Raw genomic sequence first — 57671 nt, 5'->3', positions numbered from 1 at the left:
AATTATTCTTATCATATGATGCACAAAAGGCGGGAAAGCAGACACCCGTTTCGCCGGATACCGGTCAGCCTTTTATGGGTTTACATTTTCGTTCGAAAATATATATCCCTGGTCTTGCTCTCGCAAACGCCAGATCGGCAGGGTAAACTCAGCGACAGATCTTCTTGCGCCGTCACGAACCACGATTGAAAAAAGGGAGCGTTTCGATTGAAAAGCAAAACTGAACAACTGGCTGATATGCAGTTACGCCGGGAAAAAATTCTTGAGATGATCCGTGAGGATGGCACGGTGACGGTGAAAGCGCTGACGGAAACTTTTGGCCTCACAGAAGCCACCATCCGTACCGACCTGCGTATGCTGCAAAGACAGGGATTTGTCCAGCGTTATCATGGCGGGGCGACACTGATGACCGGGAAACAGAACACCGGGGCGCTGTTGCTGGAGCGCCAGACTCATCTGGATGAAAAGGATGCGATTGGCCGTCTGGCGGCGCAATATATTGAAAATGGCGATACGGTGATTTTCGACTCTGGTTCAACCACCACCGCGATTACTGATTCGCTGGATCATATCCGGCGACTGTCGGTGATCACCACCGCCGTGAATATTGCCCTCAAACTGGGCGGCGAGCCGGGTATTAATATTCTGCTGACCGGCGGCACCTTTAAATTCCCGACCCTCTCGACCTCCGGTGAGAAAGCAGCCAGCTTTTTCGAAAATGTGCTGGCGCAAAAGCTGTTTCTCGCCACCGCCTGTATCTCCCCGCGGCTCGGCCTCAGCTATCCCAGCGAAACCGATATCAAAGTGAAAATGGCGATGATCCGCTCCGCCAGCACGGTGTATGTGGTAGCCGACTCCAGCAAGATCGATAAGGTATCGATGTTTGCCCTGCCCTGCGACTGGAGCCATATCCACTATCTGATCACCGACAGCGGCATTACCCCGGCGCAGATCGCCGCCTTTGAAGCCCTGGGCGTCAAAGTGCTGGTCGCCCCGCCGCTGATGGCGCAGAAAAAAGCGATCTGAAAGTTACCCGGCGAGGGTCAGCGCCAGCGTGCTGAGGCTCTGGCCAGAATAGAGTCGCACCACCTCGCCCACCACCAGCAGCGCGGGGGATTGCGGCTGCTCGCGCGCCACCGTTTGCGCCAGCTCACCCAGCGAGGTGATGAATATTCGCTGCGTGATGCGCGTTCCGTTCTCAATAATCGCTACCGGCGTATCGGCGCTGCGCCCGTGCGCCTGCAGCCGCCCGGCAATGGCGACACAGCCGTTTAAGCCCATATAGAACACCAGCGTCTGCTGTGTGGCACCCAACGAAGGGTCGGTGAGATCCGGCTCGCCGCTTTTACTGTGACCGGTAATCAGGCGTACCGACTGTGCATAGTCGCGATGGGTAAGCGGAATGCCTGCCGCCGCCGCACAGCCCACCGCCGCAGTGATGCCGGGCACCACCTGACAACAAACGCCCGCCTGTTGCAGCCACTGCATCTCTTCGCCGCCCCGGCCAAAAATAAAGGGGTCGCCACCTTTCAGGCGTACCACCTGACGTCCGCCGCGCGCCAGATCTACCAGCAACTGGTTGATCTGCGTCTGTTTCAGACCGTGGCAACCGGGCCGTTTGCCAACGTCAATCCTCAGCGTCGCCGACGGCACCTCCGCCATCACCTCGGCGCTGACCAGCCGGTCATAGACTACCACATCAGCGCTGCGCAGCAGACGCAGCGCTTTCAGCGTTAACAGCCCGACGTCGCCTGGCCCGGCCCCTGTCAGCCAGACGCAGCCTGGCGCCGCATCCTGACGCGGCGGGGGAAGTAATTTATCAAGAGAGGGAATCGCTGTGGTCATGGTTGTCTCCCGCCATCAGGCTTCGGTCTGTTGAGTGAAAATAATCTGTCTGAGTTCGGGCAGACAGGAGCCGCAGTTGGTACCGCATTTCAGCGCCGCGCCCAGCGCCGCGGGGGTGTGGCAACCGTCCGCCACCGCCTGTCGGATCGTCTGCTCGCCAACGCCATAGCAGCTGCACACCATACGTCCCTGGCTGCCGCCCTGCACCGGCATGCCCGCCAGCAGCGCGTGCCGCTCTGCAGCGCTGCGCGGTGGCACGGCAAAAGCCTGCGTCACCCATGCCTTGTCGATCACCGGCAGTGTCGGCGCAGCATAAAACGCCAGCTGCAGTTCGCCGTCGCGCCAGGCGAGCAGACGGTAGCCCTGTGCGCCCGCATCCGCATACTGCAGCTGCATTCCCGTCAGCATCCCCTGCGCCGCCAGCCAGGTCTGCGGCGTGCCTTCCCCTGCCAGTACGTAGCGCTGTACCTCGCCCTGCGGTGCACGCGCCCAGTAGTTCACTTGCTGCGGGGTGCGGCAGGTGCGCTGCCAGAGCCAGCCCTGCCAGGCGGGACGCAGCGCCTGCAGACGCACTGCGGTCTGTTTCAGCGCTGGCTGACCGGAGATCGGGCAACAATGCGCCGCCACCAGCGTATCGACGTTTGCCTGCGCGCTGAACTGGCGGTTCCAGTGCATCGGCACAAACAGCGTGCCAGGATGCAGTCCAGGTTCCAGCGTCACGCGCCCCACCAGCCAGCCATGCGCTGATTGCAGACGCGCCAGATCGCCGGCGCGCAGGCCATAGCGCTGCGCCTCCTGTGGATGCAGCGCGATAAAAGGTTCGTCGCTATGCTGCATCAGGCGCGGCACTGCGCCGGTACGCGTCATGGTATGCCACTGATCGCGGATTCGGCCGGTGTTCATCAGCAGCGGATAGTGACTGCTCAGCGTGACCTGCGGCAGACAGGGTTCGATCGGCAGCAGGCGCGCCTTGCCGTCAGGATGGAAAAAGCGGCGATCGGCGAACAGACGCGCCGTACCCTGCGGCGCCGCGGCGTTGATCGGCCACTGCACCGGTTGCAGGTTATCCCACTGCGCGTCGCTCAGGCTGGCGAGTGCGCTGATGTCGAACGCGCGTTGTCCGTGATTTTCAAAGCCGGAGAGCGCCGCATGTTCGCGGAAAATGGCCGCCGGATGTTGCCAGGCAAAGGCGCTGCCGAATCCCAGCCGACGCGCCACCTGCGCCAGCATCCACCAGTCGGGACGCGCCTCCCCGGCCGGAGGGACAAAGGCGCGCTGGCGCGAGATACGCCGCTCGGAGTTGGTTACGGTGCCATCTTTCTCTCCCCAGCCCTGCGCCGGCAACAGAATATCGGCAAAGGCGGCGGTGTCGCTGTGCGCCGTGACCTCTGAAACAATCACCAGTTCGCACTGCGCCAACGCCCGGTCGATGCGGTTCCCTTCTGGCATCGACACCGCCGGGTTGGTGCCCATAATCCACAGCGCTTTTACCTCGCCGCGCGTCACGGCGTCAAACAGCGCCACGGCGGTGAGGCCGGGCTGCCGTGCCACGCGCTCGCTACCCCAGAAGCGCTGCAGGCGATCGCACTCTGCCGCGCTGAACCCCATATGCGCCGCCAGCTGGTTCGCCAGCCCACCGACCTCGCGCCCACCCATGGCATTGGGCTGACCGGTCAGCGAGAAGGGGCCGCTGCCGGGGCAGCCGATCTTGCCGCTCAGCAGATGGGCATTGAGAATGGCATTGTTGCCGTCGCTGCCGCTGGCGGACTGGTTGACGCCCATGCACCAGAGTGTCAGTACGCGCGGCTGCACCATGAACCATTGCCAGTATGTTGTAACGTCTTTCACCTCCAGCTGACACCAGGCGGCAACTGCAGCGATATCCCATGCACGACTGGCTGCCAGCGTCTCCGTCACACCATCCAGGTGCGGCAGCATGCTGTCGTCAATGCCCTGCTGTTGCGCGAGAAAATTCACCAGTCCGGTAAAGAGCGCGCTGTCGCTGCCGGGTCGCAGCGCCAGATGCAGGTCGGCAATGTCGCAGCTGGCGGTACGGCGCGGATCGATCACCACGATTTTCATTTCCGGACGCCGCTGCTTCGCCTGCTCCAGGCGACGAAAGGCCACCGGATGAGCCCAGGCGGCGTTGGAGCCCACCAGCACCACCAGATCGGCGTGATCGAAATCCTCATAGCAGCACGGCACCGCATCCGCTCCCAGCGCGCGTTTATAACCCGCCACCGCCGAGGCCATGCAGAGGCGTGAGTTGGTATCGATATTGGCCGCACCGATGAAGCCTTTCATCAGTTTGTTGGCGACATAGTAATCTTCGGTGAGCAGCTGTCCGGAGGCGTAGAACGCCACCGACTGCGGGCCGTGCTGTGCGATGATACGTTGCAAGCCATCGGCCGCGGCGTCCAGCGCCTGGTCCCAGCTGACGCGCTCGCCACCGATTTGCGGCCAGCGCAGCCGACCTGTATGTTGTAACGTTTCTCCCAGCGCCGCCCCTTTGACGCACAGCCGCCCGAAATTCGCCGGATGATCGGCATCGCCCGCTACCTGCGCCGCCTGGTCACCCTGCGGCGTGACGCTGACGCCACACCCCACACCGCAATACGGGCAGGTGGTTTTCATGAGGCCACCGCCATTTCGCTGACCGGCTGATTTGCCACCCAGATCGTGCCCTGCTCCAGCTTCACCGGCCAGCAACGCAGCTGCAGCGCCGGATTATCCAGACACTGACCGTCGCGCAGGCGGAAGCGTTGTTTGTAGAGCGGCGAAATCACCACCGGCTCGCCCTGCACGTCGCCCAGCAGACCGCGCGACAGCACGCTGGCGTGGGTGCCCGGCTCGATATCTTCCAGCGCATAGAGATCGTCGCCGAAGCGGAACAGCGCGATACGCTGGTTGCCGAGACGCGCGCCCAGCCCGGCATTAAGCGGCACCTCGTCAAGGGCGCAGATGGCGCTCCACGGCTCAACGGGTAGCGAAATCAGCGGAATACGCGTTGCCGCCGATACGGGTACCCGTTGTCCGCGCACGGCGGCATAGTGCAGCGTTTCGTCGGGCTGGGTACTGTTGATGGTCGGCGTAAACAGCTTCAGGCGCGCCGCGTCCTGCAGCGTGGTTTGCCACTCGCACTGGTAGCTCTCCACCACCTGCTGCATCTCCTGCTCCAGCTGCGCGGCGATACCGAGACTGTCGTCGATCACCACCTCACGCAGATAGTCGAGGCCGCCCTCCATGTTGTCCATCCAGACGCTGGTGCGTTGCAGACGATCCGCGGTGCGTACGTAGAACATCAGAATGCGATCCACATAGCGGATCAGTGTCTGGTCATCCAGATCGCTGGCAAAGAGATCCGCATGACGCGGCTTCATGCCGCCGTTGCCGCAGACATAGAGATTCCAGCCTTTGTCGGTGGCGATCACGCCGATATCCTTGCTCTGCGCTTCGGCGCATTCGCGCGTACAGCCCGATACCGCCATTTTGATTTTGTGCGGCGCGCGCAGGCCCTTGTAGCGGTTTTCCAGATCGATGGCGAAGCGGGTCGAGTCCTGCACCCCATAGCGACACCAGGTCGAACCGACGCAGGATTTCACCGTGCGCAGCGATTTGCCGTAGGCGTGGCCGGTTTCAAACCCGGCCGCCACCAGCGCCCGCCAGATAGCGGGCAGCTGATCAAGACGTGCGCCAAACAGATCAATACGCTGGCCGCCGGTGATTTTGGTGTAAAGATTGAAGCGCGCCGCGACTTCGCCGATGGCGATCAGCCCCTGCGGCGTGATCTCGCCGGCGGCCACACGCGGCACCACCGAATAGGTGCCGTCTTTCTGGATGTTGGCGAAGTAGCGGTCGTTAGTGTCCTGCAGCGGCAGATGCTGCGGCTGCAGCAGGTAGTCGTTCCAGCAAGAAGCGAACAACGATGCCGCCAGCGGTTTACAGATTTCACAGCCGTGGCCGCGCCCGTGCTGCGCCAGCAACGCGTCGAAAGTTTTGATTTCGCCGACACGGATAAGGTGATAAAGCGCCTGGCGCGACCAGGGAAAGTGTTCGCAAACCTCCCGGTTCACTTCCACGCCCTGGCTCTCCAGCTGCTGCTCCATGACCTGCTTTACCAGGGCCGCGCAGCCACCGCAGCCGGTCGCGGCTTTGGTACAGCTTTTTAACGACGCCATATCGCCGCAACCGTTGCTTACCGCGGCGCAGATATCGCCTTTAGAGACGTTGTGGCAGGAGCAGATTTGCGCTCTGTCCGGCAGCGCCGCGACGCCGGACGCACCGGACGGCGCTCCCGCCAGCGACGGCAGGATCAACGTTTCCGGCTCCGCCGGCAGTGGCATGTTGTTCAGCATCATCTGCAACAGCGTGGCGTAGTCGGCGCTGTCGCCCACCAGCACCCCGCCCAGCAGCCGCTTGCCATCGGCAGATACCACCAGCTTTTTGTAGATCTCTTTCGGCCCGTGGGTCCAGTGATAGCTCTGGCTGCCCGCCGTACGGCCATGAGCATCGCCAAAGGAAGCCACTTCTACCCCCAGCAGCTTGAGTTTGGTGCTCATATCGGCACCGCTGAACGCGGAGTCCTCGCCCGCCAGCTGGTCCGCCAGCACGCGCGCCATCTGGTAGCCTGGTGCCACCAGGCCGAAGATCTGGTCATTCCACAGCGCGCATTCGCCGATGGCGTAGATCGCGTCGTCGCTGGTCTGGCAATGATCGTTGATCCTGATGCCGCCGCGTTCGCCCAGCGCGAGGCCCGCCGCGCGCGCCAGCTGGTCGCGCGGGCGGATGCCGGCGGAAAACAGTACCAGATCGCTGGTCAGGGTTTCGCCGTCGGCAAAACTGAGTTGCAGACGACCATCGTCACCGCTGACGATACTCTGCGTCTGCTTACCGGTATGGACCCTGACGCCCAGCGCTTCGATTTTGCGCCGCAGCATCTGCGCGCCGCCCTCGTCCAGCTGCACCGCCATCAGCCGCGGGGCAAACTCCACTACGTGCGTCTCCAGCCCCAGCTGTTTCAGCGCGTTGGCGGCTTCCAGCCCCAGCAGTCCGCCGCCGATCACTACGCCACGCGTCGCCTGAGGCGCGCAGGCGGAGATGGCATTGAGATCCGCCAGCGTACGGTAGACAAAGCAGCGTGACAGCTGATGACCCGGAATGGGCGGCACAAAAGGAAAGGAGCCGGTCGCCAGCACCAGTTTGTCCCAGGCCAGCTCGTTACCGTCGGCGTCACGCAGTGCGCGGCGCTGACGATCGATCGCCACCACCTCGCAGTTGCTGCGCAGCTCAATGCCGTGACGTTCGAAAAAGCCGTCGCTGACCAGCGAGAGATCGGCATGGGTTTTACCGGTGAAATAGTCGGACAGATGCACGCGATCGTAAGCGACCTGCGGCTCTTCGCCATACACCACGATGTGATAGCGCAAATGCAGTTCGCGCGCGACCAGCTGTTCAAGAAAGTGGTGTCCGACCATGCCGTGACCCACAACTGCTATAACAGGTTTATTCATTGCATCGCTTCCTGCAGCCTGTGGCTGCGTCGGGTTTTCATCCAGGCCGAACAGCGCGTTGCTGCTCACTGTTTCGGCGTCCTGAAGTTTGGCCAGCAGCAGCGCGGCCTGGCGGCTGTCGCCCCAGAGCAGCACGCCGCACAAACGGCCCTGATCGAGAAACAGACGGCGATAATGGCCGCTGAGGGGATCAAAGCTGCACAGCGACGGGCGTTCCTGAATATCCCCGGCGCTGAACAGCTCAATACCGGTGACTTTCAGCCGCGTACCCTGCGCCTGGGGATAGAAATCGGCCTGCGGCGCGTCCGCCAGCTGCGCCGCCAGCACCTCAGCCTGCGCCAGACAGGGGGCCAGCAGGCCGAAGGTTTCTCCATCGATTTCACAACATTCGCCCAGCGCATAGACCTGAGGTTGCGGCGTGCGTAACTGACGATCCACCAGGATGCCGCGCCCACAGGGCAGACCCGCCGCCTGCGCCAGTGCCTTCTCCGGCGTCACGCCAATGGCGATGATGACCTGCTGCGCTGCCAGGATTTCGCCGCTGGTTAGCGTGACACTGTCACTGTTAATCTGCGCCAGTGAGACACCGGTCTGGCAGCGAATGCCGCGTTCTGTCAGGCTGCTGGCCAGCAGCGCGCCCGCCGTGGCATCCAGCTGGCGATCCAGCAGCCAGGGGTTGCGATGCAGCAGCGTGACGTCACGTCCGCGCTGGCGCAGCGCCGCCGCCGCTTCTATCCCCAGCAGACCGCCACCAAGCACCACTACCGGCCCGCTCGCCGCCTGCATGCGTTCGACGTCCTGCAGGGTGCGAAAAGCGATCACCTGAGGTCGATCGATGCCGGGGATCGCGGGCATCAGCGGCTGCGAGCCGGTGGCGAACACCAGTCGGTCCCAGGGCAGACGACGCTGTACGGTATCCGCCCGGCGCTGCGACAGATCGACATGCAGCACCGGCTCGCCGCTCAGCAGCCGTACCTGATGATGTGCGTACCAGTCGGGTGAATGGATGATGGTATCGCTGAACCTTTTCTCGCCGCTCAGCACCGGCGACAACATGATGCGGTTGTAGTTAACCTGCGGCTCGCGGCCGATCACCGTGATGTCATAACGCCCGGGCGCGCGCTGCAGCAGACTTTCCACCATGCGCATGCCTGCCATGCCGTTGCCAATCACCAGCAGTTGCTCCGCCATTGCCTGCTCCTTATGCCGCCGAGGTTTGCTTTTCATAGAGGAAATGCAGAATCTGCTGGCGCAACTGGTGATAAGCTTTGTCGTCCGCCAGTGCCACACGTGAACGCGGCCGCGCCAGGTCAATCTCCAGGATCTCGCCCACATGGGCCGCCGGGCCGTTGGTCATCATCAGCACGCGATCGGAGAGCAGCACCGCTTCATCCACGTCATGGGTAATCAGCACGATGGTGGTATTCAGCTCCTGCTGAATACGCATGACGCTGTCCTGCAGATGGGCGCGCGTCAGCGCATCCAGCGCGCCGAACGGCTCATCCAGCAGCAGCACGCGCGGTTTCATGGCCAGCGCGCGGGCGATGCCGACGCGCTGTTTCATGCCGCCGGAGATTTCGCCGGGCCGCTTGTGCATGGCGTGACTCATCTGTACGCGATTGAGATTGTGCTCGATCCAGTCGCGCCGCTCTGCCTGGCTCATGCTGTGTTTAAATACCTGATCAACCGCCAGCGCCACGTTCTGCCAGGCGGTGAGCCAGGGCAACAGCGAGTGGTTCTGAAACACCACCGCACGTTCCGGCCCCGGCCCGGCGATTTCCCGGTTATCACACAGCAGCACGCCGCTGCTCGGAGCGGTGAGACCCGCGATCAGGTTGAGCAAAGTAGATTTGCCGCAGCCGGAGTGGCCGATCAGACTCAGGGTTTCGCCCTCGCGGATGTCGAAGCTGACGTTATCCAGCGCCAGAAACTCGCCGCTGGCGGTGGTGAAACGCTGGCTGACCTGCTGTACACGAATAATGGGGTTCATCGGGCCTCCTTATTTATCCCAGCTGAAACGACGCGCCAGCAGCATAAGCGCCTGCTCCAGCAGCAGTCCGACCACGCCAATCATGACGATGGCAATGAGAATGTTTTCTACGTTGAGGTTGTTCCACTCGTTCCAGATCCAGAAGCCAATGCCAATACCGCCGGTCAGCATCTCTGCGGCGACGATCACCAGCCAGGCGATGCCAATCGAGAGACGCACGCCGGTGAGCACCGACGGCAGCACCGCCGGGAAAAGAATTTTGCGCATCACCGTCCATTCGGAGAGATTCAGCACGCGCGCCACGTTGAGATAATCCTGCGGAATGCGCTGCACCCCTTCGGCGGTATTAATCACCATTGGCCAGATGGAGCAGATAAAGATGGTCCAGCTGGCGGCCGGTTCGGCACGCTGGAACAGCAGCAGGCCGATCGGCAGCCAGGCGAGCGGGCTCACCGGGCGCAGCAGCGCGATCAGCGGATTGAACATGCGCGCCAGGAAGGCGAAGCGGCCAATCAGGAAACCGGCCGGAATGCCCACCAGCGCCGCCAGTCCGAAGCCGACCGCCACGCGTTGCAGCGACGCGAGGACATTCCAGCCAACGCCCAGATCGTTCGGACCGCCGTTGTAAAACGGATCGGCGAACAGCAGCAGGGCTGCCTGCCAGGTGGCCCAGGGCGAGGGAAAACCTTTGCTCCAGACAGCAGCGATTTGCCACACCAGCAGCAGAAGCAACAGGCCACAGCCGCCGGGGATCGCCCGCTGCAGCAGCGGGCGCAGCGCAGGTCGGCGCACCGGGGTCCGGGGGGCGATTGACAACGGAATGACGGTCGCGCCGTGGGTGGGCACGTCGGTTTGTCGCGCGGTGATGCGGGCTTCTTTTTTCATCGTGACCTCACTTAACGTTTAATGGCGAAACGGGCGGCCCAGCCGGCGGGATCGGTGCCATCCCAGACTTTGCCGTCGATCAGGGTGCTGCTGCGCATTTCGCTGCCTGGCAGCGCGACGTTGCCAACGGCGGCGGCCGCCTGTTTGTAGATGTCGATACGGTTCACCTGGCGCGCCACGGCCAGATAGTCTGGCTCTTCGGTAACCATGCCCCAGCGTTTCAGCTGCGTCAGAAACCACATGCCGTCGGAAAGCCAGGGGAAACTGACCGCGCCGTCCTGGAAGAAGCGCATGGGATGTGCATCCTGCCATTGCTGGCCGAGGCCGTTTTCGTACTGGCCGAGCATGCGTCCTTCGAGGGTGTCAACGTGAGTGTTGAGATACGCGCGTCCGGCGAGAGTGCGGACGGTTTCACGCCGGTTCTCTTCTGAGGCGTCGATCCAGCGCGCCGCCTCCAGCACCGCGGCCGTCAGCGCGCGGGCGCTGTTGGGATGGTCCTGCACCCACTGCGCGCGCGTGCCGAGTACTTTTTCCGGGTGATCGGGCCAGATTTGCTGGCTGGTGATGGCGGTAAATCCGATGTTGTCTCTGATGGCGCGCTGGTTCCAGGGTTCGCCGACGCAGAAGCCGCTCATGTTGCCGATTTTCATGTTCATCACCATTTGCGGCGGCGGCACCACTACGGTACGCACATCCTTAAGCGGATTGATGCCGACGCTGGCCAGCCAGTAGTAGAGCCAAAGGGCGTGCGTGCTGGTGGGAAAGGTGTGGGCAAAGGTCCAGGCGCCTGTGGGTTTTGCCGCTATCGCCTGATGCAGGCTGGCCCCATCGGTGACTTTCAGCGCTTTCAGCTGATTAGAGAGGGTGATCGCCTGACCGTTATTGTTCAGGGTCATCAGATTCGCCATCTCATGCTGCGGCCCGGCCACGCCAAGTTGCAGGCCGTACAGCATGCTGTAAAGCACATGGGCGGCATCCAGTTCTCCGGCGGTGAGCTTATCGCGCATTGCGGCCCAGCTCGCCTCTTTGGCGGGCTGAATGCTGATGCCATATTTTTTGTCGAAGCCTTTGACTGCCGCCATCACCACCGGCGCGCAATCAGTGAGCGGTATGAAGCCGACGCGCACGCTGCTTTTTTCCGGCGCATCGGAACCAGCGGCCCAGACTGCATTACGCAGACCTGGTAGCAGCCAGCCCGCGCTCACGGCGGCGCTGGCGACCAGAAACTGACGACGTGATGCTGAAAAACGCGTTTTGCTCATCATGGGCATCCTGAAAAAGGAAATAAAAAAAGGCGTCCACCGCGATGCCGGAGCATGCGGATGGACGCCTTTATCCAGAGCACTCGTCTCACCGCCGTTGGCGAAACAAATGCGCAATGTCAGGTAAGTTTTGCAAGCGGCGTGCCAGGAATGCGGATTTCTTCCGACAAACCGCAGCGGAGTCGTGATAAGGGAAAGGGCGGGCAGAGGAGTAAAGCGTCTCTGTCATGGATGACGGGGCCGAGCCTCCAGGGATAGATTCACGGCGACTTTACGATCTGCCCGCCCTTTCCCGCCACGCGCCGTACTGACGAACATAAGGCGCGCACTCTGCTGACGCAAAGCACGCACAATCATTGTGCATCTGCCGGGTTTGACTTATCCCTTCAGGGTCGCGGCGACGGCCAGGATCGCCTGCGCGATATCGATAATACGCCGGTTCTGATTCATCGCGCTTTTACGCAGCGTCTGCCAGGCCTGCTCCTCGCTGTAGCCATGCTGCTGCATCAGCCAGGCCTTCGCCTGGTCGATAACGCGACGCTCATCCAGGGTGGCGCGCAGTGACGCCAGTTCATCCGCCTGTGCCTGTAAGCGTTGCGCCTGTTCGCGTACCAGCGCCAGCACGGTACGCCCCAGCTGCGGCGCCAGGCCCGCGCTGTCCAGCGCCCCTTTCTCGCCCTCAAGCCACCCCGCTCCCGCCACCCACAGTGTAAGATGCTGTTCCGCCCCCCCCGGCAGCCGCGCAATCTGCTGCTGCGCCGTTCGCTGCGCCCCGGCAATCGCCTGTTCGCAGCGCTGCATTAATGTCGCCGCCAGCGCATCCTCTATCATTTTCATCTGGTCGAGCCGTTCAGTCAGCAGATGGTACCAGCGCAACGCCTCCTCCTTGTCGGCCCGGCCACCGGTGCAGGCGATACGCCGCAGCCGCTCTACCCCGGCGGCAGCCTGAGCAATCTCCTGCCAGCGCTGCAACGCGACGCTGTCCGCAAACTGGCTGAAGGTGGCAAAGCTCTGTTCCTGTGCCTCGATCAGCGCCACCATCCGCGCCCGTTGCTCCGGCGTGAAGGCACCGGCGGCGAAACCGGCTGATCCGGTGGCGCGCTCCTGCCCGGCCAGCTCCTTGCCCTGCATAAAGCTGAACAGCGCGATCAACGCACGGGCAATCTGCGGCTCACAGGCGGTATCTGCCGCTTCGAACACCAGATTCAGCAGGGTATGAATGATCTGGCTGAAGGTAGCCATTGCATCGGCGTGACGCAGCTGCCGCGCGACAACGCGCTGACGCAGCGTCGGCAGATTCTCCAGCGCCTGCAGCGCCGCTGCGATCAGATTGCAAAAACGGCTATAGCCCGGTTGCGCCTCGACCGGCGGCAACGCGTGCAGAAAACGCTGGCGCATTGCGTCCGCCTCCGCCGCTCGCGCCGCCAGCTCGTCAGCAAAAAGCTGGCCTTGCGAGCAGAGCCAGAGATTGGACGCACCGCGTTCGCGCTGTAACTGGTGGATCAACTGGCTGACCGTTGTTATCAGCTTGCCGGTACGCAACAGCCGTTGCAGGCTGGCGATATCGCTTTTATGGGAAGCGTGGAGATAGTCGAGGGCAGCAGGCATGGCATACTCCAGGGCAAATAACTCATCATAAGCAAAAGCCGTGCCGCCTCTGTGCTGGCGCTGCCTATCAGAGGAAAAAAATGGGGTTAGCACCTCATGCAATAAGCAAAATTTATGCCGCCTTTGACCATAAAGCGGGAATTTGCCAGGTAATAATTCTGATTTTTTTCACGCCGCTACTTTTTTTCAGCGCAATAAAGTTTAGAATTGCTAATTAGTTTATTGCGTAAACTGTTCAACTGACGCATCGGCGTCACTCTGCGGGTGCAAAGTCAGCCGCTTACAAATTAATTCGCTTTAACTATCGCGCCGGTAAGCCATTTCGCTCAGGGCAGAGCGCAGCCGCATCTGGGGGCTAGCACGGCTTTTCCCATGGCGCAATAGTTTGAAATCTCAAAAGTCTTATGTAGACTAAATGCAGAACTATCTTTCTGTAATAAGTCCCGTTTTTAAACAGGGTTGTGACCACGGACTTGCGTAAACAGGCTACAGCCTGCTGCGCGAAGATGTCGGTTTTGTCGCTAATAATGCAGTTATGCTGATGAAATCACGAGGAACAAGGTGAAAAAGAGTCTCGCTTTAACGCTGCTTGTTGTGTTGGCCCTGGCAGGATGCAAAGCGCCACCGCCGCCGCTCACTGATGACACGCTGGTCACCAGTGAAGTGAATGGCGTTAAGCTGGTACACCGCTACGCGGTGGTAGCGCCACAAGAATTCACTCCGGTGAATGAAACCTGGCGCGCGCTTTATAATGCCTCGGTGATGACTACGCCCGATTATGGCGGCAAACTGGTGCGCTATCTGGAAAACGGTAAGCCCTTTACGGTATTGGGCAGCGTCGAAAACCACTGGCTGGCGATTGCGGAAGTCGCTGACGGCCCGATGATTGGTTATGTGCCGTTGAAAGCGGGCGTCGAAAGCAGCCGCTATGAAGCGACGGTGCGCAGCGATCGCCCGCGTCCGCGTCGTGCTGCCCGCCAGGTCTGTGTTGATGTCGGCGGCGCCAGCAAAGCCTGCAGAACCAATGATACCGCGACCTGGATCTTAGATTGAAAATGAAATCAGGCGCATATTGCCCGCAGACCAGACAAATGCTGCGGGCAATGACATCCGCCGTTGTCAGGAAGAACGATTTTTAATGACGCGAGAATCTCTTGCATGTGAGGCAACGACAACGGGCATCGATAATCCGCTTCTTAACGCAGCTGCACCCCTGCTGAATGCCGTGGTGCAGATTCGTCAGGCGGCAACGCATGACGATCCGGCCGGGCTGCGCCAGCTGTTGATTGACGAAATCCGTCAGTTTGAAAACCGCTGCAAGCAGGCTGGTTTGCCCTTCGAAATGATCATTGGCGCACGCTACTGTCTGTGTAGCGTGCTGGACGAAGCTGCCGCGCAGACACCCTGGGGCACGCGCGGCGTCTGGTCCGGCAACGGGATGCTGGTTACCTTTCATAATGAGAGCTGGGGAGGCGAGAAGTTTTTCAAGCTGCTGGCGCGCATCTCCCAGACCCCGCAGCAGCATCTCTGGCTGCTGGAAGTGATCCATTACTGTTTGCTGCTGGGCTATGAAGGACGCTATCGCGGCAGTGAAAACGGTCCTCAGCAGTGTGATACCATTCGTAAACGCCTCGCGCATTTAATCAACGAGGTGCACAGTCAGAGCGACAAACCTCAGCCGCCGCTGGTCGAGGTGCATCCCCACGCCAGTTCACTGTCGCGCCCGATGGTGCCGCTTTGGGCCTGCGCCACGGTGGCCACGCTGATCGCTTGCCTGATTTACAGCGGCCTGAACTGGCGTCTGGGCAACGCCGCCGAACCACTGCTGCGCAGCATTTATCAGACGCCGTTGCCGCAGATTACGGTTGCACGGCGCCCCTCTTCCCCGCAGGCGCTGCTGGATCTGCATCAGCGTCTCAACGATGTGATTGCCGCCGGGCAGCTTGAAGTCAGCGATGGCGCCTTTGGCAGCAAAGTGATCATCCCGGCGGACAAACTCTTTGCGCCGAATGGCACGGTGATCAATCCGGTAGGACGCGCTCTGCTGGCCCGGGTGGCCAGCGCCATGAAATCAGTAAAAGGCACCGTGCTGGTCTCGGTGTTCAGCGATAACCATCCGGTAGATGGCAGCCGTTTTGCTTCCAGTTACGAATTCTCCTTCGCCCGCGCCCGCGCCATTACCCAACTGCTGAACGCGCAGCTGGGCGGCACTCATACCATCCGTGGAGAGGGTCGCGGCGACAGCAATCCCCTGCTGCCCAATGACAGCAGTGAAAATCGCGCGCATAACCGCCGCGTCGAAATCACCCTTTTTGCCGCGCCTGAAACGCTCGGCGCTCATCAGGGAGTTCAGTGATGCGCTCTTTGCTCGTCAACTTACTTACTCACCGCGTGCTGTGGAGCTTTATCGGCATCACCGCGCTGAGCTGGGTCGTGTGGCTGCTCGGCCCACTCTGGAGCTGGGGCGACACCCGCCCGCTGGAGCCCAGGTTTCCGCGCCAGCTGGTCATCGGCCTGCTCTATTTTCTCTGGATCCTGTTTCAACTTATTCCGTCGCTCTATCGCGCCTGGTTTAACAGCAAGCTGCTCACCAATCTGCAACAGGGCAGCGCTGAAGATCTCTCTGAACGTCAGGCCACAGAAGAGCTGCTGACCCAGCGCTTTAATGAAGCGGCGCTGCTGCTCAAACGCACCCAATTTGGCCGCCGTCAGGGAGGCTGGCTGTCGCGTTTCAATGCCCACTATCTCTATCAGCTCCCCTGGTACATGGTGATCGGCGCCCCCGGGGCAGGTAAAACCACCGCGCTGCTGAATGCCGGACTCGATTTCCCGTTAACCGACAGTCTGGGTAAAACCGCTGTGCGCGGCGTGGGCGGCACCCGTCACTGCGACTGGTGGTTTACCGACAGCGCAGTGCTGATCGATACCGCGGGCCGCTACGCCCTGCAGGAGAGCCAGCGTCAGCGTGACGCCAGCGAATGGCAGAGCTTTATTAATTTGCTCAAGCGCTACCGCGCCCGTCAGCCGATCAATGGCGTGATTCTCACCATCAGCGTCGCCGACCTGCTGAGCGACTCGGCCGAAGCACGCGTGGCGCAGGCCACAGCGCTGCGTCAGCGCATGATGGAACTGCATCAGCAGACCGGCATTCACTTTCCGGTTTATGTGATGGTAACGAAAACGGACCTGCTGAAGGGCTTTATGAGCTACTTTGGCGCGCTGGACAAACAGCAGCGCGACGCCATCTGGGGCTTTACTTTTCCGCGTGAGCCGGGCAAGCCGCAGAGTGATGGCTGGCAAGTTAGCTTTACGCCGCAGTTCCGCCAGCTGGAACAGCAGTTACAGCAGCAACTGCCCAAACATATGGCGCAGGATCGCGATCTGGCGCGCCGTGCCGACTGCTTCCTGTTTCCGCAGGAGTTTGCCTCGCTGCGTCCGCTGCTGCAGGAGTATCTCGATATCGTCTTTTCCGGCCATCCGGATGAGGTTGCCTGGTCGGCGCGCGGGCTGTTTTTCACCAGCGGCACCCAGGAAGGCTTACCCTTTGACCGCATTATGGGCGAGCTGAACCGCAAGCTGCAGTTGCCGCAGGCGGGCCAGCACACCATCGCCGCCTGGGACAGCGTCAACCGCGCCAGCCCTATTCCCGGCAACCGCGAGCAGAGCTTCTTTATTCGCGATCTGCTGAGCGAGCTGGTCTTCCGCGAGCGCGGCCTGGCCGGCAGTAACCGTCACTGGGAATATCGCAACCAGCTGTTTCACTGGATCGGTTACGGCGTGCTGGCGGGCGCGCTGCTGCTGCTCTCCTGCCTGTGGCTGGTGAGCTACTATCAAAACCAGCGTTATCTTGATCAGGTCGCGGCCCGCATTCCGCCGCTGACTGCACAGAGCCAGCAGGTGATGCAGCAGCCGACAGATAATCTTTTCGATCTGCTACCCTTTTTGAATAATCTGGTGAAGCTACCGCTTTCGGATCGTTTTTCGCTGGATGATCCGCCGTTTACTATGCGTGCTGGCCTCTATCGTGGCACCCAGGTGAGCGATGCCGCCTGGGTGCTGTACCAGAATGCGCTGAAGTCTTTACTGCTGCCGCGAGTGTCGCAACAGATCACCAATCTGTTGCGTAACGATAAGGGCGATGACAACGAATACAGCCGTAATGCGTTGCGTGCTTATCAGATGCTCTATCAACCGCGTAATTACGATGGCGAATTTCTGCGCGGCTGGCTGATGAAAAACCTGCAGCATACGTTGCCGGATAACGTCAGCGCCCGGGATTTGCAGCAGCTCGACTGGCATCTCAGCCAGCTGCTCGACCAGCAGATCCAGTCGTCGCCTTATGCGCGTGATAATGCGTTGATGATGGGCAAACTGGCGGAAAAACTGAATAATGCGGGCCAGATGGAGCATGAACTGGCGGTTACCCCCGGGTTTACCCGTTGAGTGCCCGGCACAGCAAGTAATAATGAGGTGATTATGGCAGACCAGAATACCCCTGGCTGGTATGGGAAGCTGCCGTCAACCGGTGATTTTTTACGCCAGCGCCTGACAGAGAAGAAAGTAGCGCTCTGGAGCCACTGGTTTCAGCAGGGGCTGGTGCACTGGCACCAGCAGGAGTCGGCCTCGACCGCGCTGTTTTTGCGCGCGCCGGTATGGAACTTTGTCCTGCCGGTAACGCCCGGCCTGCAGCAGGTACAGATGGGCTGTTTGCTCCCCTCGTGCGATCGCGTCGGGCGCGCCTGGCCATTGCTGGCAGTCAGGACCTTTTCGCTCAGTCAGTGGCATCCGGCGCAGCTGACCATTTCCGGCGACTGGTATCAGGATCTGGGCAGGGCGCTGTTTCACGCGGTACGCGACGGACAACGCGCCGAACAGCTTGATGAAGCCCTGCGCGCCTTGCCACCGCTGCTGGTGCCGGAAAAGGGCCAGTCGGCGATTATGGATGTAATTGGTTATCAGGATCTGCCCTGCACCCTGAGCTGGCGCGAAGTGGCGGAACGTTTTGATCCGCAGCAGCATATCAGCTACTGGTGGAGTAACCGCAGCGACGGTTTTGCCCATGCCACGCATAAGCATAGCGGCAACCTGACGGCGCAACTTTTTTCACTGTTATTCAACCCGGCAGCAGGCGCGCAGCCGGGACGCAATGGACTTTATCCGCCCATGTTCGAATAACGTCCTTTGCATTAGCCCTTTTAACCCGGGATGACTCATGCAATTTACCCTTGTGCAGTGCGATACGGATGTGCCGGTCAATACCTTTGTGTTTCAGCCACCGGGCGGCACTATTGGCCGGAGCCAGAACAATGATCTGGTGCTGCCGGATGAAACCCGTGCCATTTCTCGTCTGCAGGCGCTGGTTCATCTGTCGGCCCAGGGTGAGTGCCGTCTGACCAACCAGGGCAGCGTCACGCCAGTGATTGTCAACGGCGAGCCGCTGGCGCGTGGCAGCCAGGTGGTGTTACAGCACGGCGACCGGCTGCAGATTGGCGATTATCAGCTGGCGGTGAGCGATCCCCACTATCAGCCGCAGGAGCAGGATGACCCTCTGGCGTTGTTCAGCGCGGACGATGAGCAGATTGACGATCCGCTGGGTATCCTGGAAGAGGAAACGCCGCTGATTATACAGCCGGAGAGTGGCAACCAGGCGGCGCGCCATGAGCGGCAAACCAGCGCGCGGCTCGGCATCGATCCGCTGCCTGCGGACCTGCCGCGTCCGGCAGAGAAAGCGCACTGTGCCGAGGAAAAATTAATTGCGGCGCTGCTGGAGGGCATGGGCCTGAATAACGGCCACGCGACGCCGCTGGATGAAGAGCAGATGCGCATCACTGGCCGCATGCTCAGTCTGTTTTCGCAGGGCACGGTCGCGCTGCTGTCATCACGTTCGATTCTCAAACGGGGCGTCAAGGCGGAGATGACCATGATCCTGAACGAAGCCAACAACCCGTTCAAGATTCTGCCCTCCGGCAAAACGGTGCTGATGCAGATCTATCAAAGCCAGATGCCCGGCTTTATGCCGGCCGAACAGGCAGTACGCGATGCCCTGGTGGATCTGCAGGCGCACCAGCTGGGGATGATCGCCGGGATCCGTGCGATTATCGCCGCCATGCTGCAATCTTTTAACCCCCAGCAGCTGGAGGAGCAGGCAAAAGCGGATGGCGTTATCCCGAAACTGCCTTTTTCCAGTGCGCGTAAAGCCGCGCTCTGGGACTATTTTGTCCGTAACTACCAGCGTACCGCCGGTGAGATTGAGGATGACTTTCATACGCTGTTTGGCGAAGCCTTTCTCCACGCCTATGACATGGAAGTTAATCAGTACAAAGATTCGCAAACCCAGGCAGAAGAAACATGAAGATTGTCTTTTCCGGTTATTGCCAGCAGGGCTTGCGTGCTGAGAACCAGGATCGTACCGGTGTGGAAGTGGACGATAATCGCGCCTGTTTTCTGGTCTGCGATGGCGTGGCGGGCCTGCCCGGGGGTGACCAGGCAGCGCAGCTGGTGCGTGACACCCTGCTGAATGAAGTGCGCAACAGCCGTCACTTTTCTCCCCATTCCACCTGGCAGGCGATTGAACAGTGCCAGCAGGCGTTGCGTAAAGCGCAGGGAAGAAATCCGAATTTTTCCCGCATGAGCACCACTCTGGCGGCCCTGTTTATCGACCGCGAACGTCAGCTTTCATGGTGGGCGCACGCCGGTGACAGCAGGGTTTACCACTTCCGTCACGGGGCGCTGCTGCAGGTCACTCAGGACCACAGTCTCGCACAACAGCTCAAGGCGGCAGGTTATGAAAATACCGGCATTAACAGTAATTTACTTTATAATGCGCTGGGTGCAGAACCGCAACGGCCGGTCAGTTTCAGCGAGATCGCACCGCTGGAGGATGGCGATGCGTTTCTGGTGTGCACTGACGGTTTCTGGCTCAACCTGACAACGGATGAAATGGAGCAAGCGTTGCGCATGGTCAACGCCTGCGAAGAGTGGCTGGCTCTGATGCAGGCAGCGATTAACCGTAGCGAAAAAAGCGATAACCTCAGCGCGCTGGCCATCTGGGTCGGCGAGCCGCAGGATGCCACCCTGCTGTACACCCAGGCGGATACGGCACGCTTTTTGCCGCCCCATGTTTAATTCCAGGGAAATAATATGAAATTGTGGTTGCCCGGTATTGCGGCTCTGATGACAGCGTTCAGCGCACAGGCAGAAGATTATCGCGTGGTCTACTCCCCCAGTCTGGCGCTGGAGGTCTATATCGATAATGTCGAAAGCCACGCGCCTGAAGACTGGTGTAAAGTTTCACTGCCCTTGCGCATCGTTTCCGGTAAGAACAAGGATTCTGCGGTGCTGAACAGCTTCCTGCCGCGCGTGGGTACGCTGCTGGCGAATCAGTGCGGCAAACTGGATGAGTTACCCTGGCAGATGATGGACAGCGCCGGGAAGGTGCTGGCCAGCGGCAACGCCAGCAAGTTGCAGAACTGGCGTCCCATCGTGTTGGCAGACGCCACCGACAGCGCCAGCGTCAGTAATGCGGCGCCGCTGGACCTCTCGCGTCCGGCGAACAGCGAACCGTTACAGCAGTTTGAGCTGCCTGATGGCTGCCATTTTCGCACCTGGTGGAATGAGCAGAGTCAGTCACTGTTTATTCCGGCAGCAGGCAAAACCCGCTGTTCCGCCACTGGCTGGCTGGAAGGCAGCAGCGAGCTGACGCTAAGCAGCGGCGGGAAAACCACGCAGCTGCCGGTCACTTTTTATCAGGGCTATCCGATCGCTAATCTGACCATCAGCGACAACGCGCTGGAAGTGGTGGCGGTCAATAATCAGCGCATGATTGTCACGCGTCAGGATGCCGCAGAGAGCTGGCTGATCCTGCCTTTTGACAAAACGCAGCATCTCTGGCGTTTTGATGGTCAGATGCTGATCAAAATGGATAAAAAATCCGCGCAAGAGGCTGATGCAGTGAAAACGCGGGTGGAAACGTTGCGCGGCGTATGGTCGGCGCATGTCTTGCCACAGCAAAAAGTGAATGTGTTACTGACAGACACCCTGCACGCGGATCTTGCCGATCCCGCTATCAGTGCCTGGCGTAACATCAATTAATCAGCGATCGCTGCCTGGCATTTCAGGTCGTGTACAGAGAGTTCACTATGTCGGCAAATGAGAATCAGAAACCGGTGCCCAACGCTCTCCCGGCGGGATACCGTTTTAACGAGTTTGAGATAAAAGATGTCATTGGCGGCGGCGGTTTTGGTATTGTTTATCGTGCCTGGGATCACCTGCTGGAACGCACCATCGCCATCAAAGAGTATATGCCGGTTTCGCTGGCCAGCCGCGGACAGGACCTCTCGCTGGAGTTGCGCAGTGAACGCTTCCAGAAGCTGTTCAATGCCGGTCTGAACAGCTTTATTCAGGAGGCGCGCCTGCTGGCGCGTTTTAATCATCCCGGACTGCTGCACGTGCTGCGTTTCTGGGAAGAAAATGGCACTGCCTATATGGGCACGCTCTACTACAGCGGCATGACGTTAAAAGCCTGGCAGCAGACCAGCCCGGAACCGCTCGCCGAAGAGTGGATTCGTCGCCTGCTGCCACCGCTGTTTGGCGCGATTAATACCATTCATCAGGCGGGCTACCTGCATCGCGATATCTCGCTGGATAACATCCAGATTCAGGAAAATCAGCTGCCGGTACTGCTCGATTTCGGCTCTGCCCGTAAAGAGATCGGCAACCTCTCGGATGAGACCGAGATTATGCTGAAGCCTGGTTTTGCGCCGATTGAGCAATACAGCGAAGAGGTGGATGGCGAACAGGGCCCCTGGACCAACATCTACGCGCTGGGTGCCGTCCTGCATACCCTGATTACCGGCAATCCGCCCCCGGTCAGCGTGGTGCGCTGCATCGAAGATAACTATCAACCGCTGGTCAACCTCCAGCCTGCAGGCTATTCGCTGCCGCTGCTGCACGCTATCGATCGTGCGCTGGCGATGAAGCCCACCGATCGGCCGCAGAGCATTGATGAATTTGCTGCCCTGATCGAGCTGCCGGTGAGTGATGTCCAGGCGCTGGTACAGAGTATCCCGTCGGTGACGGAGCCGCTGCCTGTGGAAGAGGAGCCGCCCGCCGCGCCGGAGCCGGTGATGATGGCGGTGAATCATGCCGCGCCTCAGGCGGAGCCGCTCGCTGCCCCTGCCAGACGCCCGCTTTCGCATGGCGTGCTGGCGGCGGCGGGTGCTGCGCTGCTGGCGGTGATCGCCATTGTGGTGCTGGTGAATCGGGATGTGTCATCGCCGCTGCCGGATGAGGGAGCAGACAGCGCTTCCGTGCCGGTCAGCAGTAACACCAGGGTAACGCCGGCCACGCTGGCCACCGTCTATCTGCGCCTGAAAAGTGGCGACAACCTGGTGCTGAATGGCGAAAAGCTGGATGTCAAAACGGGCAGCAACGGCTACGCCTCGCTGAATCTGGCGGCAGGCAGCTACCAGATTGAGGTGCACGCGGGCGGTAACGTCTATGCACAGACGCTGAAGATTGATAAACCGGGTACCTGGCTTATCAATCCGGGGAAATAAAGGGGCGACGCGGGTCGCCCTGTTCTACCCCATCAGGGTATTGTGGCAGGACTGCAGCTGCCGCACCTGATGCGCCAGCGCCGTCAGGCTTTCATCGACCATCCCCCGCTTCTCCAGCTCCTGCTCCAGAGAAAACAGATATTGCGCATTGGTGCCGAGCGGGCCGCTGGCCGCCGCGATCAGGGGAGCAATAGTGCCGTGGCCGGAGTCTGACTCATACAGCGGATGGCGCGGATCCATAATAAACACCAGCGCCGTGACGCGGCGGCCATCATCCAGCGTCAGTTCGCACCAGGTAGGCAGGTAGCAGCCGGTGATCATTTCTCGTTTCCACAGCAGTTCCAGCTCCTCTTGCAGCCGCGCTTCCGGCAGACGAAACGCCAGTCCACTGGTGCTGCCGCCCTCTTTCAGCGCCAGCATCCGTCCCGGTTGTGCAGCCGTACCGCGTCCGGCAATCAGTCGCAGACAAAATGCCCGATGCCAGCCCTGTAAGGTTGCCGCCGCCACCTCCTCCGCTTCAAATACCGGATTCCACATCAATGAACCGTAGCCGAAAATCCATACCGGACAGTGATTCGGACGGCAGGCCAGAGTGGCCGCCAGCGAGGAAGCGCGCTGTTCCGCGCTCCACAACAACGCATCTTCGATATCACCAAAAGACGTTTTACAATCCGCTTTTAATAAGAATTCCCGGGTTAGCAACTCAACCTCCTTAACCGCAACCTCTTCCGTGTTGGTTAGCTCCTGTGATTCAAAGAACCAGTGTGACGCACTATCAGTCGACCTTAATGCATTTATGCCGACGCTTTCAAGTTTGACACCGATCACAAACTAAAAAGTCCTGTTAACAACATCGGCCCGCTGGTGACAGGCTTGAATCTGTTGCGCCGGTTACGCGATCGCGATCATAAAAGGGCCGACAGAGATCGGCCCGGCAGGCTCAGCCACTTATTTCTTCGGATGCCATTTATCATCATCCCCTTTTTCATACTCATGTTTCACTGCCGCCCAGGCGACTTTATGCGCGACCTCTTCACGAGAGTCATTGCCACGCCGATCTTCTTTGTCTTTATACTCATCCCAGGCGCTATTGAACGCCTTCTGATAGATATCCTGTGCATGGGCAGGCAGCACATTTTTGACGCTGTCTGGCAATTCGCTTCTTGACTGATAAGGCATATATCCTCCTTTTTACCGACCTGTTAATCCTGGTTTATCAGCCAGATATTGCAAGCCACGATTTTCACCCACCAGACCAGAAATAAGGCCATAAATAGTTAAAGTAGCAGAAAACCCCAGCAGGAACGAAGGATTTTGGTGGCTTTATGTTAGATGTAACAAAATACAACACCATGATTTATATTTATTAAAATATAATAAGATAAAATTATGCCTGACCGACGCGAAAAAAAGGAACTAAGTAAAAACAGGTAAATCTGGTCCGGCACGCTGACGAAAAGCGTACACTGCGAAACGCGATAATTCGCATATGATTGAAGGGGCAGGCAGTCTGTTCCTGTGTTCTGCTTAGCCGGAGAGGAAAGTGAATGGTGGCACATGAAAAAACCCGACATACTGAGTATTCCCTGTTTTTACCCTTAACGGCGCTGGTCGTGCTGTGGTTTTTTGGTGGCGACCATTCCCTGCTCATCCTTTCCGCGATTAACCTGCTGGCGCTGATCGCCATCCTCAGCAGCGCCTTTAGTGTGGTGCGTCATGCGGATGTGCTGGCGCATCGGCTGGGAGAACCCTACGGCTCCCTGATTCTCAGTCTTTCGGTGGTGATCCTTGAGGTCAGTCTGATCTCCGCGCTGATGGCGACCGGCGATGCCGCCCCCGCCCTGATGCGTGACACGCTCTACTCCATCATCATGATTGTCTCCTCCGGGCTGGTCGGCTGCGCGCTGCTGCTGGGCGGGCGCAAGTTTGCGACCCAGTATCTGAACCTCGCCGGGGTGAAACAGTACATGATTGCTATTTTCCCGCTGGCGATGCTGGTACTGGTTTTCCCCAATGCATTGCCCGGCGGCAATTTCACCCCCGCCCAGGCGCTCCTGATTGCCGCGGTTTCCGCCGCCATGTACGGGGTTTTTCTGCTGATTCAGACCAAAACCCATCAGAGCCTGTTTGTGTATGAACATGAAGATGAGGGCGATGATCCCCATCACGGCAAGCCGTCGGCACACAGCAGCCTCTGGCATACGCTCTGGCTGCTGATCCATCTGGTCGCGGTGATTAGCGTGACGAAAATGAACGCCGGTACGCTGGAGTTCCTGCTGACGGAACTGAATGCACCGGAGCAGTTCACCGGTTTTCTGGTGGCGCTGCTGATCCTGTCGCCGGAAGGACTGGGCGCCATCCGCGCCGTGCTGATGAATCAGGTGCAGCGCGCCATGAACCTGTTCTTTGGCTCAGTACTGGCAACCATCTCACTGACCGTACCCGCGGTAACCATTATTGCTACCCTTACCGGTCAGCAGCTGATTTTCGGCCTGGAGCCGCCGCATATGGTGATGATGAGTGCCGTGCTGATCCTCTGCCACATCTCCTTCTCCACCGGACGCACCAATGTGCTGAACGGTGCGGCTCACCTGGCCCTGTTTGTCGGCTACCTGATGACCATTATGCTGTAAGCGTCGGGGAATGTGAGACGAAAAAAAGAGCGATTTCTCGCTCTTTTTTCTTTCTGGCGCTTATTTGCTGGTATCGAGTTCCGGGAAACTTTTCACCAGATCGTCGATCGCCTTCATCTGCACCAGGAACGGCTCCAGCTTGTCCAGCGGCAGCGCAGAAGGACCGTCACACAGCGCATGTTCCGGATCCGGATGCGCTTCAATGAACAGACCGGCAATGCCTACCGCCATACCGGCACGCGCCAGCTCAGCCACCTGCGCACGACGACCGCCAGACGCCGCCCCGAAAGGATCGCGGGTTTGCAGCGCATGGGTCACGTCGAAAATTACCGGGCTGTTATTGCTCACTTTCTTCATCACGTTGAAGCCGAGCATATCCACGACCAGGTTGTCATAACCGAAGTTGCTGCCGCGGTCGCACAGGATAACTTTGTCGTTACCGCCCTCGATGAATTTATCCACAATGTTGCCGACCTGGCCCGGGCTGACGAACTGCGGTTTCTTCACATTAATCACCGCGCCAGTTTTCGCCATCGCTTCCACCAGATCGGTCTGGCGCGCCAGGAAGGCAGGCAACTGGATGACATCTACCACGTCAGCCACCGGCTGCGCCTGGGAGGCTTCATGTACATCAGTAATGATTTTTACGCCAAACGCCTGTTTCAGCGCCTGGAAAATTTTCATCCCCTCTTCCAGACCCGGCCCACGGTAAGAGCGAATTGAAGAGCGGTTAGCTTTATCAAAAGAGGCTTTGAAAACGTAAGGGATACCGAGTTTATCGGTGACTTTTACGTAATGTTCGCAGATGCGCATGGCGAGATCGTATGATTCCAGTACGTTCATTCCGCCAAAGAGTACAAACGGCAGGTCGTTTGCGACGTTGATATCACCAATACTCACTACTTTCTGTGTCATGCCCTTTCCTTTTCTCTGCGTGCGCGCTTAATGCAGCGTCACTTGTTTTTGTTCAATCGCGTGGATTTGCACTTTAATCATTTCGCTCACCGGATCTTCCGGGCATTGCTCCACGAAGTAAGCCAGATCGCTGAGGGCGATATGCTCACACTCCAGCTGGGCGTAAATGAGTCCACGATCGCGAATTTCATAGGGATCGTCCGGATCGATCTGCAGTAACACCTGGCTGACATTCAGCGCCAGCTCCATCTGCTTCTCTTCCATCAGCGCGGCCTTCAGAGTATCGAGCATTTTCCGTACCACGGTGGCCGCCTGCGCCTCATCAAGATCGTCTTCATACAGGCACGCGGTCGGGCTGATATTGCCCTTCAGCCACACTTCCAGTGTATGAATATCCAGCGTCTCACCATTGAAGGGATTGATGAGCCACATCTCTCCATCCAGCCAGTCGGCGCGCAGAATCAGCTGCGTGGGAAAAATCACCGGCATCAACGGCAGCTCCAGCTGCTCCGCAATATGCAGCAAAATAATCCCCAGCGACACCGCCGTGCCCTGACGGGTTTTCAACACATTATCCAGCCAGAGCGCATCCGATAAATTGTAGACGCCACTGGCGCCGCCAAAGCCCCACTGGCAATAAAACAACTCCAGCAGCTTCTCCAGCTGCAGATCGGCATCCTGTTCTGATGCCACATAATGACGCGCTTCTGCTACCAGCGCAGCCAGCTGCTGTTCAACGTCCCGGGTAGAAAAATCATCCCGAATCACGCTGGTCGCCCGGATCACCGCCTGACACAGCGGTGCCTGGGTAAAATCAAATTCTTCAACCGAGGTCATACTATCCCCAAAAATGGCATTTTCGTCACTGCCAGCTTGATCACCATCACCAGAGCCAGCAGCGCAATAACAAACGCAACCCAGCGAGTGCGGTCAGTACGCGGGCGACGACTTAACGCCACAGACCCTAAAGCGATATAGATAATAACCCCTAACAGCTTTTCAGTCAGCCAGCTTCCTTGCGGGGAAAAAGGATAGAAATGGGTAATCGCTACCAGCAGCGCGCCCGTGAGCAGCAACAGGGTATCATTCACATGGGGAACAATACGTACCCAGCGCCGCTGCAGCATCGCCGATCCGCTGCGCTGCCAGAAGAAGCGCAGCAAAAAAAGCAGCACGGTAATGATTACCGTTAAAAGATGTAAATACTTGATAAGAGGATAATACGTCGCCATGTCGCTTCCTTATTGTTGTGTATATCCCAGAGTCACACGCGGGTTGCCGCCATAGTCCTGCTCTGTACTCACCGCGCAATAACCGTGCTGCTGCATCAGGGCACGCACCTGTGCGCCCTGCTGCCAGCCATGCTCCAGCAGCAGCGCGCCGCCCGGCGCCAGCCAGTCTGACGCCTGCTCAATGATGGTACGCAGATCGGCCAGCCCCGCCTCATCGGCTACCAGCGCGCTTAACGGCTCGAAACGCACATCGCCCTGCTGCAGGTGATGATCGCTGGCATCGATATAGGGAGGATTACTGACAATCAGGTCAAAACGGCAGGGAGAGAGATCGCGAAACCAGTGGCTGAGGGTAAAAGTGACGTTGCTGAGCTGCAGACGCGCAGCATTTTCCTGTGCCAGACTGACCGCTGCGGCAATGCGATCCACGCCAGTCACCTGACAATCGGGGCGCTCGCTGGCCAGCGCCAGCGCAATTGCCCCGGTGCCGGTGCCGAGGTCCAGCAGCGTGGCGGGTGTCGCGGGCAGACGGGCCAGCGCCAGCTCGACCAGCAGTTCAGTATCCGGCCGCGGAATCAGCGTGGCATCGCTGACGCGCAGCGGCAGCGACCAGAACTCCCGCTCACCCACCAGATGCGCAATTGGCTCGCCGCGTGCGCGCCGGGCCAGCAGTGTATCCAGCTCCGCCAGCTGTTCGGCGCTCAGCACAGTGTCATCAAAAGCAATCAGCCAGCTGCGCGATTTGCCGGTAACCTGGGACAACAGGATTTCGGCATCGCGTTTCGGGCTATCGCCGCCGCACAGCGTGGCGATAGCCTGTTTTAACCAGTGCCGGATATCCATTATTCCTGCCCGGCTAGTGCGGCCAGCTGGTCAGCCTGATACTCCTGCACAATAGGCTCAATCAGCGTATCCAGCTTGCCTTCCATGGTTTCATCGAGACGGTAAAGGGTCAGGTTGATACGGTGATCGGTCACCCGTCCCTGCGGGAAGTTATAGGTGCGAATACGGTCGGAGCGGTCGCCGCTGCCCAGCAGATTACGGCGCGTGGACGCTTCCGCCGCCTGTCGTTTCGCCATTTCCGCCGCGTGGATACGCGCCCCTAACACCGCCAGCGCTTTGGCCTTGTTTTTATGCTGGGAACGCTCATCCTGACACTCCACCACAATGCCGGTCGGCAGGTGGGTGATACGGATGGCGGAGTCGGTGGTGTTAACGTGCTGACCGCCCGCCCCGGAGGAGCGGAAGGTATCAATTTTCAAATCGCCCGGATTGATGTCCGGCAGCTCCGCTTCCGGCAGCTCCGGCATCACCGCCACGGTACAGGCGGAGGTGTGAATACGCCCTTGCGATTCGGTTTCCGGCACGCGCTGTACGCGATGTCCGCCGGATTCAAACTTCAGGCGACCATAGGCCCCTTCGCCGCTGATTTTGGCGATCACCTCTTTATAGCCGCCATGCTCGCCCTCGTTGGCGCTCATAATTTCCACCCGCCAGCGTCGTGCCTCGGCGTAGCGGCTGTACATGCGGAACAGATCACCGGCAAACAGCGCCGCTTCATCGCCCCCGGTACCGGCGCGGACTTCTACAAAGCAGGGTCGTTCATCATCGGGATCCTTCGGTAACAACAGCACTTGCAGCTGCTGCTCCAGGGTTTCACTCTTTTCGCGCGCCAGCTTCAGCTCGTCATACGCCATGTCACGCATTTCGGCATCATCAAGCAGCATTTCTGCCGTCTCAATATCTTCCTGAACCTGCTGCCACTGGCGAAAGCAGTTGGTTACGTCAGTCAGCTGGGAATATTCGCGGGAAAGCGCCCGAAAGCGCTCCTGATCGGCAATCACGCCTGCATCGCCCAATAGCGCCTCCACTTCCTCGTGGCGCTCCTGTAATGCTTCCAGTTTGGCAACAATAGACGTCTTCATGTAGTGAGATTATCCCGTGACAGGTAAGGACAGCCTACTCCAGGCCGAGGCTGTCGCGTAAAATTTGCAGGCGTTCGCTGTCGCCTTCGCGGGCAGCCTGCTGCAGTGATTTGGTTGGAGCATGAATAAGACGGTTGGTGAGCTTATGGGCCAGTTCCTGCAGCACCTGCTGCGGATCGGCCCCTTGCTGCAGCGCGTGCAGGGCGCGAGCTTCCAGTTCGGCCCGAATCTCTTCCGCCTGGCTGCGATAGTCGCGAATGGTCTCTACGGCGCTCTGCGCACGCAGCCAGGCCATAAACTCGCCACTCTCCTGCTGGACAATATCTTCCGCCTGAACTGCCGCCGCTTTGCGCTGCGCCATGTTCTGCTCGATGATGGCCTGCAGATCGTCCACGCTGTAGAGATAAGCGTTAGCCAGTTTGCCGACAGCCGCCTCGACATCGCGCGGAACGGCGATATCGACCAGTAGCATTGGCTTGTTACGACGCGCTTTCAGCGCGCGCTCTACCATCCCCTTGCCAATGATCGGCTGCGGGCTGGCAGTGGATGAAATAATAATGTCCGCTTCGGCCAGACGCGCTTCGATCTCGCCGAGCTCAATCACGTCCGCGCCCACCTCTTCCGCCAGGCGCTCAGCGCGCTCACGGGTACGGTTGGCGATCAGCAGTTTTTTCACCTGATGCTCGCGCAGATGCCGCGCCACCAGTTCGATGGTTTCGCCTGCGCCCACCAGCAGGACGTTAACGCCAGCCAGCGATTCAAAGATCTGACGCGCCAGGGTACAGGCCGCAAAGGCCACCGAGACCGCACTGGCACCGATTTCAGTTTCGGTACGTACCCGTTTGGCAACCGAGAAGGTTTTCTGAAACATGCGTTCCAGATCGGTCGATAGCGCATGACCGCGCTGCGAGTCGGCAAACGCTTTTTTCACCTGGCCGAGGATCTGCGGTTCGCCCAGCACCAGGGAATCGAGGCCGCTGGCGACACGCATCAGGTGGCTGACCGCGGCATTCCCCTGATGCCAGTAGAGGCTGTTGCGTACATCCTCTTCTTGCAACTGGTGATAGTCGCACAGCCAGCGCACCAGTTTTTCCTGCAAATCAGTCTGTTGCTCTACACTGAGGTACAGTTCGGTGCGGTTACAGGTGGAGAGCACGACGCCGCTCTGCACCATGGGCTGAGAGAGCAGGCTGTTGAGCGCCTGTTCCAGCGTGTCCGGCCCGAACGATACCCGTTCGCGCAGGGCCACAGGTGCCGTTTTATGATTGATTCCGAGAGCGAGCAGCGTCATGGTGATTGAAGTTGGGTTGTCCCAATGTTTGTCAGGTTTTGTGAGGCGCATTCTACAAGATGCATCAGATCATGAAAAGCCATACAAAGGCTATGACTGTAATAAGATTAACCTGATCCTGCGAATTATCCGCATAACAGCATTGACGGCTTAAATGCGGATGGTTAGCGTTATCTGTTACGTATTAAAAACGTGTCTGAGGAGATGACCACGTGATGCATTTGCCCCCGCGCCGCCTGTTGCGCCTTTTACCTCTTGCCAGCGTACTGCTGGCTGCCTGTAGCATTAATAAACCGCAGGGACCGGGCCCGGACACGACATCCCCCCAGTGGCAACAGCATCAGCAGTCCGTCGCACAGGTCAGTCAGTTCCAGACGCGCGGCGCTTTTGCCTATCTCTCTGACAAACAGAAAGTTTATGCCCGTTTTAACTGGCAGCAGACTGCGCCGGATCGCTATCGTCTGCTGCTGACCAACCCGCTGGGCAGCACCGAGCTGCAGCTGGATGCGCAGGGTTCGGTGGTGCAACTGGTCGATAACAAAGGCAAACGTTACGTCAGTAACGACGCGGAGAAGATGATCTCTCAGCTGACCGGCATGGATATTCCGCTGGCGAATCTGCGGCAATGGATGCTGGGACTGCCGGGCGAGGCGCGTGACTACACCCTGAATGAGCAGTATCAGCTGCGCAGCGCACGCTACAGCCGCAACGGCCAGCAGTGGGAGATGACCATTCAGGATTACAACAGCAAAACCACGCCGCCGCTGCCGGCCAGTCTGGAGCTGCGCGCCGGCGACCAGCGCATCAAACTGCGAATGGATAACTGGACGCTGCAATGATAACCACCTGGCCCGCTCCGGCGAAACTTAACCTGTTTTTGTCTATCACCGGCCGTCGTCCTGACGGCTACCATAATTTGCAGACGCTGTTTCAGTTCCTTGATTATGGCGACACGCTGCATATTACCCCGGACCAGAGCGGTCGCATTCAACTGCTGACGCCGGTTGATGGCGTCCCTGAGGCGGAAAATCTGATCGTGCGTGCCGCGCAGGCGCTGATCGACGCGGCACAGGCACGCCACAGCCTGCCGGCAAACGCAGGCGCGGCAATCGCGATTGAGAAACGTCTGCCAATGGGCGGTGGCCTGGGCGGCGGCTCTTCCAATGCAGCCACGGTGCTGGTGGCGCTGAATCATTTATGGCAGACCGGGCTGTCCGCCGCTGAGCTGGCCGCCATCGGTGTGCGCCTCGGTGCCGATGTGCCGGTGTTTGTTTATGGTCATGCGGCGTTCGCTGAAGGCGTCGGCGAATTATTACAACCAGCAGAACCTGCAGAAAAGTGGTATCTTGTGGCGCATCCTGGTGTCAGCGTTGCCACGCCCGACGTATTTAACGATCCAGCGCTGACCAGAGATTCACCGGTCCGCTCACTGGAGACGCTTTTGCGCCTGCCTTTTCATAATGATTGTGAATCAGTCGTAAGAAAACGTTTTCGTAAGGTTGATGAGCTTGTTTCCTGGCTGCTAGAATACGCGCCGTCGCGCCTGACCGGAACTGGCGCTTGCGTGTTTGCCGAATTTGACACCGAGCCAGCTGCTCGTCAGGTGCTTGAACTTGCCCCGAAATGGGTACGTGGATTTGTTGCCCGAGGCGTTAACGTCTCGCCGCTCCAGCGTACCCTTTCCGGGGGTTAAGCCTGTGAGTGACAGTGTCACCCTGTTCCAGACACTGCACTCCAGGCATCAACACACCCGTATGGACAGGCCCTGCGGTATGCGCCGGTTACCGTAGTGCCGTTCATTCTCTGGACGCAAAGCCTGAGGTTCTTCTCGTGCCTGATATGAAGCTTTTTGCTGGTAACGCCACCCCGGAACTAGCACAACGTATTGCCAACCGCCTTTACACCAGCCTCGGTGACGCCGCTGTCGGTCGTTTCAGCGATGGCGAAGTAAGTGTACAAATCAACGAAAATGTACGCGGTGGTGATATTTTCATCATCCAGTCCACCTGTGCTCCCACAAATGATAATTTGATGGAACTGGTCGTGATGGTCGACGCGCTGCGTCGTGCTTCTGCTGGTCGTATTACCGCAGTGATCCCCTACTTTGGTTATGCTCGTCAGGACCGCCGTGTGCGTTCAGCGCGCGTGCCAATTACCGCTAAAGTTGTGGCCGATTTCCTTTCCAGCGTTGGCGTTGACCGTGTTCTGACGGTTGACCTGCACGCAGAACAAATTCAGGGCTTCTTTGATGTCCCGGTTGATAACGTATTTGGCAGTCCGATTCTGCTGGAAGATATGATGCAGATCGGCCTGGAAAATCCGATCGTCGTTTCGCCGGATATCGGTGGTGTGGTACGCGCCCGTGCCATCGCCAAACTGCTGAATGACACCGATATGGCGATTATCGATAAACGTCGTCCGCGTGCCAACGTCTCTCAGGTCATGCATATTATTGGTGACGTGGCAGGCCGCGACTGCGTACTGGTTGACGATATGATCGATACCGGCGGTACTCTGTGCAAAGCTGCGGAAGCGCTGAAAGAGCGTGGCGCCAAACGGGTTTTCGCTTACGCCACGCACCCGATTTTCTCCGGTAACGCGGCGGAAAATCTGCGCAATTCCGTGATTGACGAAGTGATTGTGTGCGATACCATTCCGCTTTCCGAAGAGATGAAGTCGCTGCCTAATGTGCGCATTCTTACGCTTTCCGGCATGCTGGCTGAAGCGATTCGCCGTATCAGCAACGAAGAATCGATCTCTGCGATGTTTGAGCACTAAGTTTCTGTTAAAAACCGGGCCGCGAGCCCGGTTTTTTTGCCTCATATTTTGCTGCTGATCCGCCTTTTCTGGCTGATAATTTACAGGTATCCCTGCGTTTTCCCGCCATAAAAAAGTGTCTGTACGGCCGTTACCCGCGCCTTCCACTCTTTTCATCTTAAACCAATATTAGTAGTTCCGGATTCCAGACAATTAGTGCTATTTTGCACGCAATTTTTCTGGACATCGGCTCATCATGGCGCTCGATATTTACACTCTGTTTGTTTGCGAGCTCTATGTGCTGGGCTTTCTCAGTATCATCCTGATCTTTGCCTGGTTTGGTTCACAGCGCGATCGTACGCTGGGTTTTACCTGTCTTGCGCTGATTCTTACCCTGCTGTCGGTATTCTTCAGCAGTCTGCGCAGCACTGGCTTGCAGTTTCTCCCGGTTATGGTAGGTAACACGCTTATCATGCTGGGGTATGGCCTGTTGCTGAATGCTTTCCGCACCTTTTGCGGTAAAGCCTACCGTTACGGCTGGCTCGCCGGAGCTCTGCTCTGGGCGCTACTGTGCTGTTTTCCTGACTTTTACTATGCACAGCCAAAACGGGTAGTTGCCGTTTGCCTGTTCTGTATCTTCTATACCATTGCCCTGATCCGCCTGCTCTGGCAGGCGCGCGAGACACTCAGGGCTACCTTCTGGCCCGGGCAACTGCTGCTGTGGATTCATCTCTGTTTTCATGTGGCGCGCATCTTTCTCGATGATGCCCAGCTCATCTCACGACCGGGCGCCATTGGCGGCTCGCTGTTTTCGGTTTACGTCATTCTGGAATCGATACTCTTTGTGATTGGCCTGGCCTTTACGATTCTGGCTATGGTTAACGAACGCACCCAGACTGCACACAAACGCGCCTCTTTACTCGATCCCTTAACCGGGGTCGGCAATCGCCGCGCCCTGCTCGATCAGGCGGAGAAACTGGCCGCCAGCTGTGCGCGTCGCCAGCAACCTTTTAGTGTGGTGCTGTTTGACCTCGACCATTTTAAAAGCATCAACGATCGTTACGGTCATCAGAAAGGGGATCAGGTACTGATCGATTTTTGCGAGGTGGTGAGAAAACGGCTGCCGAAAGAGGCACACTTTGCCCGTCTGGGTGGCGAGGAGTTTGCTGCTGTTCTGGCGCTGGATGGACAACAGGCTCTGCTGGTGTGTGAACAAATTCGCAACGCAACCCTGCTGTCTATGCCGGAAGAGATCCGTTATTCCGTCAGCATCGGCCTGGCGACCAGCGATGCCCAGGAGCAGCGTTTTCTGGTGCTGATGGCGCGAGCGGATGAGTCGCTTTACCGTGCGAAAGCCAGCGGTCGCAATCGCACGGAATACTACCCGTCGTTTAGCGTGCCGCTCACACCGCTGGCTCAGCCGTGACGCTGACGCTGATGGGAAGCGCGACGGCAGCGCTTATCACCAAAATGGCGTAGCCAGTAGTAGCGGTCTTCCACCCGTTCACGCCCGCTGATACGTGCACCGGTCAGCCAGAGCAGCGCGCCAATAAAGATGCCGAACATCGCTGCGTGCGCTAAAAACTGCGGCAAGTGGAGCGAAGGCAGCTGATTGATGATGGCATAACCAACCCCTGCAATCATCGTGGCTAATCCCAGAACCATCAGGCAGTTGCCAGCATAACGTGCATGGTGACGTTTCATCGTAACCTCCTTTCCTTATAAGCCTCGGCGAGTCCAGAGCACATAATGTTAATAGCCATAAGCTTAGGAGATGACCGGCAAATTAATTGCGTACAGGATCACACTCCGCCAACAAACTTTGACAAATCTTTACTGCAGCCTGTTGATTTCGATAGAAAATGATTAATCACGTCAAGTTATCATTACGTTTTATCAGCCTTTGTGCTCCTTCCCGTCCCGACGTACACCACGCCCCTGCTGACAGGGGCAGGAAGCCGTGGCCTGTGCAGACGGGAAGCCCTTCCCTGGGCCCTCTGCTATTTCCTTGCTGCGGGTTCAGCCCATGAGCCGCCCCGAATTCTTACCTTAACGCGCTGTTGCTTTACTCTGCATCAGCGCACCTACTGCCTGCTGCAGCCAGCCCAGCACCTCAGGGGTCATCCAGGTCCCTACCGTCAGCGCAGGCTCCCTGCTCATCGCCTCGCGAAATTTCTGATGCGTTTGCGGATTCTCCCCGGCAAAAGAAGTGAAAAGCGCAAGCCATTGCGCCGCAAGCGCCTTCGCTTCTTCACTTGCCGGATCGACTCCCTTTGCCCGCGCTGCATGCAGTTTTGCCACCAGCGGCGGCCATTCCATCATGCGATCAAAGTAGTGAGCGCGCGTGTAGCGGTACTCATCAGGGCTAAGGTAGCGCTGGTAGATCGCCAGCTTCGACTCCGCAAATGCCCGTGTCACGTATGCCTGAACCTCTGAGGTGATGCCGGTTTGCGCCTGCATCTGCGTCTCTTTAGCGTGCATTTCGTTCAGCCGCGTCAGGAAATCGGGCTTGCCTGCAGTATCACGTTCCAGCATCTCCATCCAGCGGGTAGCAAGGCGCTGTGCCTGCAGCTGCTCCGGCGGGATTTTTTGTGCCATTAACTGCTTTACCTGCTGCACCAGCTGCCGCCATTCATTTTCCCGCGCCGGATCTTTGCGGGCAAAAGGCAGCGTATCCAGCTCTACTTTACTGAACCAACGATCGTACATTTTCATCAACTCCAGTGTGGTTAGCCATTCAGAGAGATTCGGCTCCTGCCCCATCTTCAAATCGCTCTGCAAAGCCTGCAGTCTTTCACGCAACCTGGAGAGGCGTGAAATCTGACTGTTCAGCATGGCGATTTGCTGATCGATAATGTCGGTCAGAGCAACCGAATGGTTCTCCAGACAGGCGCGCACTTCAGCCAGGCTCAGTCCCATGTGGGTCAATGCCTGGATTGTATGCAGGCGCTCCACATCGCGGGCGTTGTAAAGCCGGTAACCTGCTTCAGTGCGGGCCGAAGGCAGCAGCAGGCCCTGCGACTCGTAGTGATGTAATGTACGAACGGTGATCCCGGCACGCCGGGCCAGTTCGCCTACCTGTATCAACATGTTGTCGCGTCTCCTGTTTTGCTGCTTCATGGCGAAGTGTGATGTCTTACGTAACGTGAGGGTCAAGTCGCAAGGGTAAAAAATGGCTACTCTACAGAAGCCGTTTTCCCGGTGTAAGAAGTTAATTCTGGCGGTGCGGCTTACAGGAACAGCGTTTATCGACGCTCCCCCGGGTGAAGCCTGGCTGTCGCGCTTTGTGATTAGCCTGGCATCACAGTACACTATGCCGCGAATTTAGCGCTTTTCAGGAATAATAACGTGTCGATTAAACTGATTGTCGGCCTGGCGAACCCGGGCGCCGAATATGCGGCAACGCGCCATAACGCGGGAGCCTGGTATGTAGATTTACTGGCGGAACGCCAGCGCGTGTCGCTGAAAGAAGAAGCCAAATTTTTTGGCTATACCGCGCGCCTGACGCTGGCGGGCCAGGATGTGCGTCTGCTGGTCCCTACCACCTTTATGAATCTGAGTGGTAAAGCGGTAGCGGCCATGACGAGTTTTTATCGCTTCGCCCCGGAAGAGATTCTGGTGGCGCATGATGAGCTGGATCTGCCGCCGGGCGTGGCTAAATTTAAGCAAGGTGGCGGTCATGGCGGCCATAACGGGCTGAAAGATATCATCAGCAAGCTGGGCAATAACAATAATTTCCATCGCCTGCGTATCGGTATCGGCCATCCCGGCGATCGCCATCTGGTGACCGGTTTCGTGTTAGGTAAACCGCCTCTCAGCGAGCAGAAGCTGATTGATGATGCCATTGATGAAGCGGCGCGCTGCACCGAGCTCTGGCTGAAAGAAGATCGGATAAAAGCGATGAATCGGCTGCATGCGTTTAAAGCAGGCGCCAGCTAACTGTGATTTCCGCGCCATTGCGTTCATAATTCTGTGTATAATGCGCGAAATTTTATTTTCGTTTCCGTCAAAGCACCTCACCCTGCTTTGCACACCAAGTTAGAAAGGTGATTTAACCATGGGATTCAAATGCGGTATTGTGGGCCTGCCGAACGTCGGTAAATCCACCCTGTTCAATGCGCTGACCAAAGCGGGCATCGAAGCGGCTAACTTCCCCTTCTGTACCATTGAACCCAATACAGGCGTCGTACCTATGCCGGATCCGCGCCTCGACCAGCTGGCGGAGATTGTGAAGCCGCAGCGCGTGGTGCCGACCACCATGGAGTTCGTGGATATCGCGGGCCTGGTAAAAGGCGCTTCCAAAGGCGAAGGCCTGGGCAACCAGTTCCTGACCAACATCCGTGAGACCGAAGCGATCGGCCACGTGGTGCGCTGCTTTGAGAATGACAATATTATTCACGTTGCGGGTAAAGTGAATCCGGCAGAGGATATTGATGTTATCAATACCGAGCTGGCGCTCTCTGATCTTGAAACCTGCGAACGTGCGATTCAGCGCGTGCAGAAGAAGGCCAAAGGCGGCGATAAAGACGCCAAAGTCGAGCTGGCTGCGCTGGAGAAATGTTTGCCGCACCTGGAAAACGCCGGCATGCTGCGCTCGCTGAAGCTGGATGCAGATGAAAAAGCGGCAATCCGCTACCTGAGCTTCCTGACGCTGAAGCCGACTATGTATATCGCCAACGTGAACGAAGATGGTTTCGAGAACAACCCTTATCTCGACCAGGTGCGGGCGATTGCCGGGCAGGAAGGTTCTGTCGTCGTACCGGTTTGCGCGGCCGTAGAGTCAGATATCGCTGAGCTGGACGATGAAGAGCGCGACGAATTTATGGCCGAACTGGGTCTGGAAGAGCCAGGTCTTAACCGTGTAATTCGTGCCGGTTACGCCCTGCTGAGTCTGCAGACCTACTTCACTGCTGGCGTGAAAGAAGTGCGTGCCTGGACCATTCCGGTAGGCGCAACGGCGCCGCAGGCGGCTGGTAAAATTCATACCGACTTCGAGAAAGGCTTTATCCGCGCCCAAACCATCGCCTTTGATGATTTTATCGCTTATAAAGGCGAGCAAGGCGCCAAAGAGGCCGGTAAAATGCGTTCTGAAGGTAAAGAGTACATCGTGAAAGATGGCGATGTAATGAACTTCCTGTTTAACGTCTGATTGGCCCGGTTGTTTTATGCAATCTCATCAGATTGCATAATCACTGATGAATATTATAAAAATCCACGCTATTGCGTGGGTTTTTGTTTTATTAGCCTGTATTCACTTAGCAAAGCAGGGCGAAAACCACATTTTTCCGGCAATTATCACCCTTCATAATTTTTATTACTCCTTTTCATAAATAGAAAACTAAAATGCCAGAGCCATAAAATTTTGTCGTTCGCTGATGCAATCAGCAGGATAATATATGCCCTAAAAATGTTTAAATTTCACTTAACGCTAAAACATAACAGTATGAATAGTATTTTTGCAGAGGGCTCTGGATTGCTGAAGGCAAAGTAATGTTACGCTCAACTTTTCAGTGATTAATGTCACAACACCCGCTGATTTTCTGCTTTCATTACGTGTGGCAGCCTTCAGGCATTAATTCGCGATTGTTCGGTTATAGTCTGTCAGGTTTCTGGCTCGTACACATTCTGCATGCAAAGATTGCATAAGAAAAAGATATTGACGCCATAACCTGTTACAGGTTAAACCAGCAAACAAGAACATTAGTGCAATGTCCACTACTATTTTATTTGCTTTCCAGCACTAAAGATTCAGATTTCCCTGCCGATATCCATGTAGCGTTTTCAGGACCCTGGTGCATCACGCATGTTCTCCGTGCCGTTAAGCGGTGGAAACAGAAATAATGGTCTGAAGATCTTTATCCTCTGCAGCGGCTATAAATTGAGCTTTATGCTGCAAAAAAGATAAACGCCTCGTGTTTAAAAAAATTTATTACAGCAATAGTGTCGATGGACAGCACACTTTCTCTACGCTGCTCCATGCGATAATTTAAGGATAAAATAATGGCAAAGAAGTTTAAGCGTAGTGCAACCTGTCTTCTTGTTTCTCTGACCTTTCTTCTCGGTGGTTGTGCCAATACAGGCAGCTCTCTGTTATCTGGCACCAAACCCGATCCACGTCTGACCAGCGGCGAGCAATCCCAGTTCTTTAGCAGCTCCGCAGCCCAGGGCTGTGGTGTCGGCGCGCTGGCGGGTGCCGGTATTGGCGCAGTGGCAGGGGCTTTGGCCGGAAACAGCAAGCAAGCCTTAGTCGGGGCTGCTGCGGGCGGCGCTGCCGGATGTGTTGCTGGTCTGGCAACAAACTACTACCTGGACAGTCTGAAAAAAGATTATGCCACTACCGCCGATCGCCTGCAGGCGATGGATAAAGACATCAGCAAAGATACTGCTGACTTAGCGAAAACAACCACCGCGATGAAAGAGGTTATCCGCGATAACCATGCCACACTGACCAAAATTAGCCTGCAGAAAGATAAGGCTGGCTTTGATAAGGCCGGGGCCAATAAAGAACTGGCGCAGGTAGATGCCAACATTAAAGTCATGAAAGACAAAATCAAGGTCATGAAAGAAAAAAGCGCGGCTTATCAAGTAGCGCTGAAGGAGCAAAAAACATCCAGCGCAACGGAGAAAGCCAGACTGAAAACGCTGAATACCGAGTACAGCCAGCTTAATAGCCAGATTCGCGTTCTGGAATCAGAAGCGGATGGTTTGTACAACCAACGCCAGGCTATTTCTCTGGGTTGATAAACCAGGGCCGGAATTATTTCCGGCCCTGTATCCCCTGTTGTTATACCCGACATTTTACTCAGCATTCAATTCATGGGTTACTTCATGAGAAAATACGTACTACTCACTTCAGTATTGCTTGCAGGATGCGCGACATCGCCTCATGACTGCGATTTACATGCTCAGGATCCTGGCTTTATTACCAAGCTGAGCTGCGCTACCTCTGGTGGATACCGACAAAAAATCGACGAGCAGGAGCGCCAGATATTGCAAAGTCGGCGGGATAATAAAATCGCGCAACAGGATCTTGCTGATACCCAAAAAAGAGAGCAAGCCTCACGTAAGAAACTGGCCGATGAACAAGCCAGGTTAACAGCGGCGCAATCCGATCTGGCACAAACACTTAAAAAACTCCGCTCAGGCAAAGTTAATAACCAGCAGCGCCAACAAGAAATACAACAACTGCAGGCGTTGCAACGCCAGTCCCGGCAAGCCGGCAACGCCAGTGAAATTGCCGCTATTGAAAAGAAAATTGCTGAAGCCAAAAAACGCGTCGCCGCGCTTGAGCAAGCCAATGCGCTGCAGTAAACACACCCTTTGCGTGGTGGCCCTGTAGGGTCGCTACTTTGCCTGAAGCAGACCACGTGATAGCAGTGACTCACTTTGCTGCTCAGCGTCTGATGCTAATGACAACGATGAATCCGGGCTATGCAACGATTAACACGATCAGCGCCAATTGATGATGCTACCCTCGCCACTTATGAGGAAACGGTCGCACTTATTCACCGTTATCTTCCCTCTTCCCTTGCGTTGCTTTATGCAACGGCACGTCGTAATGCCGAAGGGGATCTGGAGTGGTGGACTGCACGACAAGGACTTGCCATACCACAGTCCGCACTGAGTGACAATGAACAGCTCAAGGTAGAGAGCAAGCGCCAGCAGTATCAGAATACTGTTGCAGGGCTGATCGAACAGCTTGCCGCCCGCGGGGAAACAAAACCGGCTCAGGCGCTGCAAACATTGCTCGCTCATTCACCGGCACTGACCTGTTATGCCGTCGGTGGCGAACCCGTATTAATTAACTGGGTAATCCCACACCAGGATGTCCCCGTCATGCTGGCTCCGTTGCCGCGACGGCGCTCCTTTCTACCGTGGCTGCTATTACTGTTGCTATTGCTGTTACTGGCACTCGCCTGGTGGTGGTTTACCTGCCATAGCCGTCCTGTTGCTGCCCTCCCTGTTCAGAGCGAAACGCCCGCAATGCTTGCCGATGCATCCCCGAAAAATACCCGGTTGACGCAGGATAACCCGAGCATCCATCTCGAAAAGAGAAAGGACTTCGGACGCATCAGGATCAATCTCTCCTGGCAGCAGGGCCAGCATAAAGCACCGGTGGATCTGGATATTGCTGCATTTATTCGTTTTAAAAATGGCAACAAAAGTGCGGTTGAAGCGCTCAGTAAATTTGCCGGCAATTACGACAAACCGCCCTTTATGTTGTTACCCAAAGATCAGCGAGGGGGTGACGACCAGGATGGCGAATGGCTTTTTATCAACGGCAGTCACTGGCAGGAAATTGATGAAGTTCTGATTTACAGCTTCATCTACGGCGGTACAGATAACTGGCAAGGCGCGAATGCCACTATCACTATCTATACCCCTGACCAGCCCCCTGTCAGTTCCACCCTGGTTAATGGCAGTGAACGCAAGAATGTCGCAGCTATCGCCCGATTAAAGAATGTGGATGGCGACATCAAGGTTGAACGGCTTAACAGCTTCTTCCGCGACCGGAAATCGCTGGATAAGCATTATGGCTGGGGCTTCGAATGGTTGCCTGGCGCGAGCAAAAATTAGTCACCTGCATATAACTGGCGTGAATTAACCGCCCTATAAGGTTCAGACAATGCGAAATTCGATTCAGGGACCACTGTTACGTAGCGGGAATAACTCTGCGTTTAAGGCGCTGGGTGAAACCGGTTATCCCGTGTTTAAGATGGCATTTCAGCTTCGTGAAGCCATCTACCGCCTTGATGCCGGGCGCGACCTCGCCCGGCATCTTGCCGTTCCGCAAAATGATCAGGGTGGTGATCGCACCGACTGGTACAGCAGCTTCGCCGGTGATGTCATTCCATGGCAAAGCGCCACGGAAAGCGAGCGCGCCTCTGCACGTCAGCAATTCGATGCATTTCAGATGGCGGTACAGGCGTTAAGCGAGCAGATGCTTAATGCAGAAAATAGTCATGCAGGCGGCGATCGGCGCGTATTTGCGCAGTTATTAACATCAGTTGTTCACTTTCCGGGTAATGAGTTTCTTTATCTGGTTAATGGAGTGCTGGTGATTACTTTCTGGGGTTTTATTCAGCCCACAGGCGAGCAGCGTAATCCCATGCACTGGCTGCAATCCTCCTCAGTAGCGGAGCAACCGCTCGCTGCTCCATTCGCTCAGCCGCTGACTCAACCGCAGCCACAGCCCGCTGCCCCCCCTGTTCAGGCAAACGGGAGCGTTACACACCCCCGACGCCGTAACTGGCACTGGTGGCGTTGGTTACTATTACCCCTGCTATGTCTGGCTCTGATACTGGGATTACTACGGGGCTGCGTGCCGTCACTTTCACTGCCTGGCCTTCCCGGATTTTCCGCTGAGAAAAACCTCAGCCAGCCCGTCCATACTGCCGGAGATAGCCACATCCCGGGGGAAAATAGCCTTGCCAGCAGCAGCGTGAATGTCCCGTTGACCAGCGGAGCAACTAGCGCAGCTCCCCCTGTGCCGGCAGCCGGTTCAGCTGGCACAAATGCGGCGCCTGATGGCGTATTCGCCCCGGCTGCCGGGGATGCGGCGGCGAACGATGTTCCCACTCAGGAGGCAACAGACAAAGCCAACGGAGCGCAGGAACAGTTAAACAATAGCGAAGCCCCTGTTACTGGGTCTGCGGCTGATACTGTTCCGCCCGTTATTCCTGAGGGGCAACCCCCTGCGCCTCAACAGCCCGCAGCTGTTCCCAATACCGTGCCGCCAGTAATACCAGCTCAGGGAAAACCATTGACGCTTCCCGCAGCTTTACCTGATGGTCCGGCGCAGTTTCTTAACGGGCAATGGCGGGTCAATGGCGGTATTCAGGACAAGCTCACTGGCCGCCCGTTACAGTTGCAATACAACTTTAAACAGGGCAACGGCACGGTCAGCGTACGTCAGTCGAATGGCGTAACCTGCACCGGCGCGGCCAGAGGGAGTGTACGCCTGGGAGCACTCAATATTACTAATCCCGAGCAGATGCAATGTAGCGATGGCTCAAACTTTATTGGCCCAACCATAGAGTGCAAATCGCCCGCTTCTGGTCACGCCGATTGTGTCGGCAACAATGAGGGGGATAAAACCTTCCCCATTCGCATGCTTCAACCCAATACTTAAACAGGGACGAATTATATTATGTTGCCTGAGATTGTTTCTTTTGATCGTCAGATCACACTGGTCGGTGACTCCGGAATTCAGTTTATGGACTTCGGCCTGCACCTCAAACGCCAGCCGGCGGGTGAATTTGTCAAACTGGCGAACGGCGTACTCACTCGTCTGATTTACAACGAGCAGCGTGATTATTATTTCTATCAGCCGACCCCTGACAATATTGAAAAGGCCAAAAGCCAGTACGACGTGCCTGTTGAGCAGAGCCTGAAATTTCTTGACAGCGTCTGGCTGCCACTGCCGCTGTTTCGTTTTAGCCTGCCCAATATTTATCAGGAAGGGCCGCTAAACTGGGCACGTTTTCGCATCGTGAAGCTGCCTGAACCCGATATGGATGGTCATAGCCACCGCATGACGCTGGCTATCGATACCCGTATCATGGCAAAACAACAAGCGGCAGCGGATCTCAGTCCTAATCATGAAGATGTGAATGCCGGCGCGACCTTTGCCGTCGCCACCGCCACCTACGCGCTCAACTGGTATTTGACCCAGGACTGGGTCAGGGAGTGGCTGGTCGAAGTATTTAAAGAAGCGAGCAAAGGCCGGGATATCGACGAGCGCGAAGAGGAGATCGTCAGGCAGTATCCTCTGGCGCACTATCTCAATCTGCTGTCTTTAATGGCGATTCCGCTGGAAGGGCTGCAAACCCAGACCGAGCCCGCTATCGAATTACCGCAATTTAAGGTCATCGCCAATCGGGAAGTCAATGCTATTAAACCGATTCCGGTCGATCTGATCCTTGATGTGGGCAATTCTCGTACCTGCGGCATTTTGATTGAAGATCACGGTCAGTCAGGATCCGGATTAATGCACAATTATGTGCTGAAGCTGCGCGATCTGAGCGCACCCGAACATGTCTATACTGACCCCTTCGAAAGTAAAGTCGAATTTTCACAAGCCTTTTTTGGTAAAGATCACTATTCGGTGCGCAGCGGCCGACACGACGCATTCCAGTGGCCAACAATAGCCCGTATTGGTAACGAAGCCAGCCGTTTAGCTGCACGCCGTCGTGGAAGCGAAGGCTCTACCGGGTTATCCAGTCCAAAACGTTATTTGTGGGATGAAAAATTTTATGGTCAGGGCTGGCGCTTTAATGGCAGCTATGTGCAGGATAGCAATCCCCTTGCCACTGCCGCCCCCTTCGCCAACCTGATTGACGAAAAAGGCGAGGCACTGCATACCATTGAAGATGAGATGGATCGCATTCCCGTCTTCACGCCACGCTACTCGCGCAGCTCCCTGATGACCTTCATGTTATCGGAAGTCCTGACTCAGGCCATCAGCCAGATTAATAGCCCGGAACAACGTATTCGCGAAGGCCATGCTGGTATTCCGCGGCAACTGCGCCATATTATTCTAACGGTTCCGCCAGGTCTGCCCATGGCTGAACGCTGTATTCTTGATGAAAGAATGCGACAGGCCGTGGGTTTGGTGTGGAAATCTCTGCGCTGGCATACTGGCGAAAATGATCCTTATGCCGATGAACTCGACGAGCACACTAAAGGGAATCTCAAGGTCCCACTGCCGGCAATCCGCGTGGATTGGGACGAGGCCTCCTGTGCACAACTGGTTTATCTCTATACCGAGATCAACCAGAACTTTGCCGGTCATCCGGAAGTGTTTTTCGATACCCTGGGCCGTCCTGATCGTAAGGAACGGGAAACTATTACCATTGCCTCTATTGATATTGGCGGCGGCACAACGGACCTGGTTATCACTGATTATCGGCTGGATCGTAATGGGGTGTCCGGTGGCGGTGCAAACGTGCATATCATTCCCCATCAGCGTTTTCGTGACAGCTTTAAAATCGCAGGCGATGACATTCTGCTCGATGTGATTCAGTCCTATGTCCTTCCCGCTTTTGAGCTGGCGCTGCATGAAGCGGACGTGCGTAGCGTAGAAACGTTGATGTCCCAACTGTGCGGTTCGCAAAATATCAGCGCCGCCGAAGCGGTATTGCGTCAGCAACTGAACTTACAGCTGTTTGTGCCACTGGCGCTGCACATACTGGCCGCTTATGAGCAATATGACCCGCAGAATGAAGAGACTCATCTGCTGATTAATCAGCGGGTCAGTGAGTTACTACCTGCTGGCACTATCAGTGAAGACATTGAAAGCTTTGTACGCCGGGAAGTGCAAAAGGCGGGTGGCCTGAATGACTTTAAACTGGCTGACATCAGCCTCAACCTTATGCTGGCGAAGGTGCACTATGATGTGTGCTCTGGTAAGTTCAATATCGATAAAGTACTTACCGCACTGTGCGAGGTTTTAACCTGTTACCACTGTGACCTGCTGCTGTTGACTGGTCGTCCATCGCAACTGCCGGGTATCCAGGCCATTGTTCGCCGCAATCTGCCCTTACCGCCAGGACGTATTTTAGCACTGCATGGTTACCAGACCGGTACCTGGTATCCCTTCCATAAAAATGGCCATATTGACGATCCAAAGAGCACCGCATCCGTTGGCGCAATGCTGTCGCAGCTGTGCGCTAACCACAGCATTCCCAATTTCCATTTCCGTATCTCAGCGCTGAAGCCTTACTCGACCATTCGCCATCTTGGCATTATCGATATGGATAACCTGATCCACGATGCCGACGTTGTCTGCCGTGATATCGAATCAGAAAACGGGCAGATTAAATTGCCGGTAGTCCTGAATCAGGAGGGAGAAGCCACCACGCCAGGCATCGTCATGCGGGGCGACCTGCGCCTGGGTTATCGCCAGTTGGATGCGGAACGCTGGTCCGCCGCTCCCCTTTATACCCTGCGTTTTAGCGAGTCGGGGCGTAAAAAATTCTCAGCAGCGACCTCCACGGATAGCGGTTCCCCCTACCTCACCGTCAGACTGGCAATTGATAAAGGCAAAGCCGCACGCAAACTGGGGCTTATCAGCGATCGTCTGACCATTGCTGATGTGAGCAGTAATACCGATAAATCTTTCAGTAAGTACGACTTAGAGCTGGAACTCAATACCATGCCCGATAGGGGACTCATTGACAGTCGACACTGGCTCGATAGCGGGAGTGTGAAAAAATAATGAATAACGAGCAAAATACGCTGCAACAAGGCTGGGCGGCTATCGCTCAGGGGTGTCAGGATGCGCTGGGTTGGGTTGACAGCGTGCGAACAAGCTCCCGCCGCCTGGACAACGAAGCAGACAGCCTCAACCTGAGTTTGCTGCGCACCCGCAATCTTGCAAGCAGCCTCGCTGAAGTCTCAACCACCCCGATGACCGTGGGGTTCTTTGGCATCTCGCAAGCGGGTAAGTCTTATCTTATTTCAGCGTTAGCCGCAGGCGGCAATGGCGAGTTGAAGGCGCGCTATGGCAATCAGGTGGTGGACTTTATTAAAGAGGTTAACCCGGTAGGCGGCGGCAAAGAGGCCACCGGACTGGTCACGCGCTTTACCGCGCACGCGCCTGAGGCCCCGGAGGGTTACCCGCTTCCTTTGCGTCTGTTCAGTGAAATTGATCTGGCAAAAATTCTTGCCAACACCTGGTTTAACGACTTCAACCACGAGCAGTTGAATGACAAGATTGACGAGGACCGCATCGAAGAAAGCTTGCGTCCTTTTCTCTCTCGCTCAGGCCAGGCTGGTGCCAGTAATGGTGTCAGCAGGGAGGACGTGGTCGCACTATGGGACTATCTCAACGCGTCGTTCAAAAAGTCAGTGGAGAAGCTTGAGCACGCCTGGTGGCCACAGGTGCTGCAAATCGCACCCGTGCTCTCCCCTCATGAGCGTGCGGACCTCTTCTCTCTACTGTGGGGCGAGCAACCTGAACTCACTGAAACGTATCGTTCGCTGGCCCGTGTGCTGGCGAAACTCAACCACTCCACACTGGTGTTTGCCCCTTTAGACACGCTTACCGATCACAGCAGCGGCAGCATTATGAATGTCGACAGCCTGAATCGCCTCGGTTCGGGTCAGGATCGCACGGTCGAAATACGCTTCTGGAAAGCGCATCAGCAAACCGGCAGCGCCGCGTTGTCACAAGCCGAACTGGCGGCGTTAACCTCAGAGCTTATTTTCCCGCTGGCGGAAGTGCCCCACAACAGTGTCATGGAGCAGGTCGATTTACTCGATTTTCCCGGCTATCGCGGGCGGGAAAAGCTGCTTGCCCTGAAAGATGCCGCTAAGGATGGTCTGAATGCGGTATCGCAACTGTTGTTGCGCGGCAAAGTCGCCTACCTGTTTGAGCGCTACACCGATAACCAGGAGATGAATGCCCTGGTGGTGTGTGCCAGCGCGTCGAAACAAAGCGATGTTTCCGATGTGGGTCCGGTACTTACACGCTGGGTAGAAAAGACGCAAGGCAAAACCGCAGAAGAGCGCGCGCAAAGCAAAGCCGGCTTATTCTGGGCTATTACCATGTGTGATGTTCGTATCCAGGACAATCTGAAAAAAACGGAAAGTCAGCTAAAAGAAGCCTGGGAAGGCATGCTGCATATAACGCTGATAGAAAAATTTGCCCGGTATGACTGGTTCAAGGAATGGGCACCTGGCAAGCCCTTTGATAACTGCTTCCTGGTGCGTAAACCCGGGATAGATACTCCCTTCCTGACGCTGGAAAATGAACCTGGCGAGGAGAGCTTTAAAGAAGTGGCGTTCGCGGAACGCTATCATGATGTGCTCGACACTATGGGCCGCATCTTTATCACGGCCAATAACGTAGGTCGGCACGTTGCCGAGCCGGAGGCGGCATGGCGGGAGATGCTTAAACTCAACGATGGAGGGATCTCCCGCCTGACCGGGGCGTTACGTGGCGTCGCTCATCTGGATTTCAAACTACAGCGTTTACGTGAGCAGTTACTGCAGTGTCGCCGCGACATTGCCGATCAGCGCCTCGGTCGCTGGTACGAACAGGACGGTGACGGCCAGATTGCCAGAAAACAAGCGATTGCTAAAGATCTCTGGCAAGGGTTGTCCGCCTGTCCGCATAACATGGGTGAGTTGATCAGCCGTCTGGATCTGCCGGCGCATGAACTTCACAACATCTACCTGAGCATTCGTAATCAGGATCAGGCATCGCAAGCTGGCATTGAACAGCGCCCGCAGAGTGCCTTTACTGCCAATCCGTTTGGTAATAATCCCTTTGCGAGCAACCCCTTCGGTGATGCGCCTGTTGATGAACCGCCCGCCGTGGTTGCTTCTGCGCCCGTGGCGGAACGCGTAGGTCGGGACGACGACTTCGCCCATCAGGCATTCAAAGCCTGGGTAACGTACCTGAGGGAGTTACCGCAGCAAGCCACTTACTGGCAGCAACTGGGGATGAACAGCGAGATGATCGGTTTGTTATGCGAAGAACTGATTACGGCGGCCACACGTCTGGATCTGGAAGGCATATTGAAACGCGCACTGGCAGGCCAGGAGCAGGCGGGTACACGTCGTGAGCAATTACTGGCGCGTCAGGTACTGCGTGCCCAACTGGCGATACGTGACTTTATTGCCTGGTTTGGCTACCTCGCTTTGCCCGAAGAACTGATCCCCAACAGCTATGTGGGTGAGAAGAAAAAAGTCTTTGCCCGCCAGGCCCCTCTTGCCAGCGATGCGTTGCCACAACTGACCGCTGTCGCGCCGCAGCCAGGTGTCGCCTATATGGGTGACTGGTTATCGGCCCTCATGACCATCATCCTGGACAATGCGGGCCATAGCGCCACGCGCGATATCTCCTTTGAACATAACCGGCAACTTGGCCACATCATCGGCCAGATGAAACAAGAGAACCTGTCATGCTAGCTAAAATCTTCCCCTGCCAACCCGCAGAGCCAGGCACGGCGCAATTGATGGTTCGCCTGCGCGGCGAACAGTCAGTGCTGTCAAATCTGACATTTAGTCTTTGCAACAATGAGCAAAATTATCTGCAATCTGATACCAGCTGGAGCCCGGCACCACACTGGTTTACCGTTGATGGCGGCTATCCATTTAATAATGGTAGCGGTTTCCGTATTGGCCCGGCATTGCTTGACCCGCTGCTGGCGAACGCCAGCCAGGTACAGATTCAGGCCCGTCTGGCGTCAGGTGAAATTCGCAGTACAACCCTGCAACTGGTGCGCGATGAGTTGTTCTCATCTGATGCCCGTGGACAAACCGGCAACTACAGCGGCAGTAGCGTGTTGACTACGCCTGCACCTGCGCCAGCCCCAGCACCGGAGTCTGTTGCACCAGCAGAACCCGCACCAACGTCAGCAGAGCCGATCCCAGAACGGGTGCCACCCCAGCGCAAACGCAATGCTTCTCCGGTTTCGCTGATCGTGGCCGGGCTGCTGGTGCTGGCGCTGGTCGCTGGAGCGCTCTGGTGGTTTATGGGACATGACAGTATTCCTACTCCAGTAGCCAGCGCAGATACCCCGGTAGCAGCTCCGTCTATCCCGGAAGCCAGGTCTGATGCCAGCGCGTGTTCGCCTGCTAACCTGACAAGCCAAAGTGAACTCGATTTTGTGCAAAACTGCGTACAACAAAAGCTCGACAGTGACACGCTGCTGACAATTATTCAGGCGGCTAAAGCAGCGAAGAAATGCGGTGTGGCCCAACGCCTGTACGCTCATCGTGCACAGGGGGGAGATATTAAGATCGCCCTCGCTTATGCCAGTGAATACGATCCGCAGGATCATACCCCAGACGAGTGTTTTAAAAATGCCGATGCGGATACCGCCGCGTACTGGTATGAAACTGTACTGCAAACCGAGCCGGACAATCAAAAAGCGAAACAACGTCTGGAGGAGCTGAGAAAATGATGAAAACACATTTTCTGCGGCACGTTCTGCCTCTATGTGGCCTGCTTCTCGCAAACCAGGCCCTGGCAACTGAAGGAGACAAACCCCTGCTGCAGGAAGGAAAGAAAACCCTGTTTCAACGGGTTCTGACCACGCCAGGGTGCAAACTGGGCGCCATGGCTGGCGATGATAAGGGTGAGATCCAACCAGCGTTTAGCAGCTTTTACGTTTATCAGAAAGCGGAGGTCAACGGGCAAAGCTGGGTCAGGGTTGGGCCTGACAGCTATGGCAAAACCATTGGCTGGTTACCGCAGTTATGCACCGTTGACTGGAAAATGCAGCTCACCCTGGCCTTTACCAATCCGGCAAACCGTGACCGGCTGGTGTTTTTCAAAGAGAAAAAAAGCCTGGATGATATTCTCTCCGCTCCGGATCCCGTCTCGCTGGTAGCCCCCCTGCGCGCTCATCTGAAACGCGAGGGGCGCGCCGATGGCGTCCTCGCTCAGGAGCCGGAGTATTTTGTTGATCTGCAAAAGCAGTTCTACCTGCTGCCGATCCTTAGCGGTGAAGAGGTAATGACGGAAAGCGGGTTTTACACCCGTTTACTCAACGTCGCTTCCGTCAGCAAGGCTGGTCCCAACGCCCGCCAGGATAAAGATATCAACCAGCTGAAAGGCTTTAATGCCACGGTGGTTTTTGTTATCGACTCGACCATTTCGATGGGCCCCTATATCGAGCGAACAAAAGAAGCAGTCAATAAAATTTACGCCAGAATCAAACAGGAACATCTGCAGGAACAGGTTAAGTTTGGTCTGGTATCTTTTCGCTCCAACACCAAAGCCGTGCCTGGTCTGGAATATACGGCAAAGGTCTTCGCCGATCCCAATCAGGTGAAAGATGGCGAGGATTTCCTGAAAAAAGTCGCGGGCCTGAAAGAAGCCAAAGTATCCAGCTCTCTGTACGATGAAGATGCTTATGCCGGTGTACTTTCTGCGATCGATAACATTGACTGGCATCCTTTCGGTGCGCGTTACATTGTCTTAATCACCGACGCGGGTGCCATTGAGGGCAGCAATAAACTCTCAGCCACCGGTCTTGATGCCCGACAGCTGCGCCTGGAGGCGGGCAATCGCGGTATTGCTATTTATACGCTGCACCTGAAGACCCCTTCGGGTAAAGAGGATCATGCAAAAGCTGAAGGTCAGTATCGTGATCTCTCTAACTTTGACAGCACCCAGTCCAACCTTTACCAGTCCGTGGATGCTGGCGACCTGAAAAGCTTTGGTCAGCAGGTTGATACTCTGGCAAGTGCCATCACGGAACAGGTCAAATCCGCCTATATGGGCGATCCGGCCATCGGCAGCGCTCTCTTTTCTAAAGATGAGGGAAAGAAGCCGACCTCAGAGGAGAAGTTGCTGGAGGATACCGTCCTGATTGGTCATGCCATGCAGCTGGCCTGGCTGGGTAAAAAGAATGACACCCAGGCGCCGCTGGTATTTAAAGCCTGGATCAGCGACCGCGACCTGATTAAACAAAATATCCCGACCACTGACGTTCGCGTATTGCTGACCAAGGGACAGTTGAGCGACCTGAGCGATGTGGTGAGTCAGATCCTGCAGGCGGCTAATGAAGGCATGATCTCGCCAGATAAAATGTTTGAGCGCTTACGTACCGTCGCCGCCACCATGGGTGCCGATCCTAATCAGCTGAAGCAGCAGGAAAACAGCAAAATTAACAGTCTCGGTGTGTTAGGGGAATATCTTGCTGATCTGCCTTATCGTAGCGACGTCCTGAATCTGGATGAAGAGACGTGGAAAAGCTGGGATGGCTTTTCGCAGGAGAAATTTATCCGCACCCTGTCAGCCAAGCTGCGTCATTATCAGAAATATAACGCTGACGTTGATCGCTGGGTTGAACTCGCCAAAGGCAGCGATCCCCGCGAGCGCGTCTACCCGGTCCCGCTGGAAATGATGCCCTGATGCTACATATAGAGGATTTGTGTGTAGTACGCGGTCAGGGCGCGCAGGCTCACCATGTCACTCTGCCGCAGCTCAGGCTGCGGCCAGGGCAGGCAGTAGCCATTACCGGTGAAAGCGGCTGTGGCAAAAGCACGCTGCTTGAAGCGATCGGCTTATTGCTGCGCCCTGCCAGCATCGGGCGTTTCGCGTTACATGATGAAAAGCCGCTGGATGTTGCCGCACTGCTCAATAACAATCAGCAAGCGGAACTGGCCGACATTCGCGCCCGTCACCTGGGGTTTGTACTGCAGAACGGTGGGCTACTTCCCTTTCTGAACGTACAAGACAACATACGTCTTCCCTGTCAGCTGCTTGGCAGAGCGCCGGATAAAGCCATGCTGAGCCGGGTTATCGATGCCCTGAAGCTTGGCCCACTGCTGGGCAAGTTTCCGACGCAATTGTCCTTTGGCGAAAGGCAGAGAACCGCGTTTGCTCGCGCTATTATGCACCGTCCTGGTCTGGTGCTGGCCGACGAACCCACCGCCGCGCTTGATCCCCATAATGCACAACAGCTGTTCAGCCTGTTTATCGACCTGGTTATTCAGGAAGGGCTGATGGCACTGGTTGTCTGTCACGACTGGCCGCTGGTGCAACGTTTCAATTTACCTTGTTTAGTTGCCCGTATTGACTCAGAGGCCGCTGGCCCGTCTGAAGCGCAAGCCCGGAGGGGAACCCACTTTGTCTTTTAACCGAATTTTGTTGTTGGGTCGCCTGGCACTACAAGATCTGTGGCACGATCGCACGATCTCTTTTTGTATGGTTTCCTCCCTGATTGCGGTTATCGCCCCACTCTTGCTGCTGTTTGGTTTACGGTTTGGCATTGTCAGCCAGTTGCAGGATGACCTGGCCAGTGATCCGCGTAATCTGGAAATCAAAATGTTGAGCAGTGGCAGCTATGATCAGGCCTGGATAGCGCAGTTACGTCAACGTCCCGACGTGGGTTTTGCAATTGGGCAGACACGTTCGCTCAATACCCTTGCCGACCTGCAGGTGGACAGCAGCCATTTCATCGAAAATGCCGAAGTCATCCCGACCGATAGCGGCGACCCGCTGACGGGCAAGCTCCAGATACAGCATGAAAATGAAGCGATCTTAACCCAGGAAGCGGCCAGAAAACTTGCGGTCGACATCGGAGATACTCTCACCCTGCGCGTGAGCCGCCAGCTTGAAGAGCGCCGGGAGTGGGGGCGTCAAACTCTGGTTGTTGTCGGCATATTACCAGCGACCTGGTTCAACCGGGCGGCCATATTTACCCATCCCACGCTGCTGATGATGCTTGAGCATTTCCGGGACGGCTACGCTCTCTCTGCCTTTGGCGTTAACAGCGGCCATCCGCTAACGGGTAAACCTCCGCGCTATGCCCGTGCCAGAGTGTATGCGAAAAACATCGACCAGGTTGCCAGCCTTGAGCAGAACCTGCGGGCGCAACGTATCGAGACGACCAGCCGACTGGCGGATATTGAAAATGTAAAAAGCATCAACCGGGTGCTGGGCGTTATTTTTAACACTATTGCCGCCACCGCACTGATTGGATGCATTGCCTCCCTTATCGGTTCCTTTATCGCCAATGTCGATCGCAAACGCAAACATATTGCCGTACTGCGTCTTCTGGGGTTTACCGGTCCGGCAGTTGGGGGATATGTGATGTTGCAAGGCTGCCTGCTCAGCCTGCTTGCTTATGGGGGGGGTTATGGCATCTACCTGCTTGCCAGTGAGGTTTTTAATCGGGCCCTGGCCGGTAGTCAGGTCACAGGCCAGATGCTTTGTAAAATCACCCCGGCACATAGCCTTCTGGCCATGGGGATCACGGTTATCGTGGCGCTACTGGTGGCCAGTATCGGTGCTTATCGGGCCATTAATATTGAACCTGCGCAGAGCCTGCGCGAAGTGTAAACCTGCTCACCTCATTTTCAGTCGATGATTAGCGGAGATTATTCGTGACCTTAACGCCTTCCTTACTGCTGTACGGGTTAGTTCCCGTCCTGCTCGCCAGTATGTCTTCTGCACTGGCGGAACCCTGGGATGAAAAAACCTGGAATCCCAAACCGGATGACGAAGATATCATCTTACCTATGCCCTGCGAAGGCGCGATGGCTTTCCGTCGTGTCGCTATCCCTGTGGCGGATCCTCTTGATGATATGCCCGTTACGCTGGGCCAGGATGGTGGCGACTGGGGCGTCATCGAGCATAGTTACCCCGCTTTTATTGCCGGTAGTTTCTCTGAGGCGAAAAAAGACAAAGGGCGTTATTACCTGGTGGCGAAATATGAACTTACCACTCTGCAATATCAGGCATTAACGGAAGGCTCCTGCCCCACTCCTTCGCGTAAGCTGAGTATACCTGCCACCGGGATGAGCTGGTTCGATGCAGTGACAGCCGCCGATAAATACAACCGGTGGCTGCGTGCCCATGCCATGGATAAGCTGCCACAAGAAGATGGTAATCCTGGCTTTTTGCGCCTGCCAACCGAGGTTGAGTGGGAGTTTGCTGCGCGCGGAGGCCTGAAAGTGAACAGCGCCGAGTTCCGGGATCTGCATTATCCCATGGATGACCTTAAGAACTATGAATGGTTTTCAGGTGCGCAGTCTTCCAACGGCAAAGTCCAGCTTATTGGGTTACTGAGCCCCAATCCTCTGGGTCTGTATGACATGCTGGGCAATGTATCAGAAATGATGTTTACCCCCTTCTATCTCAACAAATTAAATCGCCTGCATGGCCAGGCTGGGGGCTTTGTAGTGCGTGGCGGCAATATCCTCTCTGGTCCCGCAGAGATTCGCAGCGCGGCGCGTAAAGAAGTGAACTATTACGACCAGGCGACACCTTTCACCAGTAAAACAACCGGTCTGCGCCTGGTATTGGTGGCACCGACTATCACCTCAACTGCAAAAGTTAAACAGCTTGAAAAAAGTTGGGAAACCCTGGGGGCGGAACATCAGGCTAACGCAACGAAAAGCGAGGAAGCTAAAGACACCGCCAAAGCGCTGGGCAGTCTCGCTTCCAACGTCGAGGACGCTGCTCTGAAACAAAAATTGAAAGTACTGGAAAACCAATTGCGTGCCAGCAACCAGAAGCAGCAAGAAGAGCGCGATCAGTCGATCCGTGCCAGTCTGAATTTAGGCTCTTTCCTGTGCACCAAGCTACAGGATGACGGTCGTTTTCTGGATTTCTTAAACCATAATTACGAACTACTGTGTAAGGATAAAGACGCAAGCGATGCCAGTTGTGCCAACCGTAAAGCTAAGCTGGGCGAGCAATCTGACAGGCTCAGGCAACTGACGGATTATTATGCCAGTAGCCTGGTCGATTCGGCGACCCTGTATGGGAAAGATGGACTTAACCGTGAAGTTACCGTGTTTGAGCAAATGCTGACACTTAACAAACGACTTACAGGGCTTAAGCCTTTCCTCGCCGCTCACTGGCAGAATCAGCAGAGTTATCTGGAAAACGGCAAAATTGACACGGCAGGCTGGCTGGAAAGCTGCAAAAAAACCCGCATCAGCCCCTGACCCTCACGCGATATCACGGATAAAAAAGAATGTGTATAAAATCGACAGTGAAACTCTTGCTGGCAACTTTTCTGGCAGGTCTGGGCTGGCAGGCAACCTGCCTTGCCGAAGAGCATCGCTACATCAGTATTCGTAATACCGATAGTGTGTGGATCCAGGGGGCATGCTCGCTGGTGTTCAGGCTGGATAATGGCGGGCTCGAAGAATTCAGCACACTCTCTGTTACCATACAGCTTACTGACAAGACAGGTCATGCTCTGAGCGAAGGCATACTGGATGTGCCGCCTTTTGGCGACAGTGATGCGACCCGCTCTGTTGACGCGGCGACAGAATTCGACTGTGAGACGGTGGAAAAAGCGCGCGCCATCAGCATTGTTGCAGCCAGCGAAATACGTGGCGATAACAGTGTGGTCAGGTTGCCACTATCAACCTTTGATCCGCAATATTATCAGCCTCTGCAGATAGAGGTCAGCCAGCGCGAATAGAAGATTATTTAACAGTAACGGTTATGGCCACGGCGGCTTCGTCAGTGTTCATAACCGCTCCTGTCCCCCTGAGAGCGATGGCAGGCTCGTCGTTGATCATTTTGTCCCCGTTAGCCCTTCGCCGCGCCTCACTCTTCGTCTCCCCACTCGCCTGACAGAAATTTATCGTCCAGACTTAAACCAAAGACGTAGTCTGCGCAGGCATTGTGTTTTACACTGCGCGCTGCAAAAACTGAACAGATAAACGATTAAGCAGGCGGTAATGGCGATGAACGGAACGATCACAACCTGGTTTCAGGATAAAGGGTTTGGATTTATCAAAGATGAGAACGGTGACAACCGTTATTTTCATGTGATTAAGGTCGCCAACCCTGAGCTGATCAAGAAAAATGCGGCGGTGACTTTCGAACCCACCACCAACAACAAAGGACTGTCCGCTTATGCGGTAAAAGTCGTGCCGGACAGCAAATATATCTATATTGCAGGCGAGCGCCTGAAGCTGACGTCGATCAAATCTTACCTGGTTTACAGCGAAGAAGTGCCGGTTGACAGCCGCATTGATAAAGAAAATGCGGTGCTGTCTGTAGGTTTGCTGATGAACAGTATCAGGCCCAAATCAGCCGCACAGCCGGGTGAAATGCGCCAGCTGAAAAAACTGGCGATCACCACCTTTCAGGGAACCACCCTGATCTTCTCGGAAGATGAAATCGATGTGGATGCCACGGTAAAACTGCTTAAAGTCTGACATCATCCTGTCTCTGTGCCGGCATTCTGCGCTCCTGACCAGGCAGCATGCCGGCCCCCTGAACATCATCCTGCCCATTGATTTTTCAGTGAAAAAATCCTGCTCTGAAAGGAACTCTGGCGCTCTTTCACGACTAAAGACAGTAGTGAAACAACGACAGGATGAACGCCCATGGTTAACGGGATAAGACACTCCTCTCATTACATGCCCGATGCGTATTATACCCACACCGAACAACAGTACTGCCCGTAACGCCAGCATTTCCCCGGCACAACCAAACAGACGCACGCATTCCCGGGGAGGGGGATTAAGGAAAAATCCACGCGCCTGCGTGGATTTTTTATGCGCTGCCGATATGTTCAGGCAACGAACCTTTAGCTCTGTGCCCATACGGTGGGAGATTCGCTCGAGGATGGAGAATTATAGGATTCATTACTGGCGTACTCTCTGACGCCATCTTTAATGCCATCTTTCACTCCATCTTTAACCGTATCTTTTACGCCCTCTTTAAGCTCATTTTTAAAGTTGGTTTTGGCTTCATGTTTAACCTCCTGTTTCGTCGCCGCTTTGACGCCCTCTTTCACGCCTGCCTTAACCGCCGTTGTCACGACA

47 protein-coding genes (1 of these 47 cut by a window edge) are annotated in these 57671 nt (G+C 56.5%); 29 read left to right on the top strand and 18 right to left on the bottom strand.

All coding sequences use genetic code 11. From position 1 onward, the window contains the following. Positions 1-207 precede the first annotated feature (207 nt). Positions 208-1026, top strand: coding sequence for a DeoR/GlpR family DNA-binding transcription regulator (locus E0E17_RS15365; RefSeq protein ID WP_130834879.1), 819 nt, complete (start codon positions 208-210; stop codon positions 1024-1026). Between the two features lie 3 nt (positions 1027-1029). Here E0E17_RS15365 and cobA read toward each other — a convergent pair whose 3' ends face one another. The 7 genes from cobA to E0E17_RS15330 form a co-directional block, all read right to left on the bottom strand. Beyond that, entirely contained in the window at positions 1030-1845 is an 816-nt protein-coding gene (gene cobA / locus E0E17_RS15360) for a uroporphyrinogen-III C-methyltransferase (RefSeq protein WP_130834878.1), read from the bottom strand. Positions 1846-1860: 15 nt separating this feature from the next. Beyond that, positions 1861-4479: a nitrate reductase gene (locus tag E0E17_RS15355; protein WP_130834877.1), complete on the bottom strand. Its 2619-nt coding sequence runs from the start codon at positions 4477-4479 to the stop codon at positions 1861-1863. Then, a complete protein-coding gene (nirB, locus tag E0E17_RS15350; RefSeq protein WP_130834876.1) occupies positions 4476-8546 on the bottom strand; it encodes a nitrite reductase large subunit NirB in 4071 nt (1356 codons plus the stop codon). Before nirB ends, E0E17_RS15355 begins: the two co-directional genes overlap by 4 nt. Before the next feature lie 10 nt (positions 8547-8556). Further along, positions 8557-9345, bottom strand: a complete 789-nt coding sequence (locus E0E17_RS15345) for an ABC transporter ATP-binding protein (protein ID WP_130834875.1) — start codon at positions 9343-9345, stop codon at positions 8557-8559. Positions 9346-9354: 9 nt separating this feature from the next. Next, positions 9355-10230: a nitrate ABC transporter permease gene (ntrB, locus tag E0E17_RS15340; protein ID WP_130834874.1), complete on the bottom strand. Its 876-nt coding sequence runs from the start codon at positions 10228-10230 to the stop codon at positions 9355-9357. A gap of 11 nt (positions 10231-10241) precedes the next feature. Beyond that, the gene (locus E0E17_RS15335) at positions 10242-11492 is read right to left on the bottom strand and encodes a CmpA/NrtA family ABC transporter substrate-binding protein (RefSeq protein ID WP_130835579.1); all 1251 of its coding nucleotides are present in this window, start codon (positions 11490-11492) and stop codon (positions 10242-10244) included. 378 nt (positions 11493-11870) lie between these two features. Further along, positions 11871-13100 carry a nitrate regulatory protein gene (locus E0E17_RS15330; protein WP_130834873.1) on the bottom strand — a complete coding sequence of 410 codons (1230 nt, stop codon included), beginning with the start codon at positions 13098-13100 and terminating at the stop codon, positions 11871-11873. Positions 13101-13661: 561 nt separating this feature from the next. On the opposite strand from E0E17_RS15330, the gene E0E17_RS15325 reads away from it, so the two are divergent. The 8 genes from E0E17_RS15325 to E0E17_RS15290 all read left to right on the top strand — a co-directional run bounded on the left by E0E17_RS15325 (position 13662) and on the right by E0E17_RS15290 (position 22657). Next, complete coding sequence (locus tag E0E17_RS15325) at positions 13662-14153, top strand: SH3 domain-containing protein (RefSeq protein ID WP_130834872.1); 492 nt, start codon at positions 13662-13664, stop codon at positions 14151-14153. A gap of 85 nt (positions 14154-14238) precedes the next feature. Continuing rightward, positions 14239-15456 (top strand): type IVB secretion system protein IcmH/DotU, encoded by a 1218-nt coding sequence (gene icmH / locus E0E17_RS15320; protein WP_130834871.1) that lies wholly within the window; start codon positions 14239-14241, stop codon positions 15454-15456. Beyond that, entirely contained in the window at positions 15456-17543 is a 2088-nt protein-coding gene (gene tssM, locus E0E17_RS15315; protein ID WP_130834870.1) for a type VI secretion system membrane subunit TssM, read from the top strand. The genes icmH and tssM overlap by 1 nt, the downstream gene beginning before the upstream one ends. A gap of 33 nt (positions 17544-17576) precedes the next feature. Then, positions 17577-18275, top strand: coding sequence for a type VI secretion system-associated protein TagF (gene tagF, locus E0E17_RS15310; protein WP_130834869.1), 699 nt, complete (start codon positions 17577-17579; stop codon positions 18273-18275). A gap of 37 nt (positions 18276-18312) precedes the next feature. Then, entirely contained in the window at positions 18313-19452 is a 1140-nt protein-coding gene (gene tagH, locus E0E17_RS15305; protein ID WP_130834868.1) for a type VI secretion system-associated FHA domain protein TagH, read from the top strand. Further along, positions 19449-20225, top strand: a complete 777-nt coding sequence (locus E0E17_RS15300; RefSeq protein ID WP_130834867.1) for a PP2C family protein-serine/threonine phosphatase — start codon at positions 19449-19451, stop codon at positions 20223-20225. The genes tagH and E0E17_RS15300 overlap by 4 nt, the downstream gene beginning before the upstream one ends. A 15-nt stretch (positions 20226-20240) precedes the next feature. Then, positions 20241-21191, top strand: a complete 951-nt coding sequence (locus tag E0E17_RS15295) for a hypothetical protein (RefSeq protein WP_130834866.1) — start codon at positions 20241-20243, stop codon at positions 21189-21191. A gap of 47 nt (positions 21192-21238) precedes the next feature. After that, a complete protein-coding gene (locus E0E17_RS15290) occupies positions 21239-22657 on the top strand; it encodes a serine/threonine protein kinase (protein WP_130834865.1) in 1419 nt (472 codons plus the stop codon). Positions 22658-22681: 24 nt separating this feature from the next. Here the strand turns inward: E0E17_RS15290 and E0E17_RS15285 are convergent, their stop codons facing one another. Continuing rightward, positions 22682-23359, bottom strand: coding sequence for a gamma-glutamylcyclotransferase (locus tag E0E17_RS15285; RefSeq protein ID WP_130834864.1), 678 nt, complete (start codon positions 23357-23359; stop codon positions 22682-22684). A gap of 246 nt (positions 23360-23605) precedes the next feature. After that, entirely contained in the window at positions 23606-23836 is a 231-nt protein-coding gene (chaB, locus tag E0E17_RS15280; protein WP_130834863.1) for a putative cation transport regulator ChaB, read from the bottom strand. A 368-nt stretch (positions 23837-24204) separates the two neighbouring features. On the opposite strand from chaB, the gene chaA reads away from it, so the two are divergent. Further along, positions 24205-25290, top strand: coding sequence for a sodium-potassium/proton antiporter ChaA (chaA, locus tag E0E17_RS15275; RefSeq protein WP_130834862.1), 1086 nt, complete (start codon positions 24205-24207; stop codon positions 25288-25290). A 60-nt stretch (positions 25291-25350) separates the two neighbouring features. Here chaA and kdsA read toward each other — a convergent pair whose 3' ends face one another. From kdsA to hemA, 6 genes are read right to left on the bottom strand one after another with little or no spacing between them, the layout of a single operon-like run. Next, positions 25351-26205, bottom strand: coding sequence for a 3-deoxy-8-phosphooctulonate synthase (gene kdsA, locus E0E17_RS15270; protein WP_130834861.1), 855 nt, complete (start codon positions 26203-26205; stop codon positions 25351-25353). A 27-nt stretch (positions 26206-26232) separates the two neighbouring features. Beyond that, a complete protein-coding gene (sirB1, locus tag E0E17_RS15265; protein WP_130834860.1) occupies positions 26233-27042 on the bottom strand; it encodes an invasion regulator SirB1 in 810 nt (269 codons plus the stop codon). Then, positions 27039-27437, bottom strand: coding sequence for a SirB2 family protein (locus E0E17_RS15260; RefSeq protein ID WP_130834859.1), 399 nt, complete (start codon positions 27435-27437; stop codon positions 27039-27041). The genes sirB1 and E0E17_RS15260 overlap by 4 nt, the downstream gene beginning before the upstream one ends. A gap of 9 nt (positions 27438-27446) precedes the next feature. Continuing rightward, positions 27447-28280 carry a peptide chain release factor N(5)-glutamine methyltransferase gene (gene prmC / locus E0E17_RS15255; RefSeq protein WP_130834858.1) on the bottom strand — a complete coding sequence of 278 codons (834 nt, stop codon included), beginning with the start codon at positions 28278-28280 and terminating at the stop codon, positions 27447-27449. Next, positions 28280-29362: a peptide chain release factor 1 gene (gene prfA / locus E0E17_RS15250; RefSeq protein WP_130834857.1), complete on the bottom strand. Its 1083-nt coding sequence runs from the start codon at positions 29360-29362 to the stop codon at positions 28280-28282. The genes prmC and prfA overlap by 1 nt, the downstream gene beginning before the upstream one ends. Before the next feature lie 34 nt (positions 29363-29396). Further along, positions 29397-30653, bottom strand: coding sequence for a glutamyl-tRNA reductase (gene hemA / locus E0E17_RS15245; protein ID WP_130834856.1), 1257 nt, complete (start codon positions 30651-30653; stop codon positions 29397-29399). A gap of 215 nt (positions 30654-30868) precedes the next feature. Here hemA and lolB point away from each other — a divergent pair, with 215 nt between their 5' ends. The 4 genes from lolB to E0E17_RS15225 all read left to right on the top strand — a co-directional run bounded on the left by lolB (position 30869) and on the right by E0E17_RS15225 (position 34836). After that, on the top strand, positions 30869-31492 hold the full coding sequence (lolB, locus tag E0E17_RS15240; protein WP_130835578.1) for a lipoprotein insertase outer membrane protein LolB: 624 nt from the start codon (positions 30869-30871) through the stop codon (positions 31490-31492). Further along, on the top strand, positions 31489-32346 hold the full coding sequence (gene ispE / locus E0E17_RS15235) for a 4-(cytidine 5'-diphospho)-2-C-methyl-D-erythritol kinase (RefSeq protein ID WP_130834855.1): 858 nt from the start codon (positions 31489-31491) through the stop codon (positions 32344-32346). The genes lolB and ispE overlap by 4 nt, the downstream gene beginning before the upstream one ends. Positions 32347-32483: 137 nt before the next feature. Beyond that, on the top strand, positions 32484-33431 hold the full coding sequence (gene prs / locus E0E17_RS15230) for a ribose-phosphate diphosphokinase (protein ID WP_130834854.1): 948 nt from the start codon (positions 32484-32486) through the stop codon (positions 33429-33431). A gap of 235 nt (positions 33432-33666) precedes the next feature. Then, entirely contained in the window at positions 33667-34836 is a 1170-nt protein-coding gene (locus E0E17_RS15225; protein ID WP_130834853.1) for a GGDEF domain-containing protein, read from the top strand. On the opposite strand, the gene ychH is transcribed toward E0E17_RS15225, so the two are convergent. Continuing rightward, a complete protein-coding gene (gene ychH / locus E0E17_RS15220) occupies positions 34827-35114 on the bottom strand; it encodes a stress-induced protein YchH (RefSeq protein ID WP_130834852.1) in 288 nt (95 codons plus the stop codon). The two genes, E0E17_RS15225 and ychH, sit on opposite strands and share 10 nt — an antisense overlap. Positions 35115-35459: 345 nt before the next feature. Then, positions 35460-36500: a MerR family transcriptional regulator gene (locus tag E0E17_RS15215; protein WP_130834851.1), complete on the bottom strand. Its 1041-nt coding sequence runs from the start codon at positions 36498-36500 to the stop codon at positions 35460-35462. Positions 36501-36758: 258 nt separating this feature from the next. Between E0E17_RS15215 and pth the strand changes: the two genes are divergently transcribed. The 15 genes from pth (at position 36759) to E0E17_RS15140 (ending at position 57059) form a co-directional block, all read left to right on the top strand. After that, positions 36759-37349 (top strand): aminoacyl-tRNA hydrolase, encoded by a 591-nt coding sequence (pth, locus tag E0E17_RS15210; RefSeq protein ID WP_165446238.1) that lies wholly within the window; start codon positions 36759-36761, stop codon positions 37347-37349. A 118-nt stretch (positions 37350-37467) separates the two neighbouring features. After that, positions 37468-38559 carry a redox-regulated ATPase YchF gene (ychF, locus tag E0E17_RS15205; RefSeq protein ID WP_130834849.1) on the top strand — a complete coding sequence of 364 codons (1092 nt, stop codon included), beginning with the start codon at positions 37468-37470 and terminating at the stop codon, positions 38557-38559. A gap of 851 nt (positions 38560-39410) precedes the next feature. Further along, a complete protein-coding gene (locus tag E0E17_RS15200; protein WP_130834848.1) occupies positions 39411-40151 on the top strand; it encodes a coiled-coil domain-containing protein in 741 nt (246 codons plus the stop codon). Positions 40152-40226: 75 nt separating this feature from the next. Continuing rightward, the gene (locus tag E0E17_RS15195) at positions 40227-40721 is read left to right on the top strand and encodes a hypothetical protein (RefSeq protein WP_237680798.1); all 495 of its coding nucleotides are present in this window, start codon (positions 40227-40229) and stop codon (positions 40719-40721) included. A 120-nt stretch (positions 40722-40841) separates the two neighbouring features. After that, the gene (locus tag E0E17_RS15190; RefSeq protein WP_130834847.1) at positions 40842-41987 is read left to right on the top strand and encodes a tellurite resistance domain protein; all 1146 of its coding nucleotides are present in this window, start codon (positions 40842-40844) and stop codon (positions 41985-41987) included. 49 nt (positions 41988-42036) lie between these two features. Beyond that, positions 42037-43542: an SrfA family protein gene (locus tag E0E17_RS15185; RefSeq protein WP_130834846.1), complete on the top strand. Its 1506-nt coding sequence runs from the start codon at positions 42037-42039 to the stop codon at positions 43540-43542. An 18-nt stretch (positions 43543-43560) separates the two neighbouring features. After that, positions 43561-46629, top strand: a complete 3069-nt coding sequence (locus E0E17_RS15180; protein ID WP_130834845.1) for a virulence factor SrfB — start codon at positions 43561-43563, stop codon at positions 46627-46629. Further along, positions 46629-49328 (top strand): virulence factor SrfC family protein, encoded by a 2700-nt coding sequence (locus E0E17_RS15175; RefSeq protein WP_130834844.1) that lies wholly within the window; start codon positions 46629-46631, stop codon positions 49326-49328. Before E0E17_RS15180 ends, E0E17_RS15175 begins: the two co-directional genes overlap by 1 nt. After that, entirely contained in the window at positions 49322-50326 is a 1005-nt protein-coding gene (locus E0E17_RS15170) for a flagellar basal body-associated FliL family protein (RefSeq protein WP_130834843.1), read from the top strand. The genes E0E17_RS15175 and E0E17_RS15170 overlap by 7 nt, the downstream gene beginning before the upstream one ends. Next, positions 50323-52284, top strand: a complete 1962-nt coding sequence (locus tag E0E17_RS15165) for a vWA domain-containing protein (protein ID WP_130834842.1) — start codon at positions 50323-50325, stop codon at positions 52282-52284. The genes E0E17_RS15170 and E0E17_RS15165 overlap by 4 nt, the downstream gene beginning before the upstream one ends. Further along, positions 52284-53012 carry an ABC transporter ATP-binding protein gene (locus tag E0E17_RS15160; RefSeq protein WP_130834841.1) on the top strand — a complete coding sequence of 243 codons (729 nt, stop codon included), beginning with the start codon at positions 52284-52286 and terminating at the stop codon, positions 53010-53012. The genes E0E17_RS15165 and E0E17_RS15160 overlap by 1 nt, the downstream gene beginning before the upstream one ends. Further along, positions 53002-54216, top strand: coding sequence for an ABC transporter permease (locus tag E0E17_RS15155; protein ID WP_130834840.1), 1215 nt, complete (start codon positions 53002-53004; stop codon positions 54214-54216). Before E0E17_RS15160 ends, E0E17_RS15155 begins: the two co-directional genes overlap by 11 nt. Before the next feature lie 44 nt (positions 54217-54260). Then, a complete protein-coding gene (locus E0E17_RS15150) occupies positions 54261-55829 on the top strand; it encodes a formylglycine-generating enzyme family protein (RefSeq protein WP_130834839.1) in 1569 nt (522 codons plus the stop codon). 29 nt (positions 55830-55858) lie between these two features. Next, complete coding sequence (locus tag E0E17_RS15145) at positions 55859-56314, top strand: IrmA family protein (protein ID WP_165446237.1); 456 nt, start codon at positions 55859-55861, stop codon at positions 56312-56314. A gap of 262 nt (positions 56315-56576) precedes the next feature. Further along, a complete protein-coding gene (locus E0E17_RS15140; RefSeq protein WP_130834838.1) occupies positions 56577-57059 on the top strand; it encodes a cold-shock protein in 483 nt (160 codons plus the stop codon). Positions 57060-57433: 374 nt separating this feature from the next. Here the strand turns inward: E0E17_RS15140 and E0E17_RS15135 are convergent, their stop codons facing one another. Continuing rightward, positions 57434-57671 carry the 3' portion of an HrpF/NolX family T3SS translocon protein gene (locus E0E17_RS15135; RefSeq protein WP_237680797.1) on the bottom strand. Its footprint extends 1517 nt past the window's final position, so the window shows 238 of its 1755 coding nt (coding positions 1518-1755); its start codon lies beyond the right edge, outside the window; it ends in the stop codon at positions 57434-57436.

The organism is [Erwinia] mediterraneensis (assembly GCF_900604315.1).
Classification (GTDB): domain Bacteria; phylum Pseudomonadota; class Gammaproteobacteria; order Enterobacterales; family Enterobacteriaceae; genus Pantoea; species Pantoea mediterraneensis_A.
The sequence above is the reverse complement of the archived record's forward strand: the minus strand, read 5'-3'. Positions and strand labels throughout refer to the sequence as shown.

Coding starts and splice junctions, on each gene's coding strand:
- ntrB (WP_130834874.1), bottom strand. CDS start 10,230: ATGAAAAAAGAAGCCCGCATCACCGCGCGACAAACCGACGTGCCCACC.
- E0E17_RS15165 (WP_130834842.1), top strand. CDS start 50,323: ATGATGAAAACACATTTTCTGCGGCACGTTCTGCCTCTATGTGGCCTG.
- prfA (WP_130834857.1), bottom strand. CDS start 29,362: ATGAAGACGTCTATTGTTGCCAAACTGGAAGCATTACAGGAGCGCCAC.
- E0E17_RS15330 (WP_130834873.1), bottom strand. CDS start 13,100: ATGCCTGCTGCCCTCGACTATCTCCACGCTTCCCATAAAAGCGATATC.
- icmH (WP_130834871.1), top strand. CDS start 14,239: ATGACGCGAGAATCTCTTGCATGTGAGGCAACGACAACGGGCATCGAT.
- E0E17_RS15175 (WP_130834844.1), top strand. CDS start 46,629: ATGAATAACGAGCAAAATACGCTGCAACAAGGCTGGGCGGCTATCGCT.
- tagH (WP_130834868.1), top strand. CDS start 18,313: ATGCAATTTACCCTTGTGCAGTGCGATACGGATGTGCCGGTCAATACC.
- ychF (WP_130834849.1), top strand. CDS start 37,468: ATGGGATTCAAATGCGGTATTGTGGGCCTGCCGAACGTCGGTAAATCC.
- E0E17_RS15215 (WP_130834851.1), bottom strand. CDS start 36,500: ATGTTGATACAGGTAGGCGAACTGGCCCGGCGTGCCGGGATCACCGTT.
- nirB (WP_130834876.1), bottom strand. CDS start 8,546: ATGGCGGAGCAACTGCTGGTGATTGGCAACGGCATGGCAGGCATGCGC.
- E0E17_RS15355 (WP_130834877.1), bottom strand. CDS start 4,479: ATGAAAACCACCTGCCCGTATTGCGGTGTGGGGTGTGGCGTCAGCGTC.
- E0E17_RS15160 (WP_130834841.1), top strand. CDS start 52,284: ATGCTACATATAGAGGATTTGTGTGTAGTACGCGGTCAGGGCGCGCAG.
- tssM (WP_130834870.1), top strand. CDS start 15,456: ATGCGCTCTTTGCTCGTCAACTTACTTACTCACCGCGTGCTGTGGAGC.
- chaA (WP_130834862.1), top strand. CDS start 24,205: ATGGTGGCACATGAAAAAACCCGACATACTGAGTATTCCCTGTTTTTA.
- E0E17_RS15225 (WP_130834853.1), top strand. CDS start 33,667: ATGGCGCTCGATATTTACACTCTGTTTGTTTGCGAGCTCTATGTGCTG.
- kdsA (WP_130834861.1), bottom strand. CDS start 26,205: ATGACACAGAAAGTAGTGAGTATTGGTGATATCAACGTCGCAAACGAC.
- E0E17_RS15190 (WP_130834847.1), top strand. CDS start 40,842: ATGCAACGATTAACACGATCAGCGCCAATTGATGATGCTACCCTCGCC.
- ychH (WP_130834852.1), bottom strand. CDS start 35,114: ATGAAACGTCACCATGCACGTTATGCTGGCAACTGCCTGATGGTTCTG.
- E0E17_RS15145 (WP_165446237.1), top strand. CDS start 55,859: ATGTGTATAAAATCGACAGTGAAACTCTTGCTGGCAACTTTTCTGGCA.
- E0E17_RS15185 (WP_130834846.1), top strand. CDS start 42,037: ATGCGAAATTCGATTCAGGGACCACTGTTACGTAGCGGGAATAACTCT.
- E0E17_RS15295 (WP_130834866.1), top strand. CDS start 20,241: ATGAAATTGTGGTTGCCCGGTATTGCGGCTCTGATGACAGCGTTCAGC.
- E0E17_RS15195 (WP_237680798.1), top strand. CDS start 40,227: ATGGGTTACTTCATGAGAAAATACGTACTACTCACTTCAGTATTGCTT.
- ispE (WP_130834855.1), top strand. CDS start 31,489: ATGATAACCACCTGGCCCGCTCCGGCGAAACTTAACCTGTTTTTGTCT.
- E0E17_RS15300 (WP_130834867.1), top strand. CDS start 19,449: ATGAAGATTGTCTTTTCCGGTTATTGCCAGCAGGGCTTGCGTGCTGAG.
- E0E17_RS15170 (WP_130834843.1), top strand. CDS start 49,322: ATGCTAGCTAAAATCTTCCCCTGCCAACCCGCAGAGCCAGGCACGGCG.
- tagF (WP_130834869.1), top strand. CDS start 17,577: ATGGCAGACCAGAATACCCCTGGCTGGTATGGGAAGCTGCCGTCAACC.
- E0E17_RS15260 (WP_130834859.1), bottom strand. CDS start 27,437: ATGGCGACGTATTATCCTCTTATCAAGTATTTACATCTTTTAACGGTA.
- cobA (WP_130834878.1), bottom strand. CDS start 1,845: ATGACCACAGCGATTCCCTCTCTTGATAAATTACTTCCCCCGCCGCGT.
- sirB1 (WP_130834860.1), bottom strand. CDS start 27,042: ATGACCTCGGTTGAAGAATTTGATTTTACCCAGGCACCGCTGTGTCAG.
- lolB (WP_130835578.1), top strand. CDS start 30,869: ATGCATTTGCCCCCGCGCCGCCTGTTGCGCCTTTTACCTCTTGCCAGC.
- E0E17_RS15290 (WP_130834865.1), top strand. CDS start 21,239: ATGTCGGCAAATGAGAATCAGAAACCGGTGCCCAACGCTCTCCCGGCG.
- E0E17_RS15180 (WP_130834845.1), top strand. CDS start 43,561: ATGTTGCCTGAGATTGTTTCTTTTGATCGTCAGATCACACTGGTCGGT.
- E0E17_RS15345 (WP_130834875.1), bottom strand. CDS start 9,345: ATGAACCCCATTATTCGTGTACAGCAGGTCAGCCAGCGTTTCACCACC.
- prmC (WP_130834858.1), bottom strand. CDS start 28,280: ATGGATATCCGGCACTGGTTAAAACAGGCTATCGCCACGCTGTGCGGC.
- E0E17_RS15200 (WP_130834848.1), top strand. CDS start 39,411: ATGGCAAAGAAGTTTAAGCGTAGTGCAACCTGTCTTCTTGTTTCTCTG.
- chaB (WP_130834863.1), bottom strand. CDS start 23,836: ATGCCTTATCAGTCAAGAAGCGAATTGCCAGACAGCGTCAAAAATGTG.
- E0E17_RS15140 (WP_130834838.1), top strand. CDS start 56,577: ATGGCGATGAACGGAACGATCACAACCTGGTTTCAGGATAAAGGGTTT.
- E0E17_RS15335 (WP_130835579.1), bottom strand. CDS start 11,492: ATGAGCAAAACGCGTTTTTCAGCATCACGTCGTCAGTTTCTGGTCGCC.
- hemA (WP_130834856.1), bottom strand. CDS start 30,653: ATGACGCTGCTCGCTCTCGGAATCAATCATAAAACGGCACCTGTGGCC.